Annotated in this window: 53 protein-coding genes and 1 pseudogene (1 of these 54 running past the window's edge); 28 read left to right on the forward strand and 26 right to left on the reverse strand. The window is 38.6% G+C overall.

The window, feature by feature from the left end:
* Window positions 1–351 precede the first annotated feature (351 nt).
* Complete coding sequence (locus tag RFX69_RS13900) at window positions 352–927, forward strand: TetR/AcrR family transcriptional regulator (protein ID WP_005128086.1); 576 nt, start codon at window positions 352–354, stop codon at window positions 925–927.
* A gap of 79 nt (window positions 928–1,006) precedes the next feature.
* Here the strand turns inward: RFX69_RS13900 and RFX69_RS13905 are convergent, their stop codons facing one another.
* Window positions 1,007–1,612 carry a nitroreductase family protein gene (locus tag RFX69_RS13905; RefSeq protein WP_001100694.1) on the reverse strand — a complete coding sequence of 202 codons (606 nt, stop codon included), beginning with the start codon at window positions 1,610–1,612 and terminating at the stop codon, window positions 1,007–1,009.
* Window positions 1,613–1,649: 37 nt separating this feature from the next.
* Window positions 1,650–2,432, reverse strand: coding sequence for an SDR family oxidoreductase (locus RFX69_RS13910; RefSeq protein ID WP_001276029.1), 783 nt, complete (start codon window positions 2,430–2,432; stop codon window positions 1,650–1,652).
* 122 nt (window positions 2,433–2,554) lie between these two features.
* Here RFX69_RS13910 and RFX69_RS13915 point away from each other — a divergent pair, with 122 nt between their 5' ends.
* Window positions 2,555–3,121 carry a TetR/AcrR family transcriptional regulator gene (locus tag RFX69_RS13915; protein WP_000868726.1) on the forward strand — a complete coding sequence of 189 codons (567 nt, stop codon included), beginning with the start codon at window positions 2,555–2,557 and terminating at the stop codon, window positions 3,119–3,121.
* On the opposite strand, the gene RFX69_RS13920 is transcribed toward RFX69_RS13915, so the two are convergent.
* Window positions 3,118–4,275: a glycerate kinase gene (locus tag RFX69_RS13920; protein WP_000869499.1), complete on the reverse strand. Its 1,158-nt coding sequence runs from the start codon at window positions 4,273–4,275 to the stop codon at window positions 3,118–3,120. The two genes, RFX69_RS13915 and RFX69_RS13920, sit on opposite strands and share 4 nt — an antisense overlap.
* A 393-nt stretch (window positions 4,276–4,668) precedes the next feature.
* On the opposite strand from RFX69_RS13920, the gene RFX69_RS13925 reads away from it, so the two are divergent.
* The 5 genes from RFX69_RS13925 (at window position 4,669) to epmA (ending at window position 10,602) form a co-directional block, all read left to right on the forward strand.
* Window positions 4,669–7,077: an FdhF/YdeP family oxidoreductase gene (locus RFX69_RS13925; protein WP_289332554.1), complete on the forward strand. Its 2,409-nt coding sequence runs from the start codon at window positions 4,669–4,671 to the stop codon at window positions 7,075–7,077.
* A 78-nt stretch (window positions 7,078–7,155) separates the two neighbouring features.
* The gene (gene fdhD, locus RFX69_RS13930) at window positions 7,156–7,947 is read left to right on the forward strand and encodes a formate dehydrogenase accessory sulfurtransferase FdhD (protein WP_000187629.1); all 792 of its coding nucleotides are present in this window, start codon (window positions 7,156–7,158) and stop codon (window positions 7,945–7,947) included.
* Window positions 7,948–8,066: 119 nt separating this feature from the next.
* Complete coding sequence (locus RFX69_RS13935) at window positions 8,067–8,459, forward strand: YkvA family protein (protein ID WP_000119198.1); 393 nt, start codon at window positions 8,067–8,069, stop codon at window positions 8,457–8,459.
* A gap of 104 nt (window positions 8,460–8,563) precedes the next feature.
* Entirely contained in the window at window positions 8,564–9,631 is a 1,068-nt protein-coding gene (locus tag RFX69_RS13940) for a 4-phosphoerythronate dehydrogenase (RefSeq protein ID WP_000706069.1), read from the forward strand.
* Window positions 9,628–10,602, forward strand: a complete 975-nt coding sequence (gene epmA, locus RFX69_RS13945) for an EF-P lysine aminoacylase EpmA (RefSeq protein ID WP_000059535.1) — start codon at window positions 9,628–9,630, stop codon at window positions 10,600–10,602. Before RFX69_RS13940 ends, epmA begins: the two co-directional genes overlap by 4 nt.
* 58 nt (window positions 10,603–10,660) lie before the next feature.
* On the opposite strand, the gene RFX69_RS13950 is transcribed toward epmA, so the two are convergent.
* Window positions 10,661–11,641: a Tim44 domain-containing protein gene (locus RFX69_RS13950; protein ID WP_000451853.1), complete on the reverse strand. Its 981-nt coding sequence runs from the start codon at window positions 11,639–11,641 to the stop codon at window positions 10,661–10,663.
* Window positions 11,642–11,723: 82 nt separating this feature from the next.
* Window positions 11,724–13,112 carry a DNA repair protein RadA gene (gene radA, locus RFX69_RS13955; RefSeq protein ID WP_000048858.1) on the reverse strand — a complete coding sequence of 463 codons (1,389 nt, stop codon included), beginning with the start codon at window positions 13,110–13,112 and terminating at the stop codon, window positions 11,724–11,726.
* Window positions 13,113–13,601: 489 nt separating this feature from the next.
* Here radA and RFX69_RS13960 point away from each other — a divergent pair, with 489 nt between their 5' ends.
* The 4 genes from RFX69_RS13960 to dapF all read left to right on the forward strand — a co-directional run bounded on the left by RFX69_RS13960 (window position 13,602) and on the right by dapF (window position 17,497).
* Window positions 13,602–15,008 carry an amino acid permease gene (locus RFX69_RS13960; protein WP_000070815.1) on the forward strand — a complete coding sequence of 469 codons (1,407 nt, stop codon included), beginning with the start codon at window positions 13,602–13,604 and terminating at the stop codon, window positions 15,006–15,008.
* 140 nt (window positions 15,009–15,148) lie between these two features.
* Entirely contained in the window at window positions 15,149–15,373 is a 225-nt protein-coding gene (locus RFX69_RS13965) for a lipoprotein (RefSeq protein WP_001255198.1), read from the forward strand.
* A gap of 22 nt (window positions 15,374–15,395) precedes the next feature.
* Window positions 15,396–16,646 (forward strand): diaminopimelate decarboxylase, encoded by a 1,251-nt coding sequence (gene lysA / locus RFX69_RS13970; protein WP_000011141.1) that lies wholly within the window; start codon window positions 15,396–15,398, stop codon window positions 16,644–16,646.
* Between the two features lie 5 nt (window positions 16,647–16,651).
* Window positions 16,652–17,497: a diaminopimelate epimerase gene (dapF, locus tag RFX69_RS13975; RefSeq protein ID WP_000923484.1), complete on the forward strand. Its 846-nt coding sequence runs from the start codon at window positions 16,652–16,654 to the stop codon at window positions 17,495–17,497.
* An 85-nt stretch (window positions 17,498–17,582) separates the two neighbouring features.
* Here the strand turns inward: dapF and RFX69_RS13980 are convergent, their stop codons facing one another.
* Window positions 17,583–18,206 (reverse strand): LysE family translocator, encoded by a 624-nt coding sequence (locus RFX69_RS13980; RefSeq protein ID WP_000125201.1) that lies wholly within the window; start codon window positions 18,204–18,206, stop codon window positions 17,583–17,585.
* Window positions 18,207–18,368: 162 nt separating this feature from the next.
* On the opposite strand from RFX69_RS13980, the gene xerA reads away from it, so the two are divergent.
* The 4 genes from xerA (at window position 18,369) to gyrA (ending at window position 24,473) form a co-directional block, all read left to right on the forward strand.
* Complete coding sequence (gene xerA, locus RFX69_RS13985) at window positions 18,369–19,256, forward strand: site-specific tyrosine recombinase/integron integrase (protein WP_171057445.1); 888 nt, start codon at window positions 18,369–18,371, stop codon at window positions 19,254–19,256.
* Window positions 19,257–19,692: 436 nt separating this feature from the next.
* A complete protein-coding gene (locus tag RFX69_RS13990) occupies window positions 19,693–20,442 on the forward strand; it encodes an electron transfer flavoprotein subunit beta/FixA family protein (RefSeq protein ID WP_289332553.1) in 750 nt (249 codons plus the stop codon).
* A gap of 17 nt (window positions 20,443–20,459) precedes the next feature.
* A complete protein-coding gene (locus tag RFX69_RS13995; protein WP_000025985.1) occupies window positions 20,460–21,392 on the forward strand; it encodes an electron transfer flavoprotein subunit alpha/FixB family protein in 933 nt (310 codons plus the stop codon).
* A 366-nt stretch (window positions 21,393–21,758) separates the two neighbouring features.
* Window positions 21,759–24,473, forward strand: a complete 2,715-nt coding sequence (gene gyrA, locus RFX69_RS14000) for a DNA gyrase subunit A (RefSeq protein ID WP_000116449.1) — start codon at window positions 21,759–21,761, stop codon at window positions 24,471–24,473.
* Between the two features lie 50 nt (window positions 24,474–24,523).
* On the opposite strand, the gene RFX69_RS14005 is transcribed toward gyrA, so the two are convergent.
* The 8 genes from RFX69_RS14005 to RFX69_RS14040 all read right to left on the reverse strand — a co-directional run bounded on the left by RFX69_RS14005 (window position 24,524) and on the right by RFX69_RS14040 (window position 33,439).
* Complete coding sequence (locus RFX69_RS14005; RefSeq protein ID WP_289332552.1) at window positions 24,524–26,170, reverse strand: glycosyltransferase family 39 protein; 1,647 nt, start codon at window positions 26,168–26,170, stop codon at window positions 24,524–24,526.
* Between the two features lie 9 nt (window positions 26,171–26,179).
* The gene (locus tag RFX69_RS14010) at window positions 26,180–26,560 is read right to left on the reverse strand and encodes a GtrA family protein (RefSeq protein WP_000457364.1); all 381 of its coding nucleotides are present in this window, start codon (window positions 26,558–26,560) and stop codon (window positions 26,180–26,182) included.
* Window positions 26,560–27,540, reverse strand: a complete 981-nt coding sequence (locus RFX69_RS14015) for a glycosyltransferase family 2 protein (RefSeq protein WP_001022408.1) — start codon at window positions 27,538–27,540, stop codon at window positions 26,560–26,562. Before RFX69_RS14015 ends, RFX69_RS14010 begins: the two co-directional genes overlap by 1 nt.
* Window positions 27,537–28,331: a ChbG/HpnK family deacetylase gene (locus tag RFX69_RS14020; protein ID WP_289332551.1), complete on the reverse strand. Its 795-nt coding sequence runs from the start codon at window positions 28,329–28,331 to the stop codon at window positions 27,537–27,539. Before RFX69_RS14020 ends, RFX69_RS14015 begins: the two co-directional genes overlap by 4 nt.
* A gap of 264 nt (window positions 28,332–28,595) precedes the next feature.
* Window positions 28,596–29,687 carry an ABC transporter permease gene (locus tag RFX69_RS14025; RefSeq protein ID WP_000657703.1) on the reverse strand — a complete coding sequence of 364 codons (1,092 nt, stop codon included), beginning with the start codon at window positions 29,685–29,687 and terminating at the stop codon, window positions 28,596–28,598.
* Window positions 29,684–30,814, reverse strand: a complete 1,131-nt coding sequence (locus RFX69_RS14030; protein ID WP_000458055.1) for an ABC transporter permease — start codon at window positions 30,812–30,814, stop codon at window positions 29,684–29,686. Before RFX69_RS14030 ends, RFX69_RS14025 begins: the two co-directional genes overlap by 4 nt.
* Window positions 30,815–30,817: 3 nt before the next feature.
* A complete protein-coding gene (locus RFX69_RS14035) occupies window positions 30,818–31,939 on the reverse strand; it encodes an HlyD family secretion protein (RefSeq protein WP_001070881.1) in 1,122 nt (373 codons plus the stop codon).
* A gap of 12 nt (window positions 31,940–31,951) precedes the next feature.
* Window positions 31,952–33,439 (reverse strand): TolC family protein, encoded by a 1,488-nt coding sequence (locus tag RFX69_RS14040; RefSeq protein ID WP_001142049.1) that lies wholly within the window; start codon window positions 33,437–33,439, stop codon window positions 31,952–31,954.
* A 379-nt stretch (window positions 33,440–33,818) separates the two neighbouring features.
* Between RFX69_RS14040 and serC the strand changes: the two genes are divergently transcribed.
* Entirely contained in the window at window positions 33,819–34,898 is a 1,080-nt protein-coding gene (gene serC / locus RFX69_RS14045; protein WP_001203177.1) for a 3-phosphoserine/phosphohydroxythreonine transaminase, read from the forward strand.
* A gap of 57 nt (window positions 34,899–34,955) precedes the next feature.
* Here serC and RFX69_RS14050 read toward each other — a convergent pair whose 3' ends face one another.
* A complete protein-coding gene (locus RFX69_RS14050) occupies window positions 34,956–35,102 on the reverse strand; it encodes a hypothetical protein (protein WP_000691794.1) in 147 nt (48 codons plus the stop codon).
* Between the two features lie 33 nt (window positions 35,103–35,135).
* Complete coding sequence (locus RFX69_RS14055; protein WP_289332550.1) at window positions 35,136–36,077, reverse strand: hypothetical protein; 942 nt, start codon at window positions 36,075–36,077, stop codon at window positions 35,136–35,138.
* A 256-nt stretch (window positions 36,078–36,333) separates the two neighbouring features.
* On the opposite strand from RFX69_RS14055, the gene RFX69_RS14060 reads away from it, so the two are divergent.
* Together RFX69_RS14060 and RFX69_RS14065 are read left to right on the forward strand one after the other, a co-directional pair.
* Window positions 36,334–36,819, forward strand: coding sequence for a YaiI/YqxD family protein (locus RFX69_RS14060; RefSeq protein WP_001985538.1), 486 nt, complete (start codon window positions 36,334–36,336; stop codon window positions 36,817–36,819).
* Between the two features lie 10 nt (window positions 36,820–36,829).
* A complete protein-coding gene (locus RFX69_RS14065; RefSeq protein WP_001140078.1) occupies window positions 36,830–37,738 on the forward strand; it encodes a DMT family transporter in 909 nt (302 codons plus the stop codon).
* Between the two features lie 29 nt (window positions 37,739–37,767).
* Here the strand turns inward: RFX69_RS14065 and RFX69_RS19415 are convergent.
* Window positions 37,768–37,848 (reverse strand): annotated as a pseudogene (locus RFX69_RS19415) (PilZ domain-containing protein); the annotation flags it as partial.
* Window positions 37,849–37,985: 137 nt separating this feature from the next.
* On the opposite strand from RFX69_RS19415, the gene RFX69_RS14075 reads away from it, so the two are divergent.
* The 3 genes from RFX69_RS14075 (at window position 37,986) to RFX69_RS14085 (ending at window position 42,417) form a co-directional block, all read left to right on the forward strand.
* The gene (locus RFX69_RS14075) at window positions 37,986–39,221 is read left to right on the forward strand and encodes a lipoprotein-releasing ABC transporter permease subunit (protein WP_001984636.1); all 1,236 of its coding nucleotides are present in this window, start codon (window positions 37,986–37,988) and stop codon (window positions 39,219–39,221) included.
* Window positions 39,214–39,900, forward strand: a complete 687-nt coding sequence (gene lolD / locus RFX69_RS14080) for a lipoprotein-releasing ABC transporter ATP-binding protein LolD (protein WP_000049406.1) — start codon at window positions 39,214–39,216, stop codon at window positions 39,898–39,900. Before RFX69_RS14075 ends, lolD begins: the two co-directional genes overlap by 8 nt.
* An 84-nt stretch (window positions 39,901–39,984) precedes the next feature.
* A complete protein-coding gene (locus RFX69_RS14085; RefSeq protein ID WP_289332549.1) occupies window positions 39,985–42,417 on the forward strand; it encodes a DNA internalization-related competence protein ComEC/Rec2 in 2,433 nt (810 codons plus the stop codon).
* Here the strand turns inward: RFX69_RS14085 and RFX69_RS14090 are convergent.
* Complete coding sequence (locus tag RFX69_RS14090; RefSeq protein WP_001984639.1) at window positions 42,370–43,353, reverse strand: lysophospholipid acyltransferase family protein; 984 nt, start codon at window positions 43,351–43,353, stop codon at window positions 42,370–42,372. The two genes, RFX69_RS14085 and RFX69_RS14090, sit on opposite strands and share 48 nt — an antisense overlap.
* A gap of 136 nt (window positions 43,354–43,489) precedes the next feature.
* On the opposite strand from RFX69_RS14090, the gene sppA reads away from it, so the two are divergent.
* Together sppA and RFX69_RS14100 are read left to right on the forward strand one after the other, a co-directional pair.
* Window positions 43,490–44,506 (forward strand): signal peptide peptidase SppA, encoded by a 1,017-nt coding sequence (gene sppA, locus RFX69_RS14095; protein WP_001286612.1) that lies wholly within the window; start codon window positions 43,490–43,492, stop codon window positions 44,504–44,506.
* A gap of 18 nt (window positions 44,507–44,524) precedes the next feature.
* Window positions 44,525–45,334 (forward strand): alpha/beta fold hydrolase, encoded by an 810-nt coding sequence (locus tag RFX69_RS14100; protein WP_000114072.1) that lies wholly within the window; start codon window positions 44,525–44,527, stop codon window positions 45,332–45,334.
* A 62-nt stretch (window positions 45,335–45,396) separates the two neighbouring features.
* Here the strand turns inward: RFX69_RS14100 and purN are convergent, their stop codons facing one another.
* Together purN and purM are read right to left on the reverse strand one after the other, a co-directional pair.
* Window positions 45,397–46,026 (reverse strand): phosphoribosylglycinamide formyltransferase, encoded by a 630-nt coding sequence (purN, locus tag RFX69_RS14105; RefSeq protein ID WP_000975534.1) that lies wholly within the window; start codon window positions 46,024–46,026, stop codon window positions 45,397–45,399.
* Complete coding sequence (gene purM, locus RFX69_RS14110; RefSeq protein ID WP_000071984.1) at window positions 46,023–47,093, reverse strand: phosphoribosylformylglycinamidine cyclo-ligase; 1,071 nt, start codon at window positions 47,091–47,093, stop codon at window positions 46,023–46,025. Before purM ends, purN begins: the two co-directional genes overlap by 4 nt.
* A 135-nt stretch (window positions 47,094–47,228) precedes the next feature.
* Between purM and cxpE the strand changes: the two genes are divergently transcribed.
* From cxpE to RFX69_RS14130, 4 genes are all read left to right on the forward strand, one after another.
* The gene (gene cxpE, locus RFX69_RS14115) at window positions 47,229–48,422 is read left to right on the forward strand and encodes a chloramphenicol efflux transporter CxpE (protein WP_001153980.1); all 1,194 of its coding nucleotides are present in this window, start codon (window positions 47,229–47,231) and stop codon (window positions 48,420–48,422) included.
* Between the two features lie 20 nt (window positions 48,423–48,442).
* On the forward strand, window positions 48,443–49,141 hold the full coding sequence (hda, locus tag RFX69_RS14120) for a DnaA regulatory inactivator Hda (protein ID WP_001249536.1): 699 nt from the start codon (window positions 48,443–48,445) through the stop codon (window positions 49,139–49,141).
* Window positions 49,142–49,457: 316 nt separating this feature from the next.
* Entirely contained in the window at window positions 49,458–51,311 is a 1,854-nt protein-coding gene (gene rbtA / locus RFX69_RS14125) for a rhombotarget A (RefSeq protein WP_289332548.1), read from the forward strand.
* Between the two features lie 15 nt (window positions 51,312–51,326).
* The gene (locus RFX69_RS14130; protein WP_005109590.1) at window positions 51,327–53,756 is read left to right on the forward strand and encodes a CSLREA domain-containing protein; all 2,430 of its coding nucleotides are present in this window, start codon (window positions 51,327–51,329) and stop codon (window positions 53,754–53,756) included.
* Window positions 53,757–53,845: 89 nt separating this feature from the next.
* On the opposite strand, the gene RFX69_RS14135 is transcribed toward RFX69_RS14130, so the two are convergent.
* The 5 genes from RFX69_RS14135 to RFX69_RS14155 form a co-directional block, all read right to left on the reverse strand.
* The gene (locus RFX69_RS14135; RefSeq protein WP_000225917.1) at window positions 53,846–54,235 is read right to left on the reverse strand and encodes a DUF3106 domain-containing protein; all 390 of its coding nucleotides are present in this window, start codon (window positions 54,233–54,235) and stop codon (window positions 53,846–53,848) included.
* Complete coding sequence (locus RFX69_RS14140; protein ID WP_005128113.1) at window positions 54,225–54,545, reverse strand: hypothetical protein; 321 nt, start codon at window positions 54,543–54,545, stop codon at window positions 54,225–54,227. The genes RFX69_RS14135 and RFX69_RS14140 overlap by 11 nt, the downstream gene beginning before the upstream one ends.
* The gene (locus RFX69_RS14145) at window positions 54,535–55,149 is read right to left on the reverse strand and encodes an RNA polymerase sigma factor (RefSeq protein ID WP_000362312.1); all 615 of its coding nucleotides are present in this window, start codon (window positions 55,147–55,149) and stop codon (window positions 54,535–54,537) included. The genes RFX69_RS14140 and RFX69_RS14145 overlap by 11 nt, the downstream gene beginning before the upstream one ends.
* Window positions 55,150–55,308: 159 nt before the next feature.
* Complete coding sequence (locus tag RFX69_RS14150; RefSeq protein WP_000268346.1) at window positions 55,309–56,085, reverse strand: RNA methyltransferase; 777 nt, start codon at window positions 56,083–56,085, stop codon at window positions 55,309–55,311.
* Window positions 56,086–56,141: 56 nt separating this feature from the next.
* A complete protein-coding gene (locus RFX69_RS14155) occupies window positions 56,142–57,113 on the reverse strand; it encodes a class 1 fructose-bisphosphatase (RefSeq protein WP_031987381.1) in 972 nt (323 codons plus the stop codon).
* Between the two features lie 182 nt (window positions 57,114–57,295).
* On the opposite strand from RFX69_RS14155, the gene RFX69_RS14160 reads away from it, so the two are divergent.
* Complete coding sequence (locus RFX69_RS14160) at window positions 57,296–57,484, forward strand: NF038105 family protein (protein WP_000208542.1); 189 nt, start codon at window positions 57,296–57,298, stop codon at window positions 57,482–57,484.
* A gap of 53 nt (window positions 57,485–57,537) precedes the next feature.
* On the opposite strand, the gene pal is transcribed toward RFX69_RS14160, so the two are convergent.
* On the reverse strand, window positions 57,538–57,671 hold the 3' portion of the coding sequence (gene pal / locus RFX69_RS14165) for a peptidoglycan-associated lipoprotein Pal (RefSeq protein ID WP_000836015.1). Its footprint extends 430 nt past the window's final position; the window shows 134 of its 564 coding nt (coding positions 431–564); the start codon falls outside the window, past its right edge — the gene reads right to left on this strand; it ends in the stop codon at window positions 57,538–57,540.

The following is a 57,671-nucleotide window of genomic DNA, read 5'->3' on the forward strand; positions in this document are numbered from 1 at the left end:
AGGGACACCTTCGGGTGTGCTAGTTTGAGATAATACTAGTCTGCTAACCCTTTCTCGTTCTGCCACCATAATTTTAATGCTTTGGCAGAACTCCCAATAAAAAGGAGTTGGCTTTGCACATCCATTATTTCTTGGCTCTCAATGCCAAAAGCTATAACGACACCACATAAACTTTAAAGCAGTTTGAGGGCCATTAGCGCTTTCAGGCTTTAAATCGTCACGACTAAAAACTTGCAGCAACAATAAAACTTGAGATGTGCCAAGCACAGTCTTTATAGGCTTTGCTGTGCCTTTTTTTCTCCCAAAAAAGTATCTCATTTACAAACAACAAGAATTTATAACGGTAAAACTATGCCAAATTTAGTTCTCCCAACACGTACCTTATACGTTGTAAATAAAGCAATTGATCTGTTTCATCACCGTGGGTTCCACCTTATTGGGGTCGACAGAATAGTGAAAGAATCACAGATTACAAAAGCGACTTTTTATAATTATTTTCACTCTAAGGAAAGGCTTATTGAAATCTGCCTGATGGTGCAAAAAGAAAAGCTCCAAGAACAAGTAGTCGCAATGGTTGAGTATGATTTAAGTACTTCCGCAATCGATAAACTCAAAAAACTTTATGACTTACATACCGATGTAGAAGGGCCGTATTACTTATTATTTAAAGCCGTTTTTGAAATTAAAAATAGCTATCCCAACGCTTATCAATCCGCAGTGCGCTATAGAACATGGCTAAAAAATGAAATTTATAGCCAGCTTAGAACACTAAAACCTGATGCCTCTTTTACCGACGCCAAACTATTTTTATATATGGTGGAAGGCACAATCATTCAGCTTTTGAGTGCAGAGTACGCGGATGAAAGGGAGAGATTATTAAATTGCTTTTTGAGACAGTTTATAGCCGAGTCAAAGTCAGCTTTATAATTAATGCAAAATTAAAGGCTTCCATCTATTTATCATAAAAACAACAAATAGAATGAAAGCCTAAAATTTGAATTACAACTTAGAATGTATTTTGAATAATGACATCGTCGTAAGGGAGTTTGCCCACGCGTGGATAAGGTTCAGAAGCTGATTTACCAACCGCAATCATTAAACACACCACGTGGTCTTCAGGTAAGTTAATGAGCTTTGCCATTGCATCAAAGTCAAAACCATCCATTGGACAGCTATCTAAACCATGCTCTTGAGCAAGTAACATAAGGGTTTGAGCAAAGATGCCTGCACTACGCATCACTTCGTCACGTTGGGTTTGTGGGCGGTCACGGTAATATTGGTCGATTGCACCAACCATAATATCTTGAACTTCTGGAGAAGCTCCATCCCATACACGTTTAGCGTCAACTTCCCATGTATTTACTTTGGCACATAACACAATCAGTAATGATGACTCTGTTACTTGTGGTTGGTCCCAAGCAATCGCGCGAATTTTTTGTCTTAACTCTGCATCTTCAACAATGACGGGACGCCAATGCTGCAAGTTAAAAGCGCTTGGTGCATTTGCTAAAACTTCTTGCAATAACTGCTTCTTGTCATCTTCAGAGAGTTGAAAAGCAGGGTCGAAGCGTTTAACTGCACGGCGTTTGCGGAGAGCATCAATAACATTCATAAGATTTTCCTACTTGAGAGTTGGGTAGCCGTAGTCGTTAGTTTTTATAACGTTGGGCTACTTCAGCCGAAGAGAAGTTTGGTAATAATGTCATACGCGATTTTTCAAAATTATTCCATTGATTTTCATCTTTCAGCACAGGAATTGTAATTGTTTCTTTACGATCAAAACCAATCAGGGCTGCATCGACCAAATCATTGACATCCATTAATGGCGGAACTTGGCTTAAAGCTATACCTGAACGTTCCCAAATTTCGGTTTTCGTGGCAGAAGGCAATACCGCTTGAACATGCACACCATGATCTTTTAGCTCTAAATGTAAACCTTGGCTAAAAAATTGGATGAAAGATTTACTTGCGCCATAAATGGTAGAACCAAATTCAGGTGCTAAGCCAAGCACAGAGCCTAAATTAATAATGGCGCCTTTACCTTTACGTATAAGGGATTGCGACATTGCATGAGACAATCGCACCACCGCAGTCATATTTAAAGTCAAAAGTTTTTCAATCTCATTACGATCTTGAGTTAAAAAGTTTCCGTTCAGGGCAATCCCAGCATTATTTACCAAAATTTCAATATCAGCATCGTTTTTAAGTACATCTTCAATTTTGCGTATATCTTGATCGTTTGATAAATCGGCTTGAATGAACTCCACCTGTACGCCGTATTTTTCTTGAAGATCTTTTGAAATTTTATCTAAACGATTGGTGTCTCGTGCCACCAAGATTAAGTGATAGCCACGTTGAGCAAATCGATCTGCATAAACAGAACCAATTCCTGACGAAGCCCCTGTAATAATTACTTTTGATTGAGCTGACATGTGATGTCTCCACACTTTAATTTTTAGATGATGATCATAATCTAAAATATACAAGTTTTGATGTCAACCATAATCAATGTATAATAATGACGAGCAGGGTGAATAAAAGTGAGCGCATCAACATGAAAGTCAGTAAAACTCAGGTAAAAGAAAACCGAGATAAAATTGTTGAAAAGGCGACTCAACTGTTTCGTAGCAAAGGTTACGACGGGGTGGGCATTGCCGAATTAATGTCTAGCGCAGGCTTTACTCACGGTGGGTTTTATAAACATTTCAGCTCGAAAACAGACCTTGTTACTATTACTGCCAAACATGGTCTTGAGCAGGTTTTAAAAAGAATAGAAGGTTTAAACTTAACCCAATTTATTCAAATGTATGTGTCTCGTACACATCGGGACAACCGTGATCAGGGCTGTACCTTAACAGCGCTATCTTGTGATGCCGCAAGACAGCCCGACGAAGTAAAAGTCGAGTTTGAAGAGGGCATTGAGCAGCTTATTGAGTTCATTATGAATGAACGCGCAAAACAAGTTTCTTTAGAAACAGAAGAGCTGAGAAAGCAAGCTATTAATATTCTTGCTCAGTCAGTAGGGGCAATTGCATTGTCTCGTGCATGCCCAGACCAATCAAACCTTAGCGATGAAATCTTGGAGAGCTGTAGAGAGAGTCTTTTAAAATTAGCCGATTAGGCTTTTTTATCATTTAAGCTGGTTTGGCTAAACTGAATTAATCTCGCTATATCGACTGTTCGCTCATAAATGAGTTCTGCTGCATGTTCGCAGGCGTGTTCTAGGGTGATGGGACCATTGGCTAGTGAGAAAGCAGCGCTTACACCGTGCTCATAAAGTGCTTGGTAGTCTTCACCTAAAGTCCCTGCAATCACAATGACCGGAACATTGTGGGCTTTGGCAATTTGGCTTACCCCAAAAACGGTTTTACCGCTTAAGGTTTGTTGGTCAAATTTACCTTCACCCGTAATTACCCAATCTGCGTTAGAAATTTTATGCTCAAGCTGATTCAGTTCAGCCACAACTTTAACTCCAGCTTTAAAGTCTGCATTTAAATAACTTTTGGCGGCAAAGCCCAAACCACCAGCAGCCCCAGAACCCGCTTCATCTCGTTTGTCGAAACCTAAAAGCTTAAGCGAGACATCGGCAAAATGGGCAAGGGCTGCATCGAGTAACTGGACTTGAGCAGCGGAAGCACCTTTTTGTGGGCCAAAAATATGTGATGCGCCATTTGGACCGCAAAGTGGATTGGTTACATCGGCAGCCAATAAAAACCGTGTGCGCTGAATACGCGAGTCGAAATGTGTTAAATCAATTTTGGATAAGTGGCTAAGGGCAAGGCCGCCAGCGGGTAAAACGTTTTGATTAGCATCGAGTAAAACTGCACCTAAAGCACTAAGTAAGCCTGTGCCACCATCGTTGGTCGCACTACCGCCCACAGTTAAAATAATATCTTTTGCACCCGCGTCTAAGGCATCCAAAATAAGCTGACCTGTTCCAAATGTTGTGCTGTGGCAGGCATCACGCTCAGAAGGGGGAACTAACTGTATGCCGCTTGCTTGAGCCATTTCAATCATGGCAATTTTTTGTTTTTCTAACCAACCCCATTTGGCCTGAACAGGCTGACCTAATGGCCCGACTACAGTTTTTTCACGCCATTGACCATCGCAGACTTCTAACACAGCTTCAATGGTTCCTTCACCGCCATCTGCCATGGGGCACAAAATCGTTTCTGCATGAGGAAATACTGCTTGCCATCCTTGGGCAATGGCTTGAGCTACCTTTAAAGCCGATAAGCTATCTTTAAATGAATCAGGGGCGATCACAACCTTCATAAATGCTCTAATGCAGATAAGTTTTTAATTGTTTTATACTGCTTAATGCGAAAAAAACATAGATAAAGTCGTGTAAGTATCAATTTTAAAAAGCTTTCAGTCGGTTAAAAATGAAACCCAATAATGTTTTTATCTGTAAAAGATAGAATTAATATCTATTTAAATCATTGTTTTGTATATTTTTATGCAAATAACGTGGTTGGCTTGAATTATTGTAATTGTAAAGAATATGGCACATATTATAAGAACGGTTGAGCCGGCTTTTAGCATAGTGGCAATAATATAAAAAGTGGACTCTACTCATCGGTAAACAGCGGGTAGCTTTGATAAAACCATAATTAAATTGTGATTTCACTGAGCCTGTTGAGTGTAAAAAGATAAGAGGATGAAAAAGTGGATAATTCAGAAGAACAAAAGCACATACAGGAAAATAACGGTTTTGCGCGAATTGAGCCATATACTCATCCTGCTGGCGGGTGGGGCGCACTGCTCAGTGTTGCTCGAAACTTAAAGCAACAAGATATTTTAGGTAAAGGTTCAATTACCTTACTCAACATTAACCAGCCTACAGGTTTTGACTGTCCCGGCTGTGCATGGCCAGAAAAGAAAGATGCTCACGCATTTAACTTCTGTGAAAATGGTGCAAAGGCGGTTGCCTTTGAAGCGACTAGTAAAACCGTCACTCCTGAATATTTTGCAGGTCATACCGTCAGTTGGTTATCAGAACAAAGTGACTTTTTCCTAGAAGACTTAGGCCGCTTAACAGACCCAGTTCGTTATGATGCTGCAACCGATAAATATGTGCCTATTTCATGGGACGATGCCTTTAAGCTTATCGCTCAACATTTGCATGCGCTAGACCATCCAGACCAAGCGGCATTTTATACTTCGGGCCGTGCCAGTAACGAAGCAGCATTTTTATATCAATTGTTTGTACGAAGCTTTGGTACAAATAACTTTCCCGACTGCTCAAACATGTGCCATGAAACCACAAGTGTTGGTTTGCTCGACTCGATTGGTTTAGGAAAGGGCACAGTCACCTTAGAAGATTTTGATTTAGCCGACGCCATTTTTAGTTTTGGGCACAACCCGGGAACCAACCATCCACGTATGTTAGGTACTTTGCGTGAAGTATCTAAACGCGGCGGCAACATTATTGCGATTAACCCAATTAAAGAGCGAGGTCTCGAACGTTTCCAAGACCCGCAAGCACCGCTTGAAATGATGACCAATGGCAGTACGCCAATTAGTCGCTATTATTTCCAGCCTAAAATTGGCGGCGACTATGCACTGATGTTGGGTATTTTAAAGCACTTACATGAGTGGGATAAAAAGGCCCTTGCCTCAGGTAAACCAAGTGTTTTTGACCGAAACTTTATTGCAGTCAATACCGTTGGTTTCGACGAAATGATTGCGGAGGTCGAAAGAACGGAGTGGGCAGATCTTTATAAGCACTCAGGTCTGTCACCTGAAAATTTGGAAAAACTGGCTAAACTCTTTTTAGAGTCAGAGCGTTCAATTTTCTGTTGGGGTATGGGGATTACCCAGCATCGTCACGGAACTGCTAACGTACATATGCTGGCAAATTTATTGTTGGCGCGTGGTCAAATTGGCAGACCGGGTGCAGGGCTTTGTCCGGTTCGTGGGCACAGTAACGTGCAAGGCGACCGCACTATGGGCATTAATGAACTCCCAAGCCCCCAACTTCTCGACAATATTGACCGTGTGTTCGGTATTAAATCACCAAGAAAAAATGGATATGGTGTGGTTGAAACCATTAAAGCCATGGCCGAAGGTGATATCAAAGTCTTTATTGGTTTGGGCGGAAACTTTGCCGTTGCAACACCTGACACAGCTTATACACAAGAAGCGCTTAGAAAATGTAATTTAACCGTACATGTGGCAACCAAGTTAAATCGTAGCCATTTGGTGTGTGGTAAAGATGCGCTTATTTTGCCATGTTTAGGCCGTACCGAAATTGATGAGCAGCTTCATGGACCACAAGCTATTACAGTTGAAGACTCAATGAGTAATGTCCACTTGTCGGCAGGACGTAATACTCCAATTTCTAAAAATATTTTGTCTGAACCCGATATTGTGGCAAGAATGGCTGAGGCCGTGCTGCCAGAGAGTCAGATTAAATGGAAATGGTACATTGAAAGTTATGACCGCATTCGTGACTCAATTGCCGATGTGTTTGATGAATTTCATGACTTTAATTTACGCGTTTATAAACCCGGCGGTTTCCACCTAGAGCATCCTGCTAATCAGCACATCTGGAATACAAAGAGTGGTAAAGCGCAATTCCTGATTACGCCACTTGAAGAAGTTTATGCGGATAAAGAAAATCAGTACGCTGCCGCATATACCGAAAGTAAGGTTTATACCTTAATGACCACCCGATCTCACGACCAATACAACACCACTTTATATGGTCTGGATGACCGTTACCGTGGGGTGTTTGGTCAGCGCCGTGTGTTGTTTATGAACCAAGCCGATATTGATGAAGCGGGCTTTGAAGCAAATCAGTGGGTTGATATTGAAAGTGTTTTCTCGGATGGTGTGAAGCGCATTGTGCACAGCTTCCGTATTGTGCCGTACAACATTCCACGAGGCAGTTTAGCGGCTTACTATCCGGAAACCAATCCTTTGGTGGCCTTAAGTAGTCATGATAAATATGCCAAGATTCCGGCTTCTAAAAGTGTTCCTGTGATTTTACATCCCGGAAATGCGCCAGAGCATTTTAACTTGGCAACAGCCGTTGACCCTGAAGATGCCAATAAGAAAGTCAGCAGTCTTTAAGTGAACCTGATTTTTTTAAATGAAATTTAAGCAAAAGGCGCTCTAAACAAGCGCCATTTTGAAGTAAAGGAAATAATTTTGACACCACATGCTTATGGGGTTGAAACATTGCCAGTACAGCGGTTTAACAAAACCGAATCTGAAAATGTCTTAGATCATATTGTGCAAGAGTACCCAATTGCCTTGGTATATAACGGTATTTCGCATGCGGTGATGATGGCGACACCGACCGATGTCGATTTATTTGCTAAAGGTTTTAGTCTCTCGGAGGGAATTTTAACCAGCTTAAAAGAGCTATATGCCCTTGATGTGCATCAAAATGAATTAGGCATTACGGTGGAAATGACCATTTCATCGAGAGCATTTGCCGCCCTAAAGGAACATCGCCGTATGATGGTCGGCCGTACAGGCTGCGGTTTATGTGGAATTGAAAGCTTAGAGCAGTTTCAGTTAGACGTGCCAAAAATTACAACGCATGCATCAAAAATATGGCTTGAGCAAATTCCGAGTGCCATTTCCCATTTAAAAACTCAACAAGAAATTACCGCTTTAACGGGTGGGGCGCATGCCGCAGCGTGGGTAATTGACGGTCAAATCGTGGCTTTATTTGAAGATGTTGGCCGCCATAATGCCTTAGACAAATTGCTCGGTTATTTAGCGCAAGAAAATTACGACACGAGTTTAGGTTTTGTGGTGATGACCAGTCGGGCAAGTTATGAACTGATACGAAAATGTGCTCAGCTCAATATTGGCTTGCTTGCTTCAATTTCAGCGCCTACCAGTATGGCCATTCAGTTAGCCAAGCAATCGGGCCTCACTTTGGCAAGCTTTTGTAGGGGCGATGGATTTGTTTTATATACGGAAATATAAAATATATCTTTTAATGTGAAGGAATTAGGGCTGGGTTCATTCGATATTCCTTTCACTTTTAAGCTAAGGTTAGTTTTTATAGATTATTATAAAATTCTAAAGGTTCAGAGTCTGTCCAAATGTCTTGGGTACAATCAATAAAAGAATGGGCAAAACGTCTAAAAAAACAAATTATTATGCTTTGGTTTGCCTCAAGGCATCCTCAAATGCCGTGGTTACCCAAAATTATTGCTGTGGTAGCGGTGGCTTATGCGTTTAGTCCAATCGACTTAATTCCAGACTTTATTCCTATTTTAGGCTTTATTGATGACGCGGTTATTTTACCCATACTCATTTGGTTAGCAGTTCGTTTTACGCCTCAGCAAGTCATTTTTGATGCTGAACAACAAGCTAAAGAATGGCTAGATGAACATGAAAAGCGGCCAAAAAACTATTTGGTTGCCGTACTTATTATTTTAATTTGGCTCACACTTGCAGTGATGGCTTACTTTTATTTTGGCGGTGGTTTGTAAGTGAACTGAGACTTGAAACCCTGTACTAATTTAATACCCTTAACATTGTACTTTGCCACAACTCAAAGGATAATAACGTTTTTATAAGCTATGGGTTGCAGACCATGAAAATCGTCGCAGATGAAAATTTGGCGTTTACCGATTACTTTTTTTCAGAGTTTGGCGATATTCAACATAAAGCAGGGCGCACCTTAACGCATACAGACGTACAAGATGCTGAAGCTTTATTGGTCCGTTCAGTCACCGCAGTAAATGAAAGTTTAATTCAAAATACCGCCCTAAAATATGTGGGTAGTGCCACAATCGGGACCGATCATTTAGATATTCAAGCTTTAGAAAAGCATGGCATTATATGGGCCAATGCCGCAGGTTGTAATGCACAGGCAGTTGCTGAATATGTGATTACAGCTTTACTGCATTTAGATGCTAGCCTTTTAGAACAACAAGAAAAATTTACGCTAGGCATTGTGGGTCTTGGCAATGTCGGTAAGCGCTTGGTCTATATGGCTCAGTTGCTTGGTTGGAAAGTGATTGGCTTCGACCCCTATGTACAGTTAGATTCAATTGAAAATGTAAGCTTTCAAGCCTTGTTGCAACAAGCCAATGCAGTTTCAATTCACGTGCCGCTGACCAAAAAAGGCGAACATGCGACGTATCATCTGTTTGACGAAAAAGCTTTTGCAGCGCTTCAACCGAACACGATTTTAATTAATAGTGCACGCGGTCCGGTCGTAAAAGAAGCCGCTTTAATCGAAGATATTCAACGTACCCAGCGTAAAGTTGTACTTGATGTATTTGAGCATGAGCCAGTGATATCTGAAGAGCTTTTAAATATGTTGGCTTTGGCAACACCGCATATTGCAGGTTATAGCTTGGAAGGAAAAGCTCGTGGTACGCAAATGATTTATGAAGCGTTTTGTCAAAAATTTGGATATGACATTAATAAGCGTTTCGAAACCCAGTTGCCTGCATGTGAAGACTATTTTTCAGGACATGATTTAAAAGCAGTGCTCAAGCAAAAACTATCTCAAATTTATGATATTGCTCAAGATGATGCCAACATCCGTGCCTGTGTTAAAGAGGGCAAGGTAGAGCAAAAAGCATTTGATTTATTACGTAAGAATTATCCGCTGCGCCGTGAATGGGCAGCTCACGGGGGACCACAGGCATGAGTTTAAGTTATCAACCTACTTGTTCAATTGATGCCTTAAAGGCTCGTGCCAAGCTTTATACTCAAATCCGTCAGTTTTTTGCAGAACGTGAAGTCATGGAAGTCGAAACGCCAATCGTTTCACAAGCAGGTGTGACTGACGTACATTTAGCCTCGGTTCAGGCGTTACGTCATATCAATGGCAAATTGCAGACTCAGTATTTACAGACTTCGCCTGAATTTGCCATGAAACGTTTACTGGCAAGTGGCAGCGGACCGATTTATCAAATCTGTAAGGTTTTCCGAGACGATGAGCACGGGCGCAAACACAACAGTGAATTTACCATGCTTGAATGGTACCGTCCGGGTCTGGACTTAAAAGCGTTAATGCACGAAACAGCCGATTTATTACAAACCTGTTTGCAGCATCGTTTTGGCGAAGTTCGTCCATTTATTTTAAGTTATAAGCATGCTTTTCAGGACCGTTTAGATATTAACCCGTTGCAAGCGACTTTGAAGCAACTTAAAGACACAGCAAATCGTGTTGGGTTAAATCTCGACTTGGGCGATGACCGTTTGGCTTATATGGATTTGTTGTTTTCTCATTTTGTTGAACCAAGTTTAGGGTTTGATGCACCTGTCTTTTTAACTGACTTTCCACCAGAAATGGCATCTTTAGCGAAAGTGAAATTAGATGAAGATGGGGAAGAGGTTGCAGCGCGTTTTGAGGTTTATATCGAAGGCTTAGAGCTAGCCAATGCTTACGATGAATTGCTCGATTCAGACGTATTGCGTTCTCGCTTTGAAGCAGATAATGCAGAGCGAGCTAAACAAGGACTTCATATCATGCCATTAGATGAGCACTTGTTAGCAGCATTGCCTCATATGCCTGAATGTTCAGGGATCGCTTTGGGAATTGATCGATTACTCATGGTTGCAACCGATCAACTTAAAATTGAAAAAGTCATTGCTTTTCCAGCCGAAATTGCCTGAAAACAACGAAATAAAAAAGCCACAATAATGTGGCTTTTTTATTTAGAACTTATTTAAGTTAGGCTTGTTGAATACCTGCAACAACCCAATCTTGCTGTGAACCAACAGGTTTTACAAAGTGCCAGATTTCAGTAAATGGCTGTGGCAAGCTGTTTAAATCTTCACTTACTGTACCTGTGAAACGTACGCTCACAATGTATTGACCATTTTCAGTCGCACTGTCTACAACCATTGCATTTAAGTTACTAAACTCAGCAACGTCCTGATCTTGGTTCTCCATGATGTCGTTATACATAGAGTTGTAAAGTTCAGGTGTTAAGTAACGACGAATTTCTTCAATGTTACTTGCACTATTGATTGACTGAATGTGGTTAAAACGCTGACGGGCAACACGTAAGAAAGAAGCAGGTTCGCTACCATCTGGTAATTGGTTACCACTATTCGTCGTTGCGCTACCAAAAGGAGCTTGTGTTGCTGCACCGCCACCTACAGATTGACCAAAGATATTAGTATTGTCACCTGTATTGGTTGGAGCTGCCGAGCGGCCAAATGGGTTTTGACCGCCATTATTTGGTGCATAAGGGTTATTAGCTGCTAATTTTTTTTTTGATCCCAATTTACGGAATACAAAGAAAGCTACAGCGGCTGCAAGTAAGACCCAAAGCCAGCCAGGAATACCACCTTTTTTCTCTTCTTGGGCTTGAACAGCTTGTTCATTACCAGGTTGAGTTACTTGGTGTTCAGCTGATGTTGATTTGTCATCTGCTAAAGCATTTGCTGCAACAGCACCTACGGCAGCACCAGCTACACCAGCGGCAACCATTGAACCAACACCTGGACCAGATCTCTGAGGTGCTGTAGTAGCAGGTTGTTGAACTGGAGTCACTTGACGAGGTTGTTGATAAGACTGGCTTGAAGTAGTAGAACGTGCCATACCGTGGCTTTTACCACCACCTGCACGTTTAGCTTCAGCAAGCGGAGAAATTGCTAAAGCAGCCATTAAAATACCGGTAATCAAGCCACGCTGGTGTACTTCCATAGGAAATTCCTGTTTAAAGTTAATTTGTAATAGTATTTATGCAGGTATTTACTCTAAATTTCAACCTTAAAAGTATGTTTTTTTATGTCAATTCATCACTAAGTTGCATCGCCTCAGTCAAGGCTTCATGCAGGCGGGCAACTGCAATCACTTGTACGCCCGGAATTGCTTTTTGCGGGGCGTTACCTCTTGGTAAGATGACGTATTTAAACCCATGTTTTGCTGCTTCTTTTAAACGTTCCTGACCATTAGGTACAGGTCGGATTTCGCCTGAAAGACCAACTTCACCAAAAACTGCAAGCTGCTGAGGTAAGGCTTTTGTTCGTAAACTCGAAGCACATGCAAGTAAAACAGCCAAGTCCGAACCTGTTTCGGTAATTTTTAAACCACCTACAATATTGACATACACATCTTGTCCGGTGGTTTGTACACCCCCATGACGATGCATAACAGCAAGCAACATGTTTAAACGGTTTTGTTCAAGACCAAGTGCAACACGTCTTGGTTGTCCTTGAGCATCATCGACTAAAGCCTGAACTTCAACTAAAAGTGGGCGAGTGCCTTCACGGCTAATCATGACAATTGAACCTGGAATGGCTTCGTCATAACGACTTAAGAAAATAGCAGAAGGGTTAGCCACTTCACGTAAGCCTTTATCGGTCATGCCAAATACACCAAGCTCATTGACTGCACCAAAACGGTTTTTCACTGCACGAATCATTCGATAACGTGAGTCTGATTGGCCTTCAAAGTAAAGTACGCAGTCCACCATGTGTTCTAAAACACGAGGGCCTGCCAATGCACCTTCTTTGGTCACGTGACCAACAATAAATAGCGCTGTGCCACTATTTTTTGCATAACGGGTTAATAACGCAGCAGATTCACGAATTTGTGAAACCCCACCCGGCGCAGATTGAAGCGTTTCTGTGTAAAGCGTTTGGATAGAGTCCAAAATTGCGACAACAGGACGTTCTTGTTCTAAAACTTCACAAATGCGTTCGACACAAGTTTCAGCCATGACTTTTAACTGGTCTGTTGGTAGGTCAAGGCGTTGAGCGCGTAAGGCAACCTGTGACAGCGATTCCTCACCCGTAATGTAAAGTGCAGAACTTTTTGCACTTGCCATGTGAGTTGCTGTTTGTAAAAGAATAGTCGATTTACCAATACCCGGGTCACCACCAATGAGTACTACAGAACCTGTCACCAAACCACCGCCAAGCACTCGGTCAAATTCGCTAATGCCTGTTGGCAAACGGGTCTCATGAGAAACAGAGACTTTATTAAGCGTTGTAATATTGGCGACTTGACCCGCATAACCCCCAATTTTTGGACGTGCACGGTGAGCAGTAGTGGGTTCTAGTTTGACTTCATTAAGACAATTCCATTCACCACACTCTGAACATTGACCTGCCCATTTTAGATGATCGGCACCACATTGCTCGCAACGGTAAACGGTTTTGACTTTGCTCATATTCGACTTCAGTGAGATAACTTCATAATCATTAAAAGCAGAGTATAGCAAAAAGCCCAATAGAGAACTTAATCGATATGGAATACATTTTGCTTAAGGTTCGGTGAGCAAAATTAAAGAGTAAATGTCATGTTTTAAAAATAGAGAGATAACGTAGTAGTCAGTCAAATTTCGAGAAAGTATTAGAAGCTCGAGAGGGAATTGGTAGTTAAAAAGTTGATCAATTGATATGGCTTTTTAATTTAAAAATCAAAGTGGTTCAAGTCTTAATTTTAGACTGAAAAGTGCGTTGTATTGCTAGGTTCTTGTGCGTATTATCGGATTTAATTGTATGTATCTTGAAATTATCAGCAATACAGACAAAAATTGGTTAGCTGAAAAGTTGTCAAAAAATATACATTTAAAAGATACCTGCAAATGGTGCGATATCGTCTTTTTGATTTGATTTTAGCTAACGGACTAAAAAAATTACTGGAGTGTATTCATAAAATGTCGAATCAAAATCTGAGCGACCCTCATGAACAAGGTGAGCTCCATCGTAGTCTCTCTAATCGGCATTTACAGCTGATCGCGATTGGTGGTGCCATCGGTACCGGATTATTTATGGGTTCAGGTAAAACAATTAGTCTTGCCGGACCTTCTATCTTATTTATTTATATGATTATTGGTTTGATGGTGTTTTTTGTCATGCGTGCGCTTGGCGAACTTCTTCTGTCAAATTTAACCTATAAATCATTTATTGATTTTTCAACCGATTTAATTGGCCCATGGGCTGGTTACTTCGTGGGTTGGACCTACTGGTTGTGTTGGATCACGATTGGTATCGCCGATCTGTCTGCAATTATTTATTACTTACAGTTCTTCAATAATGGCTTACCTTTCTCGCCTGTTGAAGGCGCAATGATTAGTGTTGCCGCGATTGTGTTCATTATGGGATTGAACTTACTAACAGTTCGATTGTTTGGTGAATTAGAGTTCTGGTTTGCACTTATTAAAATCCTTGCGATTATTATTTTAATTGCAGTGGGTCTGTGGATGATCTTTACAGGCTTTACGTCTACTACAGGTGAAGTCGCTTCATTTACTCATCTTTGGGCAAATGGGGGGTTCTTCCCAACAGGTGTACATGGCTTCTTGGCCGGTTTCCAGATTGCAATTTTTGCTTTCGTGGGTGTTGAGCTTGTAGGAACAACAGCTGCGGAAACTAAAGACCCTGAGCGTAATTTGCCTAAGGCGATTAACTCAATTCCAATCCGTATCATTATTTTCTATGTATTGGCGCTACTCATTGTAATGTCAGTAACACCATGGAACAGAATTGATCCGGCGATCAGTCCATTTGTAAACCTGTTTAGTCAAGCAGGGGTAGCGGCAGCCGCGATTTTGATGAACTTGGTAGTATTGTCATCAGTCATGTCATCCATGAACAGTGGAGTATTCTCAACAAGTCGTATGTTGTTTGGTTTATCTCGTGAAGATCAGGGGCCAAAAGCTTTTGGTAAGCTTAACAGACGTGCAGTACCGGCAAATGCATTGTATTTCTCTGCTGCATGTTTATTGTTAGGTGCAGCATTACAGTATTTTGTACCAAATACAGTTGAAGCATTTACGCTTGCAACGACACTTTCAACGATTCTCTTCATCTGCGTATGGTTGCTTATTATCTGGAGTTACATCCGTTATTACACCACGCGTCCTGAACTGCATGCCAAATCAACATTTAAATTGCCGGGTGGCTTATTTACATGTTGGATCACGATTATTTTCTTTATTGGTATGATTTACGTATTGTCTTTAGAGCCAGACACCTTTAAAGCGCTTAAAGTCAGCCCAATTTGGTTTGTTATTTTGATCATTGGTTATTTCTTCTTCTATAAACCACGTCATAAAAAATAATTAAATTTATTTGGTTATGATCAAACGCTGGCTGAAAAGCTGGCGTTTTTTATGCATATTGTTTTTCTATTCAAGTTTACTCTTTAGCCGCTTGCCTGATCACGGTATACTGCATCGAATTGTTTAAATCAGGTGCTCAGATGCGTCGTGTCATTTGCCTCATCAGTTTATTGAGCAGCAGTATTTTGCTTAGCGCTTGCGGTCAGTCAGGAGCATTGCAGCTACCTTCTGATCCAAATTATGACAAACGTGCAAAATACTTGCTCTATCGTAATAAAGAACAGAAACAAGTTGTGCAACAAGATGAACAGGCTGAACAGTCAGTCGAATCATCAGCCGCTCAACCACAAACTACATCACCTTAAGCTTTGAAATAAGGACACCTTCATGAGTTTCACCCGCATTAATGGAGTATTGCATGCAGAGCAATGTTCTCTAGAGCAGCTTGCGCAGCAATTTGGCACACCGTTATATGTTTATTCAAAAGCAGCTTTTGAAAAACATTATTTAGATATGGATCGTGCCTTTGACTTTATTGATCATCAAATTTGTTTTGCGGTGAAGTCGAACTCAAATATAGCTGTTCTTAATGTTTTGGCAAAACTTGGTGCGGGTTTTGACATTGTGTCTGGTGGTGAGCTAGCACGTGTTTTAAAAGCAGGTGGCGATGCTTCTAAAATTGTTTTTTCAGGTTTAGGTAAAACTGAAGCTGATATTGAAAAGTCATTAAATGTAGGTATTGCCTGTTTTAATGTCGAGTCTTATGCAGAGTTGGACCGTATTCAAAAAGTAGCAGCTCGCCTAGGCAAAAAAGCGCCTATTTCTTTACGTGTAAATCCTGATGTCGATGCAAAAACGCATCCTTATATTTCAACAGGATTAAAAGAAAATAAATTTGGTATTCCAAGTGATGCAGTTTATGAAACTTATCAATATGCTGCATCTTTACCTAACCTTGAAATCGTAGGTATTGATTGCCACATTGGTTCACAGCTCACTGAAACTAAACCATTTGTTGATGCTTTAGATCGTGTCATTGTGATGATTGATGAGTTGAAAAAACTAGGCATTAATCTGAAACATATCGATATCGGTGGTGGTTTAGGGGTTTGTTATAAAGATGAAACACCGCCAAGTGTTGAAGAATATGCAAACTCTATGAAGCCGGCTTTAGAAAAATTAGGCTTGAAAGTTTATATGGAACCGGGTCGTAGCATCAGTGCAAATGCAGGTGTACTTTTAACCAAAGTTGATTTGCTTAAACCAACGACGCATCGTAACTTCGCGATTATTGATGCAGCAATGAATGATTTAATTCGTCCTGCTTTATATGAAGCTTGGATGGATATTCAACCTGTTTTACCACGTACAGATACCGAAGAAAAAACTTGGGATTTGGTTGGTGCAATTTGTGAGACAGGTGATTTCATTGGTAAAGACCGCTCACTTGCATTACAAGAAAATGACTTGTTGACTGTACTTGGTGCCGGGGCTTATGGTTTTGTCATGAGCTCAAATTACAATACGCGTGGCCGTGCAGCAGAAGTCATGGTATCAGGTGAAAAAAGCTATTTAATTCGTGAACGTGAAACGGTTGAGTCGCTTTGGGAAAAAGAACGTTTATTGCCTGAGGAGTAAATGAGATGTTATTAGAATTTACCAAAATGCATGGTTTAGGCAATGATTTCATGGTGGTTGATCTAATTAGCCAAAGAGCTTATTTAGATACAGCAACAATTCAACGTTTGGCAGACCGACACTTTGGTGTGGGGTTTGATCAGCTTTTAATTGTTGAACCACCAGATGTACCCGAAGCTGATTTTAAATACCGTATTTTCAATGCAGATGGTTCTGAGGTTGAGCAATGTGGTAATGGTGTGCGTTGTTTTGCCCGTTTTGTCCACGAACGTCATTTAACCAATAAAACCAACATTACCGTACAAACCAAAGCGGGTATTGTAAAGCCAGAGCTTGGGCAAAATGGTTGGGTGCGCGTAAATATGGGCTACCCAAAGTTTCTACCAAATGAAATTCCATTTGTTGCCGAAGAGCCAGAAGCTTTATATACCCTTGAGTTGGCAAATGACCAAAACATTAGTATTGATGTGGTCAACATGGGTAACCCACACGCGGTCACTATAGTTCCAGATGTACTAACTGCTGATGTAGCTGGTATTGGTCCGCAAGTTGAATCACATAAACGTTTCCCTGAGCGCGTTAATGCTGGTTTCATGCAAGTGATTGATGACAAACATGTTCGCTTACGTGTATTTGAACGTGGTGTGGGTGAAACACTAGCGTGTGGTACAGGAGCATGTGCCGCTGCGGTAAGTGGCATGCGCCGTGGTCTACTTGCGAACTCTGTAGAAGTTGAACTTGCTGGCGGTAAGCTACAAATTGAATGGCAAGAAGGCGATGTGGTCTGGATGACTGGTCCAACAACTCATGTATATGATGGACGTTTGGATTTACGTTATTTCCAAGGTTAATCGCATGGCCTAAATAGAAGTCTCTTTTCATCTGCAAAGTGATAAAAGAGGCTTTCTTTTATATGTACAATATTTTTTGATTTTATTACCTTTTACTCAACGCCAATTTCAAAGCGAATAGAACAAAAATACTGCCCGTAATTCGGTCCATATATTTTACAAACTTGGGTTGCTTTAGATAGCGCGAAAGTGGCTGCATAGCCAGAATTAATAGACTTGACCATAACACGCCAATCACCACATGAATCATTACTAGTCCCATTACCCAAGTAACAGCCGATGCTTGCGCTGGAATGAACTGGGGAAGAAATGAAATATAAAAAATACCAACTTTTGGATTGAGTAAGTTGCCAAAGAAACCTTTAATAAACCAATTCTCTGAAGTAGAGCGATTTGAATTACTTTCTTGTATATCTGCGAGCTGACTACGAGGTTTTAAAATCATATTTAAACCCAGCCATGCTAAATAAGCGGCGCCCATCCATTTCAATATATTAAATGCTAAGTCGGATGCCATCAGTAGGGCACCTAGACCGCATGCCACGACAATTCCCCAAGCAATGCAGCCAAGACTAATTCCTATAGCTGCTTGAAACGCTTTAGATTTTCCTTCAAGTGTTGCAGTACGAATAATTAAAGTTGTATCTAAACCAGGGGTAAGGGTAAGTAAAGTAATGGCAATTAAATAAGGAATGAGTATGGCGGTCATGGTGTAAGGTCCAACGGATACTTAGTATAAATTGTAATATATAAGTTAGATTCATTATGCTGTGCGATATCAAATTTTCCTGATTAAATAGTTTTTGGTACACTCAAAAAAATGGGCAAATAAATGGAGAGCAATTTGGATTTTGCATTACAACTGCTCTCAATGTGGTTAAAAGAAAGAAAAATTCAAAACCAGTCTGAGCATACAATTACCGCTTATGAGCGAGATGTTAAAAGCTTCCTTGAGTTTTGTGAGCTTAAAAAAGTTGATTTAAGAAATGTTGAAGCTTCAGATTTACGTGAATATTTGGCTCAACGTGTTGAGCAAGATCAGTTAAGTTCAAGTAGCATGCAACGTCATCTTACTTCTATTCGTCAGTTTATGAAGTGGGCTGAACAGGGCAAATACCTAGAAATTAATCCTACTGACGATTTTAAATTGAAACGTCAGCCTAGACCTTTACCGGGCATGATTGACATAGAAACGGTTAATCAAATTTTAGATCAACCCATGCCTGAAAAACCAATTGATCAGCAGCTTTGGTTAAGAGATAAAGCCATGTTAGAACTACTGTACTCAAGTGGTTTACGGCTCGCTGAACTGCAAGGCTTAACGATTAAAGATATTGATTTTAATCGTCAACTCGTTCGTATTACAGGTAAAGGAAATAAAACCCGTATTGTACCGTTTGGGAAAAAGGCAAAAGAAAGCTTATTGAATTGGCTAAAAATTTATAATATCTGGAAAGGCCATTTTGACCAAAATGCTTCCGTTTTCATTTCACAGCGAGGCGGTGCATTAACCCCTAGGCAAATTGAAAAGCGTGTAAAACTTCAGGCACAAAGAGCGGGTGTAAATGTCGAATTACACCCACATTTACTTCGACATTGTTTTGCTAGTCATATGTTATCAAGTAGTGGTGATTTACGCTCAGTTCAAGAAATGTTAGGTCATAGCAATTTATCGACTACTCAAATTTATACACATATTGATTTTGATCATTTGGCCCAAGTGTACGATCAGGCCCATCCACGAGCCACTAAGCATTAAGCCGCTTTAGCTGGGTTAAGAAAGCAGAATGTAGAGATCATTTGTATTTTTTTACAAATTTGTTTAAAGGAAATCGATGAAATTACCCAATTGACCATTTTGTTCTTTGCACATTTTGTCGGCATATATAGTCTAAAAACTATAAATTTTGATTCATTTTTGAGAGTCTTATCCCTCTGACTAATAAGGTAAATAAGATAAAAAGATAATAAAAATCAATGTATAAAATAGACTTTAAAAAGAATAAAATAGGAGTTAGATATGTATAAAAATTTTTTTATGAACTGATGATTTCATTTTTTTTGCCCCGTTCCAGAAAATTGTGACTTGACCGAAATGCCAAACACATTGCAAGATAGGGTACCTAAAAAATTTTAATCGAAGAGTTAATATACTTTTCTCAACATTTACTTTTGCTAGAACAGCCGAGGATTACATGAAGGCTCTTGTTGCTGTAAAACGTGTGGTTGATGCCAACGTTAAAGTTCGTGTTAAGCCGGACAATAGTGGGGTTGACCTTACCAACGTTAAAATGTCAATTAACCCATTTTGTGAAATCGCAGTGGAAGAAGCGGTTCGCTTAAAAGAAAAAGGAACAGTATCAGAAATCGTTGTTGTTTCTATTGGTCTTAAAGAAGCTCAAGAACAAATCCGTTCTGCAATGGCTTTGGGTGCAGACCGCGGTATTTTAGTTGAAACTACTGACGAAATTGGCGCTCTAGAAGTTGCTAAAATCTTAAAAGGTGTTGTTGACGCTGAAAAACCAGAACTTATCCTTCTTGGCAAACAAGCAATTGATGATGACTCTAACCAAGTAGGTCAAATGCTTGGTGCATTATTAGGCGCTGGTCAAGGTACGTTTGCTTCTGAAGTGAAAGTGGATGGCGGTAAAGTACAAGTGACTCGTGAAATCGACGGTGGTTTACAAACTGTTGAACTTGCACTTCCTGCAATCATTACAACTGACTTGCGTTTAAACGAGCCACGTTATGCTGCATTGCCTAACATCATGAAAGCTCGTAAAAAACCGCTTGATACTAAATCTCCTGCTGATTACGGTGTTACAGCTGGTACTAAGCTTAAAACGATTAAAGTTGAAGCGCCTGCAGAACGTAAAGCTGGTGTACAAGTGAAATCTGTAGATGAGCTTGTTGAAAAATTGAAAAATGAAGCGAAAGTGATCTAATACGGAAGGATAAAATCATGAGTATTTTAGTTATCGCTGATCACAACAACCAGACACTTAACGGTGCTACTTTAAACGTTGTTGCTGCAGCTCAAAAAATCGGTGGTGATATTACTGTATTAGTTGCTGGTTCAGGCGCTCAAGCAGTTGCTGACGCTGCTGCTAAAGTTGCTGGTGTGAGCAAAGTATTACTTGCTGACAACGCTGCTTATGCAAACCAATTAGCTGAAAACGTAGCTGGCTTAGTTGCTGACTTGGCTAAAGGTTACAAATACGTTTTAGCTGCTTCTACTACAACTGGTAAGAACATTCTTCCACGTGTTGCTGCGCTTCTTGATGTAAGCATGATTACAGACATTATTTCTGTTGAATCGGCTAACACATTCAAGCGCCCAATCTACGCTGGTAACGCGATTGCAACTGTTCAATCTGACGAAGCAATCATTGTTGGTACTGTTCGTGGTACGGCATTTGATCCAGTTGCTGCGGAAGGTGGTTCAGCTGCTGTTGAAACAGTTGGCGAAGTAAAAGATGCTGGTGTTTCTAAGTTTGTATCTGAAGAAATCGTTAAACTTGATCGTCCAGAATTAACAGCTGCTCGTATTGTTGTATCTGGTGGTCGTGGTGTAGGTTCTGGTGAGAACTACCACAAAGTACTTGACCCATTAGCTGACAAGCTTGGTGCAGCACAAGGTGCTTCACGTGCAGCAGTTGATGCAGGCTTCGTACCTAACGATTTCCAAGTTGGTCAAACTGGTAAAATCGTTGCACCTGAGCTTTACATTGCTGTAGGTATTTCTGGTGCGATCCAGCACTTGGCTGGTATGAAAGATTCTAAAGTTATTGTTGCTATCAACAAAGACGAAGAAGCACCAATCAACAGCGTTGCTGACTACTGGTTAGTTGGTGATTTGAACGCTGTAGTACCAGAGTTGGTATCTAAGCTTTAATCTTTATTGATTAAAGTTAAAAACCCCTAGTTTTGAGCTAGGGGTTTTTTTGTTTTACAGTCTGAAGTTAGAAGTAAAAATTAGAAAATTTATGCTTTGGATGTTTGATTTTTATAAAATAAAATTCACATAGTTTTGATTAGGCATGAAGATAATGATTGCAGCTAAAAGAGTAGAATAATATGCAATTAAATTATACAAATATCACCAGATTGGCAGTGTAGATTCCGCACATTACAAAGCGCTTTTATGCTATAGTATACAGCTATATTTTTTTCGATTTTAGTTCACTTTCCGGAACTAAATTTTTTGCAAGATCAAGACATATAAACGGATAGAAATATCTATCTGTAAGAAGGAGTATGCATGAGCGTATCGGAAATCCGACCGATTGCCATTGAGGACGAACTCAAGCATTCATATTTAGATTACGCGATGAGTGTAATTGTATCTCGTGCATTGCCGGATGTGAGAGACGGTCTTAAACCTGTTCACCGTCGTGTGCTTTATGCCATGCACGAATTGGGCAATGACTATAACAAAGCCTACAAGAAATCTGCTCGTGTCGTTGGGGACGTAATCGGTAAATATCACCCGCATGGTGACTCAGCTGTTTATGAAACCATTGTTCGTATGGCTCAAGACTTTAGCTTACGTTATTTATTGGTTGATGGTCAGGGTAACTTCGGTTCGATCGATGGCGATAGCGCCGCGGCAATGCGTTATACCGAAGTCCGTATGACTAAGCTGGCACATGAGCTTCTTGCAGATTTAGAAAAAGACACAGTTGACTGGGAAGATAACTACGACGGTTCGGAACGTATCCCTGAAGTACTTCCGACACGTGTTCCAAACTTGTTAATTAACGGTGCTGCTGGTATTGCTGTAGGTATGGCAACTAACATGGCACCACACAACATGACAGAAGTTGTGAATGCTTGTTTGGCTTATGCTGACAATCCGAATATCTCGATTGAAGGATTGATGGAATACATTACCGGTCCTGACTTCCCTACAGGCGGTATTATTTACGGTAAATCAGGTATTGTTGATGCCTACCGTACCGGTAAAGGTCGTTTACACATTCGTGGTAAATACCATTTCGAAGAAGATGAAAAGACAGGTCGTACAACCATCGTCTTTACTGAAATTCCATATCAAGTAAACAAAGCAAGAGTTATTGAACGTATTGCCGAGTTAGTAAAAGAGAAAAAGCTTGAAGGTATTTCAGAACTTCGTGATGAGTCTGATAAAGAAGGTATGCGTATTGCAATTGACTTGAAACGCGGTGAAAACGCAGAAGTCGTTGTAAATAACTTATTCTTAAATACCCAGCTTGAAAACTCATTCAGCATCAACATGGTTTGTCTAGACAATGGACAACCAAAATTGATGAATCTAAAAGATATTATTGCGGCATTTATTCGTCACCGCCAAGAAGTTGTGACACGCCGTACCATGTTCGAATTACGTAAAGCACGTGAACGTGGTCATATCTTGGAAGGCTTGACAGTTGCCTTAGCCAATATTGATGAAATTATTGAAACCATCAAAACTTCTGCAAACCCTGCTGAAGCGCGTGAGCGTTTACTTGCGGGTGAGTGGGCAGGTGGTGGCGTTGTTGCACTACTTGAAAAAGCTGGTGCAATTTCTGTTCGCCCAGATGAAATTGAAGGTGAAGATCCAAATCGTCCATTTGGTTTAAGTGATTCAATTTATCGTCTGTCACCAACACAAGTAGGCGCAATTTTAGAATTACGTTTACACCGTTTAACTGGTCTTGAACAAGACAAGTTACATGCGGAATATACTGAAATTTTAGGTCAAATTGCTGAACTTACTGCAATTTTAAATGACTTCAACTTGTTAATGGGTGTTATTCGCGAAGAGTTGGCACAAGTTTTACAACAATATGGCGATGCACGTCGTACCGAAATTGTTGAATCTCGTGTGGATTTCTGCCGTGAAGATTTAATTCCAGAAGAGCAAGTGGTATTAACTGTTTCACAAACAGGTTATGCAAAAACTCAACCACTTTCAGACTATCAGGCACAGCGCCGTGGTGGACGTGGTAAGTCTGCAACCTCAATGAAAGATGATGACTTTATTCAACATCTGATTGTGGCATCAAACCATGCGACCGTACTTTGCTTTACCAATGTGGGTAAAGTGTACCGTCTGAAAGTATTTGAAGTTCCTCAAGCATCACGTGGGGCAAAAGGTCGTCCAATCGTGAACTTGTTACCTCTAGATGCAACAGAAACCGTAACCGCAATCTTGCCGTTAACCGAGTTCCCGGAAAACCACTATGTGTTTATGGCGACAGCTTCTGGTACGGTTAAGCGTGTTGAGTTAGAACAATTTGCAAACATTCGTTCAAATGGTCTACGTGCTATTGAACTTAATGAAGAAGATACCTTAATTGGTGTTGCGATTACTGATGGTAATCAGCAAATCATGTTGTTCTCTAACGAAGGTAAAGCAATTCGTTTTGCTGAAACTGACGTACGTGCAATGGGTCGTACAGCGAAAGGTGTACGTGGTATGCGTGTAAGCTTTGCAAGCAGCACCTTAAGTGAAGAAGATGCAGATGTAGAAAATGATGATTCAGATGATAATGATGATTCAGCAGATTCAAGTCTAGTAAGTCGCATCGTATCGCTTGTTGTTGTGCCTGAGACAGGTGAAGTACTGTGTGCGAGTGCCAACGGCTATGGTAAACGTACTCCAGTAAATGACTTCCCGACCAAGAAACGTGGTGGTAAGGGTGTTATTGCGATCAAGACAAGTGAACGTAACGGTGAGCTAGTTGGTGCAGTTTCTATTGATGAAACCAAAGAGTTATTATTAATTTCTGATGGTGGTACGCTTGTTCGTACGCGTGCTGCAGAAGTTGCAATGACAGGTCGTAATGCTCAAGGTGTTCGTCTGATCCGTTTAAGCGAAGAAGAAACGCTTGTTGGCGTAGTTTCAATTGAAGCTGTAGAAGACGAAGAAGAACTTCTTGAAGGTGAAGTAGATACGACTGAAACTGATAGCGAAGAAGCTGTATCTAATAATGAAGATACTTCTGAAGAGTAAAACGTTTTAAAATAAAAAAGGAAGCTTCGGCTTCCTTTTTTATTTCTGGTTTATTTCGAGGGATGGAAAATAAATACATCATAGTTTCTGTAATGCAAAGTTTTTACTGACGGGTCTTTAGTTGCAAAATTATGAGGTTGACTTATCACGATCAGATCTTGTTTTTGCATTAGAGCATCTTGAAGCTGCTGTTCGCTCCACAAGTACTTTTTGAGTTGCGGTTCAAATAACAAACCATCTTTAATTTCTAAAGAGGCACTATCTGAATGTACAGTATCCCATTGGTTTACGATATAAACAGGGTGCTTAAGTTGTAAAAGGAATGGAACATCATAGAAATAATAATTGTAGAAAACGATTTTTGTAGATGGGGCAATGTACTCAGCAAAATCTGTTTGGCTTACATTGTTTTTGGTATCTAAAATACGAACAGCAAATGGGACTGCACTACATAGAACAATTAAACTTATAAAAATATAGGTCAAATAGTTCAATTTCTGTTTTTTATATAGCCCCACTAACACAAGTGGAAGCACAATTAATAAGGCACCAATGAGATAAATAAATATGGCTTGGTTTTGGAAAAAGGGCTGATGTGCACGAATAAAATATGGTGTTGCACTAACGCCAATTCCAACAAGTATAGTAAATACAGGAATACCCCAAGTCTGCAATCTGGTTTTATTACTGCTTTCAAGAACCTTATTCATCACAAGCGCAAAGAAAATGGCAAGAGGCGGAACAGCAGGTAAAATATAGCCTGCTAGCTTAGAATGCGGAATAGAAAAGAAAACAGTAACAGAAACAAACCACCATACAAATAGGGCAAGTAAAGAGCATGATTTATAATCTTTAAAAATGGTTTTTATAGACGTAAATCTACTCGCAAAAAGCCATGGTAAAAAACTGACAAATAAAATCATCAGATAGAAGCACCATGGCTGTTTGTTATTAAACTCTTTTGAACTAAAACGATTAAATTGTTGATCAATAAAAAAATAGTGTAAAAATTGAGGATATTTACTTTGTACTAAGTAGAGCCACGGACTAACGATGAGTAAAAATAACAAGATAGCCAATGGATTAAGAAGAGAAGGTATTTTCTTCCATTGCTTGGTGTAAATTAACCACGGTAAAAGAATCATCCCGGGAATTAAAATCCCAATTAAACCTTTGCTTAAGAAGGCTGCTGCACCAGCGATATAACCTAAAAATAAAATAGATTTCCGTGCATAAATAGTGAAGTCCACAAAACATAAAACACTAATGGTGATCCAAGAGGCGAGCAGTAAATCATGGTTAATGTATTGGCTACTACCAAAAAAAAGCAGGTTAGTAGCTAAAATAATAACGGTAAGTTGTGCAACGCTTTCTGAAATATGCTTTTTTACGAATAAAAATAGACCGACTAGCATGAGTGTAGCGGCTAAAACGGGTACTAAACGTAACACCCATACATGCACACCCAAAAGCTCCATAAACATTGAACTTAACCAATGTAGTAAAGGAGGCTTATGCATGAAAGGTAAACCATCGATTCGTGGAGTTAACCAGTCTCCAGATTCGAACATAGTACGGCTAATATCTCCATAGCGACCTTCGTCTGGTACAGATAAGGGCCTAATCCAAGATAAAACAAATAGCCAAATCGGTAAGAATATTAATAAAAATTTGGAACTACGAAGCCATTGCTGCATACATAATCCTTAATGTTGGAATGCAAAAAAACGGTTAAGTAAAAAAGTCACCATAGATGTCAGAACAATTGCAGTACACACTAAGGTTGAAATAGGTACGTTAAAATAGAGGCTTGAAAGTAAAAGAAAACTTTCATTAAATAAAAAACCTAAGCCGGCAACCAACGTGAATTTTGGGAGAGTCTGCCGATGCGTAAGATGTTGCGCTTTAAACGTAAAAACGCGGTGCCCAAAATAGCTCACCCAATAGGCGAGTAGAAAAGCGCATAAATTGGCATATTGCAGTGCAACATGTTTCTTAAATAGAAGCATGGCTACACTATAATGAGTAAGTGCTGCTGCGGTTCCTGTAGTAGTAAACCGCGCAAGCTGAAGAATATGAGCAAACATTAGAAACTAGAGAACGTATTTTCTTGGTGGGTGATTGAATGTTCCTGCTTAGTACGAGAATGTTCGGTAGAAATAATATATTTTGGGCGGTTTTTAACTTCAGCATAAATGCGGCCAATGTATTCACCTAAAATTCCAATGAATAACAATTGAATGCCACCTAATAGCGTCATACCTGCCGCAAGTGTTGCCCAGCCCGGAATGGAAATTCCCTCAATCAAAGTTTTAATGATAATCCACACTCCGTAGCTCATCGCACCTAAGGCCAGAATTGCACCTAAGTAAATACATACGCGTAAAGGTAAATCAGAAAAACCCGTTAAACCTGACATGGCCAAGTTAAAAAGAGATTTTAAGTTGAAGCTAGAACGGCCATGTTGACGTTCTTGCTCAGAAAAATTAATGCCTATACTTTTAAAGCCAACCCAAGCATATAGACCTTTCATATAACGATTTTTTTCTGGTAACTGTTTGATGGCTTCAACAACTTTTGCATCAAGAAGTCGGAAATCTCCAGCACTTTCTGGAATATCAATAGGTGAACTTAAGTTTAAAATACGGTAATAAGCTTGGGTTAGAACACGTTTAAGCCATGATTCGGTTGTACGATTACGAATACCATAGACCATGTCATAACCATTTTTCCAAAGATTAATCATGGTTGGAATTGCTTCAAATGGATGTTGAAAATCAGCATCAATCAGTAGAGCAACTTCACCAGTCACATGGTCTAAACCAGCACTTAAAGCTGCTTCTTTGCCAAAGTTCCGTGAAAGCTCCAGCACAACTAAAGGATAATCCTCAATCATTGTTTGTAAAATTGGAATGGTATCGTCTTTACTTCCATCATCTACCACAATAATTTCATAGCTAAGATTTTGCTGTTTTAGACTATTTGCCAAAGCAGGAATAAAGGTTTTTAAATTCTCTGCTTCGTTGTAGGCTGGAACAACGCAGGATAAAAAGGGTTTTATATTCATTGCATTGCCCCTAGTCTGGTGAGCTGGATACCGTATTGTTGACAATCAAGTTGGAACTGAGCCGAACTGAAGTATTGATATTCTTGAATTCGGGCGTGTTGAATTGGATCTTGATCATTTGATTGTGCAAGTGCTGGATGGCACATAATCAGTAAATGGTCTTTTGCATTCGCAAGCCAATATTGATTGAGTTCGCCATAATTGGTCAGTTTGAAATCATAGATGCCAGCAAATTGGCCATTTTGATTAAAGTGATATGTCTGGCAAGCTTTTGCCAAAGAGTTAGAACCTAATGCTGAGAGCATACGAGTTTTAAAACGGTAATGAGGGGGATTGATCGGCTGTTGTAAATTTCGAATCCAACCCGTAAATTTTTTCTCTTTTAGTAATTGCAGCAAAATATCACGTATAAATGGAAATTGATGAATGTGTTGATGACCATCTATAAAGTCAGGTTGTTTTCCTAATACTGAAACAAATAAGTCCCATTGCTCCTCAATACATTGAGTGATTAATTCGCGATTAAGACTTGCAGACCATGCTCGGACTATAAGCATAGGTAAGGGAAAAAACAGATTACCCGAAGCGAAAGCATGGGTAAGATTTAAATGTAAACCGATATCAACTCGATCACTAAACGGTTTTAATTTGGCAGCAGCAGTTTCCCATAAATCAGATTGGGTCATACATGAGGTGGCTTGAAGCGCACCTTGTTCAATAAGTTGAATAATTGCGTCAGATATTTCTGCATTCATTGCAAAGTCATCTGCGCAATAGCACACCTTTGCCATATCTAAATTCCACCATAGGGCAGGGTTACAGAATTATTCTGCTTAGCTGCTGAAAAACTATACGTTTTTAATATGGAGAAATTTCCTTAATTCCAACTTAAAGTTTTCTTAAGGTTTTATGACAATTGATGTAAATTAATTATTTGAATTTATTTAATTTTTTATAAAATTTAAGTCAATTTTTTTAAGAAATAAGCTTTAACTATAAGATTTTATAGTAAATAAAAATATAATCTGTACACTTTAATTAGCCTATAAATAAGTTTATTTAGATACTTTTAAACGTGAATAGGCAGTAATTAAAAATATAACCCCAATAGTCGCAAGAAAAATTAATTTCGGGGCCACGACATTTAAAGGCACGCCCATTTGATTAAGTTGTACAAACATCTGTACGGCGTGTGTAGAGGGTAAACACCAAGCAAACCATTGCAACCATTCAGGCATGGCTTGATGAGGCCAGGCGGCACCAGTTAATAAGAAAAGAGGAACTGAGCTAAATACAATAATATGTCCGGCACGTTCCGGTATATCTAAAAGTGAGCCAATCAGCATACCTAAACCAATTACACAGCTAATAAAAATAGGAACAGCGACTAGCAAACCGACAAAGTTTCCACCGTGTGGATAGTCATTGAACCACAAGGTAAAACCAAAAAGATAAAAACTTCCTAAACAACCAATTGTAAAGATACTGGCAAAAATTCCTGCAAAACGAATAGGGGTAATTTTTTCATGTTGTTCGCGGTAACTTGCAACCAGCATGGCCAGACCTAACACAATTGTTTGGTGAATAATAAGTGATGCAACTGCAGGAAAAATATAACTACCGTAGCCTGAAAGCGTATTAAATAAAGGCATTTGGTGAATAGAAAGAGCAGGCTGGAAGTGTGTACGTTGTCCAAACCTTTCAATATATTCCTTTAAGGTTGCTTCAATAGAAGTGGCAAGACCTAACCCAATTTCTTTAGTTTTTAAAAAGTTGGTTGTGCTTAAGTATAAGCCGATTCCGCCAGTTTCTCCGCGGCGTAAGCTCTGCGTTAAATTGCTTGGTAAAAGTAAAATACCATCGGCTTTTTGTTCGCGGACCATTTGTTCAGCTTCAAGAAAATTAGCAGTGACATCAACAATTTTAACGTGAGGGCTATTGGCTGTTTGGCCAATGACTTGAGAAGTTAAAAGACTTTGTTCTTCATCAACAATGACGATTGGAATTGATTCTGCGCGCTCAGCTTTATAGGCTGTCGGATAAAAAAAGCTATAAAGAATGACGGATAAAATAAGTGTTGTGAAAACTGAACTGTTACTCACAATATCTTTAAATGTTTGAACGTAAGCCTTTAAAAATTCCTTCATGGTGTTGCTCCTTGAACCAGTTTTTTAAGCAGCAAACAACTTAAAAAGAAATAAATAAGGCAGTAGCCAATAAGTATTAAGAAAGGAGACATCGAAATGAAAAGTGGACTTCCAATCACCCATTGTTCGGTCTGGAGCTTTGCATAAGGGGTGTACGGAATAATCAGTGACCAAAATTTAGTGAAAATCGGTGCATTATTTAATGGTAGAGTAACGCCTGCAAAACTTAAAGAAGATCCGCCATATACTGCAATAAAACCAAAAGTTTTACTTAAATTTTTGGTCGCGAGAATGACGGTACTACTAATTAAAGCATAAGAAAAATAAAGCAAGAACTGAGCAGCTAATAAGAAACTTAGTGAACCTGCTACAAACCAGCCTCGAATTTCAACCAGCCAAAACATCCATAACCAAGTCCAGAAACAGAAAATAAAGCTATACAGCAAATTTTTAGCCAATAAGCCTTGAATAAAACTCTCTCGGTTCACCCACTGTGTTAGTGTGCCGCGTTTAATTTCTTGTCCAATGGCAAATGCCACACAGCAACATAGTAATAAATGTAATACGGCTGGAACCATGAAGGGTTCTAAATAGAACTCATAGCTCATGCTTGGATTATAAAGCGTTGAAATTTTGACGTGTGCTGTAGGTACATCTAAATAGGGAATATTATTTGCAAGATAATTCTGGCCAGCATAGTCTGCTAAAGCATTGAGAGTGCTGACTAACATCGCCGAGGAAATCGTGTTCCCGACACTAAAAAAAGATTGGTTAAAAGCAATACTGATTTGAGCATCTTGAGCTTTCACAAAACGTTTTTCGGCACCATCCGGAATAAAAACATAACCCCATATTTTGGTTTCATTGAGTAATCTCTCGGCTTCACTTGAGCTTGTAGTAATTGTTTTTACATCGACTGTATGATTTAGCGAAAGATACTTTCCAATATTACGGCTCAGTTCACTCTGGTCTTGATCAATAATGGCAATGGGTAAATGTTCAGCTTTACCTGCATAAAACATGCTGCTAAACAAAAAAATGATAAAAGCAGGGATGAGTGTCACCATACACAAATCCCATTTATTGCTTTTTAAATAGTTTAGTTCACGTAATATGCTGGCAAACATGTTTTATTTTTCTTCTTTAATTTTAAATAGAACACTCATGCCCACTTTTAAGTCTTTGACAGGACGCTCAGGCACCAAATGTAATTTAAAACTACGAATGTCATAACCACCGGTCTGACGTGTGGTTTTAATGGTGGCAAATTCGCCTTCGGCATCAATATTTTTCACTTTAAACATCACACTTTGATTCAGCGCAGGAATAAAACCTTCCAGTGTTTTGTTTTTATAAACAGAAGCGTATTGGTTTTCACCGACATTTAAACTAACCCACAAATCATCATCTTCTAAAATGCTGACAACAGGTACACCCATAGCAACGAGTTCAGAAGGTTTGCCATAAGTTTTTGAAACTGTACCTGAAATAGGAGCGAGTAAACGAGTTTCTGCCTCAAGTGCTTGAGCTTCACTTACCGCGGCTTTTGCAATCTCAACTTGTGCATCCGCTGTAGATTTCTGCTGACTGGTACTTCCGCGCTTTGCTCGAGCATATTGTTGATAAGCTGCTTCACTTAACTCTTGAGCAGAAGTCTGTGCGGCTAACATCTCATCTCGTCTTTGACGAGAAATAACACCTTGTCTATATAAATTTTCTCCACGTTGATAAGTGGTTTTAGCAAGGTTTGCCTGTGCTTTCATACTCTGCCAATTGGCATAAAGAGTATCAATATTTTCCTGTTGAGAGCCTCGGTCTACCGTAGATTGAAATGCCAAAGCTGATTGTAGGGTGGCTAAAGCTTGTTGTTTTTTAGCTTCTATTTCAGGGCTGACTAAACGAACAAGGGGCTGACCTTTGGAAATTTTCTGGCCCTCTTGCACATAAATTTCTTCAATACGGCTCGGAACCTTAGTACTGACATGAACTGTTTCAGCCTCAACTCGGCCTTGTAATTCAATAGGCTTAGGTTGATAGCTTTTCCACAAACCAAAAATGATTAATCCTAATAGAGCAATAACCACGACCGCAATAATTAGTTTAATTTTCGAATTTTTAGGAGGTTGAGAATCACTTTTACTCGTTTTTACTTCTTGAGTATTGTCGGTTTGAGTATTTTGCTGATTTTGGTGAGTTTCTGCCGTACCCGCAACAGGAGAATTTTGTTCTGAATGAGCTGAGTCTTGATTCATGTTATGCCCCCATTAGCGAATATAGTCAGTGTGTGGTTGAGTCACATAAGCTTTAAACTGGTCCATAGAACCATGGCTTTGCAACAGAGTTGCGAGCGACATGACATATTTATAAGCATTTAAAGCCATTTCTGTTTTTAAAGCACTTAATGCATTTTGTGCATCGATCACTTGAGTCGCTGTACCCATGCCTTCTCGGAAAGAAAGTTCCTGAATACGTAGGTTTTCTTGAGCTGCGCTGATATTCCTTTGTAATAGCGTATGACTTTGCTGTGCTGAATTGAGCTCGTTATAAGACTTATTCAATAATGCTTCAATCTCTTGTTTAGTTCGTTCAGTCATGAGTTCTGAAGCATAACGTTTTAACTCGGCAGCATGAATATTCTTATTTTTATCTACGCCAGAAAAAAGATTGTATTTTGCCATAACACCTACAATCCAGTTTTCATTTTCATCGAGTGAATACTCACCAAAAGCGAAAAGACTCGGTTTTTTTGCTGCTTGTTGAGCCTGAATATTTGCATTTGCCAATTGAGTGTCTAACTGCATTTTTTGCACAAGGCTAGATTTTTGAGAGTAACTGCTTAAAAGAGATTCTAACGATTGGCTACGAACAGTATTTACAAAAAGAGGAGTACTTAAATCAGCATTATTTTGCTGGTGCAAAAGATTGTTTAAATTAAATTGGCTAGCATTCAGATTTGCCTGCGCATTTTGTAGAGTTCGTTCGGCATTGTTACGAGCAACTTCAAACTGCATACGTTGCCCTTTACTAATAAAACCTTGCTGTTCGAGCTTTAACGCATTGCTGTAATGTTTTTGCATTGCATTAAAGTTAAATAGACTACTTGCAACCAGTTGTTGTTGTAATTGCACATTAAAATAACTTTGTACGACTTCGAAGCGCTGGATATCTTGTTGTTGTTGGCTTGAAAGCTCGGAGCGTTGAGCCTGAATGTTAGCTATTTTTTTTGCACTAGTCGTTAAGCCCCCTGTGTAGAGCGGCATCACCACTGAAATAGATGGTCGGACTACTTGGTCTTCTACAGTCAAATTAGCGTAGTCAGGAAAACGATTTATACCGTCATGTATGATTTGGTTTGAGCCTTCCTGAACTTGACCTAAAACATCTGATGGAATGACATTGTTCCACTGGGATAATTTATCATTGAGTCCTTGGCTTAAATCATTTTCAAGTTTTTGTTTAAAAGAGCCTAAGGGTACATCTGTTTCGCTATGAAAAGCATATGCTCTCACATTTAAATCAACTCTGGGGAGTCCTAAACCTTTTACCGCTTCGGCTTCTAACTGAGAGGCTTGTTGTAATGCTTGGTTGGCTTGAGTGCTGTATGAGCTTTTTAAAGCCTGTTGTTCTGCTTCAGCATAACTTAAACTTTGCGCATAAATAGGCGTTGCAATTAATACTCCCAATACCAACGCAAGGTAATTGGGTTTAAACAAAAAAGGACGTTTAGACTGTCGATATTGATGTGTTGGCATTTTATATAACAATTTTTGATCATCCCTTATAGTTTAAATTTCTTGTTATTAAATTCAATTATCATATTGTTTATTATACAATTGTATAAAAGCACAAAATGATTTTGAGTTTATTTTTGCTTGATGGAAAATCATACAGCAAGTTTTTATATGTTCATCACAGTATGGGAAACTATATTCACAAGTCAAGTTGAACTTTATTTAATAAAACTTATAAAAAAATAAGTGAAAGCAATGAAATAAATAAAATAGTTATTGAAAAAATAGGCATAAACACGCCCTAGCATTGAAATATTTACTAGAGAAGCTGCTGCAACCTTAAGCAATCTGTGGTTAAATGCCTTTTTTTATTGTGTTTCACTTTTACAAGGGAAAAATCATGCGCGCGTACAATTTCTGTGCTGGTCCTGCTGCATTACCTACTGCCGTTTTAGAAAAAGCTCAACAAGAATTGTTGGATTGGCAAGGTAAGGGCCTATCCATCATGGAAATGAGTCACCGTAGTGCTGACTATGTTGCTGTTGCGGAAAAAGCTGAAGCAGATTTGCGTAAGCTCATGAATATTCCTGAAAACTATAAAGTGCTATTTTTACAAGGTGGCGCGTCATTACAATTTTCAGCAATTCCTTTAAATCTGCTTGGAAAAAATAACAAAGCAGATTATATCCATACTGGCATTTGGTCTGAAAAAGCTTTAAAAGAAGCAAAACGTTATGGCGATATTAATGTTGTAGAAGCTGGTATTAAAGTAGACGGTAAGTTCGCCATTTCTGAGCAAAGCGACTGGAACTTATCTGACGATGCAGCTTATGTCCATTATGCCGATAACGAAACAATTGGCGGTTTACAGTTTGCTAGCGTTCCTGATGTTAAAGCACCACTGGTATGTGACTTCTCATCAAGCATTTTATCTGCTCCACTTGATGTTTCGAAATTTGGTCTCATCTATGCAGGTGCGCAAAAAAATATTGGTCCTGCTGGTTTAACAATTGTTATTATCCGTGATGACTTACTGGATCAAGCTAAAGCAGAAATTCCAAGCATTTTAAAATATGCTGATCAAGCCAAGAATGGCTCTATGGTAAATACACCATCGACTTATGCTTGGTACTTGTCTGGTTTAGTATTTGAATGGTTACTAGAGCAGGGTGGGGTAGATGCTATCCATAAAGTTAACCTTGAAAAAGCTCAGTTACTCTATGGTTATATCGATTCAAGCGACTTTTATAATAACCCGATTGCCATTCCAAATCGTTCAATTATGAATGTACCATTTACTTTGGCAGATGAAGCTTTAGAAAAGCAATTCTTGAAAGAAGCTGAAGCAAATCACTTATTGAACTTAGCAGGTCACCGCTCAGTAGGTGGTATGCGTGCAAGTATTTATAACGCTGTACCATTAGAAGGCGTTCAGGCGCTTATCCGCTTTATGGATGATTTTGCTAAACGTAATGGTTAAATTATAAAATGAATAAAGCCCTCAAAAAGAGGGCTTTATTTTTATATAAATGATCAATTAAAAAGGCATAAAACCAAATTGATGTATCATAATTGCGGCTAAGAACATACCCAAAACGAAAAAGCAAAACGCACCAGTATCGACCCTTATACGTGGGTTACTAGTTTGAATGAGGCTGGTGGTTTGTTCAGGTATAATCTTCATTCAATAGCCTAATTTTTAAAATATTAGTGAAATTCAATTAGTTTCACTATTTTTAGCATAAATATTCGCCTGAATCCAGATATTGCCACGAATATATTCGCCAATATTAAAGTTTTTGTACAAATCATTTTTTGTAGCAATGCGCACTAATATGGCAGGAAGGTTGTCTTCTAAAACTAAAGTGACATCATAAAGGGTATATTCTGCACCCATAAATGACATTGAAGTTTTACCGACAATATTACCTTGGAACCAAGCTTCATCTTCTTGACCAAGATTTTCTCCATATAAATATGCAACCATTTTAGAAAAATCAACCGTTACAGGTTCTTGATCTTCTTTAGTTTTTGGTTGCCATTCATTAATCAGTTCTTGTAGGTTTTCGGGTGCAATTCCATTATGTTCAGTTAAAATCGCATTTAATGCACGGTGATGTTTAATTGACGCTGGATCATCTACGACAATTGTTTCTCCCGCAGGCACTGATTCTAATTCATAGGCCCATGCATTAAATTGGACTTGATAAGTTTGGGTTTTGTCATATTGGCAACGATTAACGCTAAATAAATTATCAAATGCATAAATCGTTGTACTTTTATTTAATTTTAAACTTAATACCGCTTGAGTAGCAGAGTCACAAGTAATGATGCGCTCAATTTGGGCATTATATTGATAAGGACTATCAAAACTCGGGAAGGCAGTTTTTAAAGCGCGAGGTTTTTGATTTTCAACTGCAATAATTTGATTAATAGTGACCTTCTGACCTTGTGGGCCTTGAATGAGCCAAAAAGATTGATCCATTTCGTCTTCATTTTGGCATAAACCCATTGGCATTACAGGAGCATCAAGCGCTAGTCCAAGCCATTTTGGTACATCTGTCTCTGGACGGGAAGTCAGTAGATTCCAATGCTCTCCATGACTACCAAAATTTTGGTCGTTTACCGTAACAACTTCTGGACTGTTTTGATTTTTCATAGGTACGATTGATGTTGGGTTTATCTCACTTGATATATTAAATCGAGGGTAATTGCTATTTTTCAAGTCAACATATGTAAATTCTCTTGTAAAAGCACGTATTTAGTTATTAAAAAGTTCTCCATCTAGCAAAACATGTGTTGTTAAGAGTGCATATAAATAATCATTAACATATTGTTCAAATTAAATTTAGAAAACAAGTTTTATATTTAGCGCTATTCTCTAATGAAATGCATCTGTTAGACTTATATTTTTAGTGGAAATAGAGAATAACGTGCTGCCATTCAAGTTGTGGGTAGACGCAGATGCATTACCTAAAATTTTGCGTGAAGTCATTTTAAGAGCTTCGGATCGTTATCAATTAGAAGTGATTTTTGTAGCCAATCAAAATGTCGGTATTACTCCTTCAGTACGTATTAAATCTCTGCAAGTTTTAAGTGGGGCCGATCAAGCCGATCAGGAAATTGTGAATCGTATGTCTGAAAATGACATTGTCATTACGCAAGATATTCCGCTCGCAGCTCAAGTTATTGAGAAAGGTGGTATTGCGATTCACCCACGTGGTGAGGTGTATACCACAGCGAACGTAAAAGCACGTTTGCACTTACGTGATTTTATGGATACGTTGCGCGGCGCAGGTGTACAGACGGGTGGTCCACCACCTATTTCAGAACGTGATAAGCGCGAATTTTCTAGCGCACTCGACCAAACGATTTTAAAGCAAAAACGTAAAACTGCTTAGTGAGCCTCTTATGCCATCCCAAACCAACTTGGCTTCAACTTATGTCTTGCTTGTATTTATCTGGGCAACGACACCTTTAGCCATTGTATGGAGCGTATCTGACTTACATGTCATGTGGGCCTTACTGTTACGGTTTTATATAGCTTTGCCTCTGTCGGTTATTGTTTTACTTGTTCTAAAAACTTCTTTTCCAACTCATAAGCAAGCTTTACATAGTTATTTTGCAGGGTCTTTTAGTTTAATCGGCTCGCAAATTTTTACCTATGCTGCGACCCAATATTTAAGTTCTGGCATGATTGCCTTGATGTTTGGTCTAGCACCCATTATGGCTGGGTTGATTGGTCGTTTTGCTTTTGGTCAGCATCTTTTTAAATTGCAGTGGCTAGGTATGGCTGTTGCTGTTTGTGGACTAGCGATCATTTGTTTAAATGGTTCAAATCAACATGTGCATCCATTTGGCATTGTCTTAATGTTGGTCAGTGTTTTTGTTTATTCATTTTCTATATTTTGGGTAAAGAAAGTGAATGCCAAAATTCAGCCAATGGCTCAAGCGACCGGTTCGATCTTGGTTTCTTCAATTTTGGCAAGCTGCCTTATTCCATTTATTTGGCAATATGCACCGACTCATTTACCACAAGCTAAATCTTTATTTGCATTAATTTATACAGTTCTGATGGCTTCACTTGTGGCTATGTTCTGTTATTTCAAACTTGTTCAGAATATAAAACCAACCACTTTATCGTTAACGACAGTCATTACACCAATGCTAGCAATGATCATTGGAGCTGTTTTAAACCATGAACAATTGTCGATTATGGTTTTTGTGGGAGCTTTCATTATCTTATTTGGTCTATTTCTATATTTTTATAAAGACATTCAAGCAAATCGTAATTTTGCTCAACATATTAAGTCTAAGTAGGAGAAGATGAGGGTAATTTGTTGAGCTTATTCATTAAATTGTTCTAATTCGTAGCTAAATGCATGATCAAATTGATCTCATATCTTAAGTAGTAGAAAATAGCGCAGCAATATAATATTAGGATTGTTAAGGATAGATCAGAACTTACTGATTTTTAAGCCTTAATACAGCATCTAACGATATGGCTAAATAAGAAGTGTGAATGGACACTTCTCTTTTTCCATCAATGACCTTGGATTTAGAAGGTATGTTTAAACCAATCTCACTGTATATAGGGTTGAGATATACTCGCGCTCGACGCAGTAATCATTTTATTTCTTTTATTGCATTGGTTTCGATGGTCGGTTTGACACTTGGTGTCGCTGTACTAATTACGGTACTTTCTGTAATGAACGGTTTCGACCGCGAATTAAAAAATCGTGTTTTGGGAATGGTACCGCAAGCGACAGTTTCATCGACGCAAATCCTTACGGATTGGCCTGAACTGGTTAAACGAGTTGAAAATCATCCCCACGTGACAGGAGTTGCACCTTTTACCCAATTGCAAGGTATGTTAACTGCTCAAGGGCAAGTGGCAGGTATTATGGTGACGGGTATTGATCCTAAATATGAAAAGAATGTCTCTATCATTCAAAACCATATTGTTGCCGGTAGTCTCGACTCACTTAAAAAAGGTGAATTCGGTATCGTACTTGGTAAAGACATGGCCGATTCGCTTGGCTTACGTTTAAACGATAGCGTGACATTGGTTTTACCTGAAGCGACTCCATCTCCAGCTGGTGTTGTACCTCGTTTTAAACGCTTTAAAGTGGTGGGTATTTTCAGTGTAGGTGCTGAAGTTGACTCGATGGTTGGATACATTGCTTTATATGATGCTTCAACCTTATTGCGTTTACCTGATGGCGCTCAAGGCGTTCGTCTAAAATTAGATGACATTTTTGCCGCTCCTCAAGTTGCCGATGACATTGTGAAAAATTTACCAAGCAATTTCTACGCAACCAACTGGACTTATACACATGGCAACTTATTTAATGCCATCCAAATGGAAAAAACATTAGTTGGTTTATTGCTTGTACTGATTATTGTAGTTGCTGCATTTAACATTGTTTCGTCTTTAGTTATGGTCGTGACTGACAAAAAATCAGACATTGCAATTTTACGTACTTTAGGTGCATCGCCATCTATGATTACTAAAATCTTTATGGTGCAAGGTACGGTTATTGGTGTGATCGGTACAGTTGCGGGTACGGTTTTAGGGGTTATTCTGGCACTTACGATCAGCGATATTATTTCTTGGTTTAATAATGTTCTCGGACTTAATCTGTTCGATGCCTATTTTGTACATTACTTACCTTCTTACTTAAGATGGCAAGACGTGACAATTATTGTGATTGTTTCTTTACTCTTAAGTTTCTTGGCAACTATTTATCCGGCGCTTCGTGCAGCCAAAGTTCAACCTGCCGAGGCATTGCGTTATGAGTAAAGTCGTTTTAGAAGCAAAAGATATTTATAAACATTTTGATGACGGTAAATCTAAGGTTGAAGTCATTAAAGGTCTCTCTTTGCAAGTGGAAGCAGGGCAGTTTGTATCTATTGTCGGAGCAAGTGGTTCAGGTAAAAGTACTTTGTTGCATGTACTTGGTGGCTTAGATCAGCCGACTAAAGGACAGGTATTTTTGAATGGTCAGCGCTTTGATAATTTAGGTGAAGCGGAACGTGGCTTTCAACGTAACCAATACTTAGGTTTTGTTTACCAGTTCCACCATTTATTACCTGAATTTACTGCTCTTGAAAATGTAGCAATGCCTTTAATGCTTCGAGCAGACAGTCAATATAAGTCGGTAAAGGCACAGGCTGAATATTTGCTAGATCGAGTTGGGCTATCTCATCGTATGGACCATAAACCAGGTGAACTTTCAGGTGGTGAGCGTCAACGTGTTGCACTTGCTCGTGCATTAGTGACTAAGCCTGCGGTAGTACTAGCTGATGAGCCTACGGGTAACCTAGATCGTAAAACAGCAGTAGGTATTTTCGAGTTGCTCACCGATCTTAAGAAAGAACTAAACATGGCAATGTTAATTGTGACCCATGATGAGCAATTAGCTCAGGCAGCAGATTCAATCTTGCATATGGAAGATGGGCTGTGGGTAAACGGTTCTTAAAAAATTGTCATTAAATCACATTGTTAAAGCCCACTGAGTTGGGCTTTAATTTTGCCCCTAAAATGATAATGACTAGATTTTTAAATGTTTAAGATTATTCTATTGGGGTGGATTGGCGGTATTGCATTGATGGGAATAGATTTCCCTTTAATCATGCAATATGAAAAAGTGGGCGAGGCTCTACTGTTACTTGCCTTTATTTTTTATCTTTATAAACGACCAATGTTCGTTGATCGACCATTTTTAAAGGCAGTGTTTTGCTTATTATGTACAACAAGTCTTTTTATGGTTGGTTACCACTATGCTGAAAAAGCACTGATTGAACGATTAGAACAAAGAGAAACGGATACCCGAAATCTCGACATTATTGTTTATATAAACCGTTTAAGTGAAGAAAAAGATAATAAGGTTCAACAAACTGCACAAGTTCTAAATCTTTCTAAAGAACCGGTGAATTGGTTGCTATATTTAAAAAGTAATAATCAAAATTTATTAAAGAATAATCAGAATCTTGAATTAGGTCACTATTATCGAATATCTGGAAAAACAAGACCTGCGCATAGTTATGCCACCCCAGGAGCTTTTGATCAGGAAAAGTGGTTTATTCAGCGAAATATTATGTCTGGTTTTAACGTGAGATATATTGAGCCTTTAAGTCTCGATGAAATCTATCGATTGGGCTATCAGCAACATTTAAAAGAACAACAGTCTTTTTTCAATAGTTTTCGTTTAAATATAGAAAAACTTCGCTTAACTTTTAGGCAAATATTAAACAGCTCATCTTTACAGCAAAAGGGTTTAATTTTAGCTTTGCTGACAGGTGATGAAAGTCTTTTATCAGATGAAACTCAACTACAGTTCAAACAATTAGGAATTAGTCATTTATTGGCGATCTCAGGCCCACATGTGCTCATTTTTGCCATTATGTTATCTTGGGCATGTCATCAATTTATTAGTCGTTATTATCCTCAAATTTATTTATGGAAACCGAAACAGGTTTTGATGGCTGTACCATGCTGCCTTGGTGTTTTAATTTATACTGCATTTGTAGGTTTCGAAATTCCTGCACTACGAACATTATTATCAGCATTTATATTTATTGGTTTTCTATTATTAAAACAACCTATTAAACCTTTTACATTACTCGTATATAGTGCAAGTCTACTGTTGCTAATGGACCCGTTTAGTGTGCTTTCTGCAGGTTTTTGGCTGTCTTATGGGGCATGTTTTATTTTATTAAGAATTTACCAAACTATAGCGCAGCTACCTGAGCAACATTTTTTGAGTCTGAGTTCAAAAATGATTTTTATGAGTAAGGTGTTAATTGAATCTCAAGGCAAAATATTTATTGCATTGAGTCCTTTAACCTTACTTTTCTTTCAACAAATTTCTTGGGTTGCTCCATTAACCAATATTATTGCCGTGCCTATTGTTGGGGGTGTTATTGTCCCTTTAAACATCATGGCTGCTTGCGCATGGTTTGTAATAAAACCATTTGGAAATATACTTTTTCATTTCAATGATATGTTGCTCAGCATATTGCTGAGTTGTTTGGGCTTATTAGAAAAACTCTCTTTAACATTACAAGGTATAAGCTTGACGCCACTGTCTTTATTAGCGATTAGTTGTGCCATTATTATTTTATTTTTACCTAAAGGAATTCTGCCCAAAACTTGGGGAATATTATGTTGTTTACCCTTAGTTATTATGAACAAAACGAGTCAGCAAATTCAGCTTAATATTTTAGATGTTGGCCAGGGGCAGGCTATTTTTCTACAACATCCCGAACAAAACTGGTTAATTGACACAGGCGGTTCTTACGATGAAAAAATATTTAGTATTGGACAAAATGTTGTAGTGCCTTTTCTACGTCAGCAAGGCGTAAGACAACTAGATCATGTTGTGCTATCCCATCTTGATCAAGACCATAGTGGCGCGTTTCCTCTTATTCAACAAGAGATTCCTGTAAAGCAGCTTATTTCGAATGAACAATTACCAAATGATTTAAAGCAACCATTCCAATATTGCTATCAAGGGCAAGAATGGCATTATCCTGAGTTAGATATTCAAATTTTATGGCCTAAAGAAAAAGATCTGGCTTTTGTTGCTTCTAATCAGAATCAATATTCTTGTGTTGTATATCTTCAATTTAAAAAAGTTGGTGGTTACCAAAATTTTCTTATTATGGGCGATGCAGGATGGGAAGCTGAATACGAGTTATTAAAAGATTATCCTAACTTGAAGATAGATGTGTTAGTGCTAGGGCATCATGGAAGTAAGCATAGTTCGGCTTATGATTTCTTGGCGACCTTAAAACCTAAACTGGCCATTGCATCGGCAGGGTTTGATAACCGTTATGGCCATCCTAGCCAAGAAGTTATAGCACGTTTAAAAGCTCTACATATTCCGCTAAAAAGTACTGTGGAACAAGGGACCTTAAATTTTGTATTGGAAAATCACAAAATAGTTTTACATGACCGACGTTTGGATAGGCTCTGGTTGAGTAGAGGTTTTTAAAGCTTCTGCTTTGAGCCTATCTACAATTTTAAGTGCTTCTGTCGGATCGATATTATAGATATTGTCTAAAGCAGGGTTCGCTTTAAAACGTTTATAGCTCCAGTGATAGTGTTCTGGATATTGATAAATGAGTTGCTCAATCGCTTGATGGATGACATACGTTCCATCGTCCGCAGTGCCTTCATAGATTTTCTCATCCATTGGCTCGATATGCATGGTAAAGCCATCGTTTTCATTACGGATCGCATAAAGAAACAGAGCTTTTGCTTTAGTTTTCTGGATGAGTTTTGCGCTTAAATTACTTGAAGCAAGTGGAACACCAAAATAGTTCACCATATCTCCACCCACATTAGGGGTATGATCCGGCAAAATTACTGTCGTTTCACCTTGCTTTAATGCTTTAAAAATTTGTCTTACACCGCTTTCATCGGTAGGGACGAGATTCGCTTGTTCACGGCTACGGGCTTCTCGCACAAAACGGTCTGCATCAGCATTTTTAACGGGTTTATATAAAATGGTCATTGATGTGAATTGAGCACACCATGCATTCATGACTTCCCACGTACCAAAATGTGGAACAATAAGAACTACACCTTTTTTTGCAGCCAATGCTTCATGAAAAAAATGTTCACCTTCAATACGGTGAATGCGTGAGATATTTTTACTATTTGATGAGCCCCAAATACTTAAAAACTCAAAATATGAAGTTAATTCGTTTCTTACAGCTTTTTCTGTAATCGCTATACGCTGCTGAGGTGTTAAATACGGAAGCGCAATTCTTAAGTTAAGCTCAATACTTTTTGATGTTCTAGTAATTTTTAGAGTATTTACAAGTCCTGCTAACAGACGAGCAAGAAAACGCCCAAATTGAATGGGTTGGCGGCTAAATGTTTTGAGTAATTGATAGTTCATGCTTTTTGAATCTGGTCTAGTCATCTATAGCAGTAAGTAAGGAAGAAACAACAAGTAAAAAAAGACAAAAATATTATAAATGAAATCATATTATTTAGACAGTTTTTATCAAATCAACGTATATAATGACATCATTTCGATTGATTTGGATTGGAATTTTATGTCCGATTGGCCACCAAAACCACAAAATGAACCTATAACCCCTAAACAGAACGGACCGGAATGGCAAATCCTTGAGAAAGCTGTACTGGCTTCTGTAGAAGAACAACGCCGTAGTCGTCGCTGGGGTATATTCTTTAAAACACTTACTTTTATTTATCTATTGTTCATTATCGTCTTAATGGGCAAAGGCTGTTCGACCACTAAAGATGGCTCTACAGCAAGTAGTAGCAGTGCTCACCTTGCAGTGGTTGATATTATTGGAACTATTGATGCTTCAAGCAATCAGGCTGTGAATAGTGAAGATACAAACAAAGCGCTTAAACGTGCTTTTGAGGCATCGAATAGTAAAGCAATTGCCCTTAATATTAATTCTCCTGGCGGTTCACCTGTTCAGTCAGATGAAATCTGGCAGGAAATTCGCTATTTGAAAAAAGAGCATCCTGACAAGAAAGTCTATGCGGTAATTGGCGATATGGGCGCTTCGGGTGCTTATTATATTGCTTCTGCTGCTGATGAAATTATTGTGAATCCATCAAGTTTGGTAGGTTCAATTGGTGTCATTATGCCAAACTATGGCATTACTGGTTTAGCTCAAAAACTAGGAATTGAAGACCGAACTCTTACAGCGGGGACGAATAAAGACATTTTAAGTATGACAAAACCGATTAATCCTGTACAAAGACAACATATCCAATCTGTACTCGATAATGTTCATACTCATTTTATTAATGCGGTCAAAGAAGGGCGTGGGAAACGCTTAAAATCTAATGATCCTGCTATTTTCTCTGGTCTTTTCTGGACTGGCGAGCAAGCAATTCAGTTAGGCGTAGCTGACCGTTCAGGTAACATTACAAGCTTGATGCGTGAACTGAAGCTTGATAATAAAGTTGACTACACGATTGAACGTAACCCATTACAATCCATTCTAGGGCGAATGGGATCAGAAATGGGGAAAGGTTTAAGTGAGTCGGTTGCTGAACGCTTACAAACAAGTCAGGACGCAAAACTACAATAATTTAAGCAGGATAACGGTATGTCAGTAAAACCGGTTATACACTTTGCGCATGCCAACGGCGTGCCATCTATGGTGTATCAAAAATTGTTTGATCAATTAAAAGATGAGTATGATGTAATTTATGTTCCACTCATTGGACCTGACAAACGTTATCCGATTACCAATCATTGGCCTTTTTTGGTTGATCAGGTAATTGATAGTATTGTACGTCAAGCGAAGGGGCGAAAAGTGATTGGATTGGGCCATTCACTCGGTTCAGTTTTAACTTTAATGGCTTCTTTTAGACGGCCTGAGTTGTTCTCACAAGTGATCATGTTAGATCCGCCTCTTATTTTGGGTAGATATTCTTTTGCTTTTCATATGGCAAAATTATTTAAACCCAAAATAGTTGATGATATGACACCAGCAGGTTTATCTGCGCGTCGTCGCGAGCATTGGGAATCACGTGAGCAAGCAGCTGCATTGTTACGTCCAAAAGGTTTTTATAAAGACTTTGATGAAGACTGCTTTCAAGCCTACATTGACTATGCTTTGAAAGAAGACTCGGTACGTGGCGGCGTAACGTTAACTATTTCCCGTGAGGATGAAGTTGCGATTTTCCGTAAAAATCCTTCTTGGTGGTGGTTACCTATGCCAAAACCGAAAATGCCAGTACATTTAGTTGTAGGAAAAGAGAGCGCCTTTTTAAAAAGAGGTTTTCCTCAAATGGCAAAACGTAAAATGGGGATTCCATTTAGTGTTGTTGAAGGAGGGCATATGTTCCCTCTAGAGCATCCGATTGATACAGTGAATTATATTAAGGAACTTATTCAGCGTAATTCACGCTAATAAAGCTTTCGCAAAAAAGGACATGCATGCATGTCCTTTTTTAATTGACGTTAAGCAAACTTTTACCAAGATGCAAAACGAATAGGGTGTTCAAGAATTTGATTGCGGAAATAGGCTTGTCCATTTTTCCATGTGAGCTGGCCATTACATAACCACTCTGCAACTTGAGGATAAATAAAATGCTCAAGTTTATGTACACGTTCGGCCAAGGATGCAACATTGTCATGTTCTTTTACTTCAATGGCAGATTGAGCAATTGCTTGACCAGCATCAAGTTCAGAAGTCACAAAGTGAACGGTACAGCCATGTAATCGATCCCCCGTATTTAATACACGTTGATGTGTATTAACGCCTTTATAGGCAGGTAATAATGAAGGATGGATATTAAGCATTTTACCTTGCCATTTGTCGACAAAGTTAGCAGTTAAAATACGCATAAAGCCAGCTAAAATAACCACGTCAGCTTGCCATGCGATAAGTTGCTGATGCATAGCTTCATCAAAATCTTCACGACTAGGAAAGTCTTTGTGAGAGATTACGGCTGTCGCGATATTGGCATTTTGAGCACGCTCTAGGGCATAAGCATCGGCTTTATTAGACAGTACACCTACAATTTGCCCTGATAGATTTGCATCTATCAAGGCTTGTAAGTTACTGCCGTTCCCAGAGACTAGAACAGCAATTTTCATCATTCAAAGATCACACGAATTTTTTCGTCTGCACCTTCCACTGATTCAGCATTTTCTTGGATATGTCCGATTTTCCAAGCTTTTTCACCTTGAGCATTAAGCACTTCAATTGCTTTTTCTGCATCATTTGCATCAACAGCAATGACCATACCTACACCACAGTTAAAGGTACGGTACATTTCAAAACGTTCTACATTACCTTCGCGTTGTAAAAGTTTGAATAATTCTGGCCATTCCCAAGAAGCTTCATTAATTACAGCTTGAGCACCATTTGGTAATACACGTGGTAAGTTGCCTGGTAAGCCGCCACCAGTGATGTGTGCCATCGCGTGTACATCAACTTGTTTGCAAAGTTCTAGAACTGGTTTTACATAAATACGTGTTGGCTCCATTGCTACATCTGCAAGAGGACGACCATCAATTACTTGAGTTAAGTCTACATTCTTAACATCTAAGATTTTACGTAGTAATGAATAACCATTTGAGTGAGCACCGCTTGATGCAACACCAATAAGTACATCACCAGATTTTACTTTAGAGCCATCAATAATTTTGCTTTGCTCAACTACACCTACGGCAAAACCAGCAAGATCATAATCTTCGCCTTCATACATGCCAGGCATTTCAGCTGTTTCACCACCTACAAGTGCACAACCTGCAAGTTCACAACCTTTACCGATACCAGTAACTACGTTTGCAGCTACATCGACATTTAAGTGACCAGTCGCATAATAGTCGAGGAAGAATAGTGGTTCTGCACCACAAACCAAAAGATCGTTTACACACATAGCGACAAGATCTTGGCCGATTGTGTCATGACGATTAAGGTTAAGTGCTAAACGTAATTTAGTACCTACACCGTCAGTTCCAGAAACCAAAACAGGTTCTTCGTAACCTTTAGGAATTTTGCATAGTGCACCAAAGCCACCAAGTCCGCCCATTACTTCTGGACGAGTTGTACGTTTAGCGACTGACTTGATACGATCGACCAGTGCGTCGCCCGCTTCAATGTCAACACCCGCATCTTTGTAGCTTAAACCGGTATTTGGGGTAGAAGTTGAGTTGCTCATAAATGAAGTCTCCGCATTGGCGGCAGATTATAACCTGAATATACGAAACTCTTATGTTATTTATGCTCGAAAATGCTATCTTTAATAAAAATATTTTTCCATTTATAACGATTAAATCAAAAAAGGCTAGATTTTATGCAAGATCGTATACTGCGCCGTATTTTCTTACTCGCAGGTATTGTATTGCTGGTATGGGTATTATACTTGCTCAAGCCTGTGGTCATCCCATTTATTGGTGCTTTTTTCCTGGCTTATTTATTTAGTCCACTAGTCGAAGTTCTAGTAAAAATTAAGATACCTCGCTGGTTGGCAATTAGTATTGTTTTTATTGGTATAGGTGTAACTTTAACCGTTGCATTATGGTATCTGGTACCACTGATCTGGAAACAACTTGTTTACGCTCGAGATAGTATTCCAGCAGGGATTCATTGGATTAATGCAGAGCTATTACCATGGATTTCTTCGACCTTCCATGTCCAGCAAATGGAAATTGATACCGATCAAATGTCCAAAGCTGTGATGGATTATGTTCAGACCAATTACAGTGCTGATAGTATTCAAGCAGTTTTATTAAAGCTTGCACAATCAGGACTTAATTTTATTCAAATTGGTGGAACAGTTGTTTTAATCCCAATTATTGCTTTTTACTTCTTATTAGACTGGGACCGTATGTTACAAAACTTACGTCGTCTCATTCCACGACCATATGAAGCTACGACCTTACAAATCGTCCGTGAATGTCATAGCGTGTTAGGAGCATTTGTTAAAGGTCAGTTCCTTGTTATGCTTTTGCTCGGTGTAGTTTATGCAGTAGGCTTACAATTAATTGGACTAGAGGTCGGCCTAATTATTGGTATGGTGGCAGGTCTTGCCAGTATTATTCCTTATCTAGGATTTGCAGTCGGGATTATTGCAGCGGTTATTGCAAGTTTGTTCCAATTTGGAATGGACTGGACACACTTATTACTTGTTGGCGTAGTCTTTATGATTGGGCAGGCAGTAGAGGGCTATATTCTGCAGCCATTCCTACTCGGTGATAAAATTGGTCTTTCACCTGTTGCAGTTGTATTTGCTGTTTTAGCTGGGGCTCAATTGGCTGGCTTTTTAGGAATGTTAATTGCATTACCTGTAGCGGCTGTCATTGTGGTGCTCTTAAAACACCTCAGAGAAAATTATGAACGGAGTTCATTCTATGCTCCATCTTCTACATTATTAATCCAAGAGGGTAATATTGAGCAACTTCATGTAGAAACTGAAAATACTAAACTTGATCTTGAAGTTAAAAAACAGCAAGATACAGATACCCCGAATCTTTCAGATCAGAAATAATTTCAAGGCCAATTCATTATATGCGTCAACTCCAACTGGATATAGAACCTCAACTTGATGCCCGAATCAGTGATTTTTCGGGACCAGGTTGGGGGCATGTAGTGGATGCAGTGCGACAACTACATGCGGGTCTAGTAAATAGATTTTATATCTATGGTGGCGCAGGAACAGGCAAGAGCCATTTGCTTTCAGCGATTTGTGATTCTTATTTAGAGGTCGGTAAATCTGCAATTAAAGTTTCTTTACTTGAACTTCTCGATGCTCCAATTGAGGCAATTACTTGCTTAGAGCACTATGATCTGGTGGCTTTAGATGATATTGAGTCAATCAGTGGGGTGCCTCACTGGCAAAAAGCTGTTTTTCATTTAATGAATAACCATGAAGGACAACTTGTTTTCTCTTCACGTGTTGCACCGATTGAATTAAAACTAGAGTTACCAGATTTACAATCGCGACTTACACAAGCAGTGAGTGTAAAAGTGCCGAGCGGAAGTTTATATGCTGACCGCTATGCTTTAGTCACTTCTGTAATGGCTAGACGTGGGATCCATTTTGATCAGCAGATTGTAGACTATTTACTTTTACATGGGCCTCATCAAGCTTCTGTTCTATTGCAAACCGTAGCACAATTAGAAAAACTCCTTAAAGGTGAGAAGACTAAACTTTCAAATGCAACGTTAAGACAAATCTATGCTTTAATTGATGAATATCAACAATAATAATTTTCTAGCTTCTGGACTTCTAATTTATTGGCCTAAGTAGGCCCTCCTTACTATAAAAATCATGAGCTACTTATTCTTTTAACCTTGAAAAATACTTTTAAATTTTTATAAGTAAAATTTTCATATATCAATAGATCTTTAATTGTACAAATATTTAGAAAGTTCCCTATCGAAAATGACGCTATAGACCGATCAAAACATCTTGAGAAATTCTGATTCCTGTGACAAAGTACGCACAAAGGATGCGTTTGCAAAAGTGGAAACTTTGCAATATTGACAAAGAAAAATGAAAAAAATAGGTAAGGAGAAGGGTATGCTCAAACGGAGCATTGCTTTTGCATTATTGGCTGCTGCTGGGCACGCTTATTCTGCTGATATTGAAGTTACAAGTTTAGTGGATGAAGATAAAGATGATACTGTTTGTACTTTACGAGAAGCAGTACAGTTTTTGAATTATCGTGGTTCATCTAACGCAGCTGACGTTGAAAAATATGCGAATGGTTATCATGGCTGCGGAAATAAGGACGCTTCATCAAATATTATTTTACAGCGCGATAAAGAATATACGTTAAATAGCAGAATAACGATTACAGCACCCCTTACAATTAGTACAGTAAAAAACGATTCTACATTAGTTGATACTGATCAGCCCGGTTCTCATAATGCAACCATTAAAATGGCAGGTACAGATCAGCTATTTAAAATTGATGATGGTAGCGTTGAGAAAGCATCTTTTGCTGTGACCTTAAGTGATATTAACTTACAAGGTACAGGCGCAAGCTCTAATGTATTAACAGGCGGTTTAATTTTAAACCATGAAAAACTGACTATTCAGAACTCTCGACTGATTGGTGGATATGCGAATCAAGGTGGGGCGATTTACAACCAAGGATTATTATCTAAAACAGGTCAAACAGCCGGCTTTGTAAGTATTATAAATAGTTTGATTCAAAATAATAAAGCAACCCAAGGTGGTGTCATTTATAGTGAGCAGCCTTTATATTTGGTGACCCAATCTGTAGTACGTGATAATGAAGTCTCTTCTGCAGATGGTGCCTTGTTTTATGGTGCAACAAAATTTGATGATGAAAGTACTGGTGGATACTTAAATGTACGTGCCATCGGTTTTAGTAATAGTACCTTTTTCCATAATAAAGTTGGTTTTATTGCAAACATTAAAGATGGGATGTTTGTTAATAATATTACAATGATTAAAAATGCGGCAGGTTTATTTCTTGATGCTCCACAAGGTAATGCTTCAGTTTCAAATAGTATATTAGTAGGAAATACTATTAATTGTCAGGCTAGTTCAACGGATAAAGCAATTATTCAAAGTAATCTGGTTATATCTGACTGTAATCGTAATGCTACATCAAAGCTTCCTAATATAATCTTTCCTGCAGATGAAAAATTAATTGCTGGCGATAGTGATGAAGGTATATGTGATGTAACTGCAAAAAATGGCTTGTTATGCCCATTTAATACACCAAAAGATAGTTTTCTTGGTTTCTTTAAGCCAAGGTTACTTGAGAGCTATAATACTTTAGCCGACTCTTTAATTATTAATAAAGGGCGTTTATATAGTGATGGTTCATCAGTTGGTTTAGCAAGTTGTGAGAGACTTGACCAACGTGGAAAAAATCGCAGTGGTTACGATGAATTATGTGATCTAGGGGCGATTGAATATATTTTAAATAATGAAATTGGTACAGTGGGGCAGGATATTAAATATGGACAAGTCGCAAGATTTAATATTTTAAATTCTTTAAGTGAAGCAGACTTGGTTACACCTGCCACGTGTAAGCGTTTATTCGGTGAACGTCCTGATGGTAAAGAATGGCAACCCGGCTGTTTGAAAATAAAACAAAGTACGGATACACCATTTTCTAAAGGCAGTGTAACTATAGATCAAAATGGAAATGTAATTTATACACCAAATGGTAATTGGCATGGTGCAGATATTTTTAGTATTCAAGTCGTTACAAGTGTATCGAGATTTAACGATGGTTCAGATTTCCAATATATCTCGATTCCAGCAACTGTAGTCCAGGAACCTGTATCTGGTATTGAAGATAAATCTGTGAGTACGGGTGGTGGGGGAAGTGTCGGTGGTGGATTAATTTTAGGGTTATTTGGATTAATTGCATTACGCCGTTTCAAGTCATAATCAGGGATGTGGACTATGAAAAATTATAAAAAAGCAGTATTAGCATTAGCTGTACTAGCGGCTATGCCTCTTTTTGCCGATACAGCAAATCAAAGAATCGAAGTAACAACTTTTGCAGATGAAGATGGTGAAAACCCTAATGCTTGTTCGTTAAGGGAGGCGATAAAAGTTGCTGAAACACGAAGATCTGATTACGGATGTACAGTTTATAACACTTCTAAAAGTCAGGTCATCCAGCTAAAAGCAGGAACTTATAACTTAAATAAAGAACTAGCTCCAAATGCAGATATAGCGATTTATGGATTTGGTGAAAAAGATCAAGATAAAAATTGGTCAGAGAAGAGTGTTTTAACCAATGATTATCCAGCATTACAACCGTTACAGACGAGAATTAATGCTGCTGGTAAATCACGTATCTTTAATACGGCAGTAAATAAACAACCCTTATTCCTTCAAAACATTATTTTGGAAAATGGTTCAGCTCCAGATTTTGGTGGCGCTATTTATGCAGGTGGTAATGTTACCTTATTAAATAGCCAAATTTTGAATTCACAAGCATCTAAAGGCGGTGCCATTTTCCTCGGTGGCGATAATGTTAATTTATCTGCAACTCACTCTTTGATTCAAGGTAATACTGCAACAGCAGGAAGTGTACTTTCAATGAGTTGTTGGAATGGTACAGCCTATGCAAAACGGGAAGTAACATTTACCTCTTCTAGTATTATGAATAATGGTTCAAATAGTTCCAATAATACTTTTGAGTTCTGTGGAGAGCCGAAAGCAACCTTTACAATTAATACAATTGCTCGAAATATTGCAAATACAGTCAATGGTAGCATTTTGAAATTTACTGGTGATGCTACTCCTAACGGGACACCTAATCCTTCGACCATACTTAGTTCTAACAGTAGTTTAACCTTAAAGAATAATACTATTGTTGAAAATAATGCTTATACCACGTTTTTATATGACACATTAGGAAGTAAAGAATTAAGATTTAACTTAATTGGTTATAATTCTGGAATTTATGCGTGTCATTATTTTATAGGACCGGCCACTGATTTAAAAAATGCTGGTTTCATACTATCCTTTAATGCATTAAATTTAACGAATGATGCTGGAAAATGTGATTTGCCGGCGGAAGCTCTTACATCTACGCATCGAACGGTTGATATAGCGGGACAGGCTTTTAATTTATTGCTTGAACCTTTACATTCATCTGCCCCAGAAACTGGCTTTTTACCAATTTACTATCCAAAGAATAATATTGGTGGTAAGAATTTAGTAGATGTAGACCCAGAAGGTAGAGATACATGTACTTCTATAGATCAACGAGGCCTATCACGACTTGCTGATAGTAAGCTCTACTATCAACCAAATAACCGTAATAGTTGTGATATTGGTTCAATTGAACTAATGAAACTGACTGCTGGTGATATAAAAGGTTTAGGGAATACTTCCCTTACAGATCTACTTGCAAAATATCAATCCCAATATGATACGGTTCAGAAAAATATATTAAATCCAGATTATGCATATTTATTAAATGTATTAAAAATCGATTCTGCAAATTATAAAAATCTTTTTGATCAAACCAAAGCAAATGCAAAATACAGAGCTATCTATATAGATTTGAAAGCTAATGGCTTACCTTTGCCGAATGAAGATAGTAACCATTTATTAAAGTTCTTTAATGCTACTGATTATAATATTAACCTTGAAGTTGTTGGCACAGGATTGATTGATGATAAAACTACAAGCATTAAAAAAGACGATGGATTGTTTTGTGAATGGAACCCTGCTCTCCAACAAATAATCTTCTATCGTTCAGATGATATTATTACCCAAGCTGGTGATTACAACTATTGTAAATATACAATTAGTAGTAAGGATGGAATTACGCAAACATCTGGTTTATTAGAAGCTCGATTTGATAATATTCCACCAGTAGCTGGTGAGGGTACTGTAACTTTTAAATATTTAGCAAATGAGATCATTCCTTTAAATCTATTACAATTTGCGAATGATGAAGGGGATGGACCTACTAATACTCTTAAGACAAAATCGAATAAATCTCAATTTTGGGTAAATGATCAAGGTGTGGAGTTACCAATTTATATACCAAATAAAACTTCAACGGATGGTATTTTTAAGGTAGTTAAAGCAGATCGTGAAGGCCCATGTCCTAAAGAAGATAGTGGTAATATCTGTTATGGTGGTAATATTTATATTCAAGCTAGTAATGTATTTAATACCTTCAACGATACCTTAACTTATTATGTATATGATGCTGATGGTAAAATCTCAAATGAGGGTACTATTAAGTTGGTAAGTACAGCAACCACAACTGATGATTCACGTGGTGGTGGAGGTGGTGGAAGTATTGGAATCCTTTCTATCGTATCACTACTAAGTTTAATTGCTTATAGACGTTATCGTAAGTGATGAGAAAAATAAAAAAGCCTCCACTAGGAGGCTTTTTTATTTGTTAGTAACTTTTTATTTTTAAAAAAGATAAATGTTAAATACGGTTTTTAGTGCTCTAAATATTTATTTATATATTCTTCACGTATAGCAGTTCTTTCATCAGCACTTGCTTTGAGCATGCGTTGACGTAAATCATTACGTTCTTGTGTACTCATTTTTTGCCAGGCTTCACGCATTTTTTGCTTTTCTGCATCTGGAAGCTGGTTAAACCAATCCATGCGTTGTTGCAAGTTAGCACTTTGGTTGGATGGTAATTCCTTTAAGCTTTGATAACGTTTAATTACAGCTCGTTGCTCTTCTTCAGATAGAGCATTCCAAGTATCATCTACTTGCGTATTGGCATCTTTCGAAAAAATCCAGAAACGTTCGAAACCTGCAAAACTTGTTTGCAAGAAACTTAATGAACAAAGGATAAGTGCTAACTTTTTAGCTACCATGTTGAACTTTATCCTCACCCAACACCATGAGCATTTCTAAATCTTCTACCATTTGTGGCGATAATTTAGGATTTACAACAACTTGATTTTGTGGCTTATCAAGCATATCTACTGAATTTGGTAAAATAACAAAACCAGTAATCGCTGCTGCAAGTGCAAAACCACTCATTTTCCAGACACTATAATAAGAGGCTGGTTTTTGCTGGATATGGTCAAGCACATGATTCATCACCACTGTTTTATTTTTATGGTGATGGGCCAAACTATCGAGTTTGGATGTCACCTTTTTAGTGAAATCATCATGATTCATTGGAACCTCCCATGGGATTTAAATGCGCTAAATACTCTCTAAGTCCCTGAATTGCTCGATGATAATGGGTTTTTACACTACCTTCGGTACAGTTCATAATTTGCGCTGTAGTATGGGTATCAAAACCTTCCCACGCACGTAACATAAAAGCTTGTTGTTGACGAACAGGTAGTTTTGCAATCGCTTCCTGGATCTCTTCTATGGTCACTGCTTGATCTAGAAAATCTGCTGGATTGATTGCTTTTTCATCGACAATATCAATGATTTCTTCATCATCATTGTCTAGACTAACTTTTTTGAAGAATGAAAATGGGTTTGCACGACGTGCTTCTTTGCGGCGCCAATCCTGAAGTTTATTATTTAGAATAGTATAAAATAGGGGATACCATTCTTCAGTACTTCGATCGGCGTAAGACTTGTGTAAAGCAATAAATGCTTCTTGAACCAAGTCCATAGCAATGCCTTGTTGACCTTGGGTAGCACTTTCCATCATCACTAAAGCACGACCAGTAACATCTTGCATGAAAACCTTTAGGCGTTGCTCAGCCGTGCTGGCATGAGCACTAGATGCTTCCGATCGAGACTTTTTCGGTGCTAAATCCATGGAGATGGAAAATCCTGTCATTGGACGTACCCACCTTATCTTCAATATATCTCTTATATAACGTTGAAAAGAGGTGGGAGGTTGACAACAATCGGCTATTTTTTAGTAGTGTAAATGATTTTTTTCACAAATATGAGCGATGTAAAATAAATTAACGTTTTATTGGCGTTGGCGAACCATTTCAAAAAAACAAATTGATCCTGCAATTGCTACATTTAATGACTCTTGACCACCTGGCTGCGGTATAGTCACTGATTGTGCATGTTCTAAAGCATAATCACTTGCACCTTGTCCTTCATTGCCTAAAATCCAAACACATGGTTTTGAAAGGTCTTTTGAATAAAGACTAGTCGAACGATGAGAGCTCGTAACGAAAACAGGAATATCGAATTTAGGAAGAATATCGGTCAATTGAAAGTTTTCAAAACAAGACAGGCTAAAATGTGCCCCCATACCTGCTCTTAAAACTCGTGGAGACCAAAGTGAGGCAGAGCCCTGTGTGCAAATAATCTGTTTTATATTTGCTGCTGCCGCTGAACGTAACAATGTACCTACGTTACCCGGATCTTGTACATTTTCTAGAATTAACGTATCTACGCTATAGTCAATGGTTGATGCAGTTTTCGGTAAATCGATAATAGCCAAGCAAGGAAGAGTATTACCTAAAGTACTTAAGTCTTTATATAAAACTTCGCTAATAATAAAGACATGACCTTGGTGAAGTTCAATGATTTTCTTTAAATCGGGATGTTCTAAGGCTTGTTCAGTCGTAAACAATGAAAAGAGTTTTTTCTGTTGTTGTAGCCAAGCTAGACAAAGGTGGGTACCTTCAAGAACTGTTTGTTGATGCTTTTTTCGGGCGCTATTGAGTTCAATTAAACCACGCAAATGTTTAATTTTTGCATTGTCTTTTGATTCTAAAAAAATAACCGCCATAAGGGAATATCCAAAAGGGCGTCATCATACTATGACGCCCTGTGTAATTTAAATTATTAATGATAGCTTGTTACGCGTTCAACTTCATTCTTAGAACCGATAATCACAGGAACACGTTGATGAAGTTCTGTAGGTTCAATCTCTAGAATGCGTACACGGCCAGTAGTTGATGCGCCGCCTGCTTGTTCAATGAGCATACTCATTGGGTTAGCTTCATACATTAAACGTAAACGACCAGCTTTTTTCGGGTCTTTCAAGTCATATGGATAAAGGAAAATACCGCCACGGCATAAAATACGGTGAACATCACCCACCATACATGCGACCCAACGCATATTGAAGTCTTTTTCACGTATAGATGTTTTACCTGCAAGTAACTCTTCAATATATTGTTTTACTGGTTGTTCCCAATGGCGTTGGTTAGATGCATTAATAGCAAATTCTTGAGTATCTGCTGATACTTGAACATTCTCTGTAGTAAGTAAGAATGTTTGAGTTTCTGGGTCTAACGTAAAGAAAGCTACACCGTTTCCAACTGTTAAAGCCATCATAGTTGATGGGCCATATAACACATAGCCAGCAGCAACTTGTTGAGTACCTGCCTGCATGAAATCTTGTGCTTGTGTAACCGCATTTTTGGCAGGAAGAATCGAGAAGATTGTTCCGACACACATGTTGATATCAATGTTGCTTGAACCATCTAATGGATCAAATAGAACCAAGTATTCGCCGTTTTCTTGTGCTGGTGTAAAATCATCAAGTTCTTCAGATGCAAGACCACCGACGTGAGGATGGACTTTTAAAGCATCGATTAAATAGTCATTAGAAATCACATCAAGTTTTTTCTGTGTTTCACCTTGAACATTTTCGTTACCTGCGCTACCCAAAATTCCAGCCAAGGCACCTTTTTGTAAGGCTTGATCAATGGTTTTACAAGTCGCAGCAATTGTGTCGATGACTTGAGCCAACTCAGGTGTAAGATTCCCTTTTTCTTGTTGTAAAAATTGGGACAATGTGAGGTTGGACATAAAAAAACGCTCCTGTGCGCAAGCATCAAAATGAGTCAGATAAATACGTGGCATATTCTAGATGAGAATGCCGAAAAATAAAAATTATCTTACTTTATTTGTGTTGCATTTATGCTTACAAGCCCCATTTTACGTGGTATGTTGTTTGCATAACAAAGGAATGTAGATTTAGGAGAATCGAAATGACAACTAAGAAGTTTGATGCGACCCCAACAGCAGGTGAACCAATCAATTTAGAAGAAATTTCGAAAGAAAGTGTTCAGGAAGCTTGGAAAGATTATGAGGCAAAACCTGAATATAAAGCTTTTAATAAGCATGATTTGATTGAGTCAATGCAACATTCAGAAGAAGAGCAAAACAAATCTTCTTAAAGTAAGAATGTAAAAATAAACGCCCATATGTGGGCGTTTATTTTTTGGATGTTTTATTTTAATAGAGGAGGAACCGCTTCATAGTTAATTTCAACGCGGCGGTTTTCTTTCCAAGCTGATTCATCATGGCCAGGATTAACAGGCGCTTCTTTACCATAACTTACAGCTTCAAGTTGTTGAGGGTTTA

Origin of the sequence: Acinetobacter sp. 148, from assembly GCF_031196675.1 — a bacterium.
Taxonomy (GTDB): Bacteria; Pseudomonadota; Gammaproteobacteria; order Pseudomonadales; family Moraxellaceae; genus Acinetobacter; species Acinetobacter baumannii.

What these genes read in the sequence shown, in the direction of transcription:
- RFX69_RS13900 (WP_005128086.1), top strand. Translation starts at nt 352, where the DNA reads ATGCCAAATTTAGTTCTCCCAACACGTACCTTATACGTTGTAAATAAA.
- RFX69_RS13905 (WP_001100694.1), bottom strand. Translation starts at nt 1,612, where the DNA reads ATGAATGTTATTGATGCTCTCCGCAAACGCCGTGCAGTTAAACGCTTC.
- RFX69_RS13910 (WP_001276029.1), bottom strand. Translation starts at nt 2,432, where the DNA reads ATGTCAGCTCAATCAAAAGTAATTATTACAGGGGCTTCGTCAGGAATT.
- RFX69_RS13915 (WP_000868726.1), top strand. Translation starts at nt 2,555, where the DNA reads ATGAAAGTCAGTAAAACTCAGGTAAAAGAAAACCGAGATAAAATTGTT.
- RFX69_RS13920 (WP_000869499.1), bottom strand. Translation starts at nt 4,275, where the DNA reads ATGAAGGTTGTGATCGCCCCTGATTCATTTAAAGATAGCTTATCGGCT.
- RFX69_RS13935 (WP_000119198.1), top strand. Translation starts at nt 8,067, where the DNA reads ATGTCTTGGGTACAATCAATAAAAGAATGGGCAAAACGTCTAAAAAAA.
- RFX69_RS13940 (WP_000706069.1), top strand. Translation starts at nt 8,564, where the DNA reads ATGAAAATCGTCGCAGATGAAAATTTGGCGTTTACCGATTACTTTTTT.
- epmA (WP_000059535.1), top strand. Translation starts at nt 9,628, where the DNA reads ATGAGTTTAAGTTATCAACCTACTTGTTCAATTGATGCCTTAAAGGCT.
- RFX69_RS13950 (WP_000451853.1), bottom strand. Translation starts at nt 11,641, where the DNA reads ATGGAAGTACACCAGCGTGGCTTGATTACCGGTATTTTAATGGCTGCT.
- radA (WP_000048858.1), bottom strand. Translation starts at nt 13,112, where the DNA reads ATGAGCAAAGTCAAAACCGTTTACCGTTGCGAGCAATGTGGTGCCGAT.
- RFX69_RS13960 (WP_000070815.1), top strand. Translation starts at nt 13,602, where the DNA reads ATGTCGAATCAAAATCTGAGCGACCCTCATGAACAAGGTGAGCTCCAT.
- RFX69_RS13965 (WP_001255198.1), top strand. Translation starts at nt 15,149, where the DNA reads ATGCGTCGTGTCATTTGCCTCATCAGTTTATTGAGCAGCAGTATTTTG.
- lysA (WP_000011141.1), top strand. Translation starts at nt 15,396, where the DNA reads ATGAGTTTCACCCGCATTAATGGAGTATTGCATGCAGAGCAATGTTCT.
- dapF (WP_000923484.1), top strand. Translation starts at nt 16,652, where the DNA reads ATGTTATTAGAATTTACCAAAATGCATGGTTTAGGCAATGATTTCATG.
- RFX69_RS13980 (WP_000125201.1), bottom strand. Translation starts at nt 18,206, where the DNA reads ATGACCGCCATACTCATTCCTTATTTAATTGCCATTACTTTACTTACC.
- xerA (WP_171057445.1), top strand. Translation starts at nt 18,369, where the DNA reads ATGTGGTTAAAAGAAAGAAAAATTCAAAACCAGTCTGAGCATACAATT.
- RFX69_RS13990 (WP_289332553.1), top strand. Translation starts at nt 19,693, where the DNA reads ATGAAGGCTCTTGTTGCTGTAAAACGTGTGGTTGATGCCAACGTTAAA.
- RFX69_RS13995 (WP_000025985.1), top strand. Translation starts at nt 20,460, where the DNA reads ATGAGTATTTTAGTTATCGCTGATCACAACAACCAGACACTTAACGGT.
- gyrA (WP_000116449.1), top strand. Translation starts at nt 21,759, where the DNA reads ATGAGCGTATCGGAAATCCGACCGATTGCCATTGAGGACGAACTCAAG.
- RFX69_RS14005 (WP_289332552.1), bottom strand. Translation starts at nt 26,170, where the DNA reads ATGCAGCAATGGCTTCGTAGTTCCAAATTTTTATTAATATTCTTACCG.
- RFX69_RS14010 (WP_000457364.1), bottom strand. Translation starts at nt 26,560, where the DNA reads ATGTTTGCTCATATTCTTCAGCTTGCGCGGTTTACTACTACAGGAACC.
- RFX69_RS14015 (WP_001022408.1), bottom strand. Translation starts at nt 27,540, where the DNA reads ATGAATATAAAACCCTTTTTATCCTGCGTTGTTCCAGCCTACAACGAA.
- RFX69_RS14020 (WP_289332551.1), bottom strand. Translation starts at nt 28,331, where the DNA reads ATGGCAAAGGTGTGCTATTGCGCAGATGACTTTGCAATGAATGCAGAA.
- RFX69_RS14025 (WP_000657703.1), bottom strand. Translation starts at nt 29,687, where the DNA reads ATGAAGGAATTTTTAAAGGCTTACGTTCAAACATTTAAAGATATTGTG.
- RFX69_RS14030 (WP_000458055.1), bottom strand. Translation starts at nt 30,814, where the DNA reads ATGTTTGCCAGCATATTACGTGAACTAAACTATTTAAAAAGCAATAAA.
- RFX69_RS14035 (WP_001070881.1), bottom strand. Translation starts at nt 31,939, where the DNA reads ATGAATCAAGACTCAGCTCATTCAGAACAAAATTCTCCTGTTGCGGGT.
- RFX69_RS14040 (WP_001142049.1), bottom strand. Translation starts at nt 33,439, where the DNA reads ATGCCAACACATCAATATCGACAGTCTAAACGTCCTTTTTTGTTTAAA.
- serC (WP_001203177.1), top strand. Translation starts at nt 33,819, where the DNA reads ATGCGCGCGTACAATTTCTGTGCTGGTCCTGCTGCATTACCTACTGCC.
- RFX69_RS14050 (WP_000691794.1), bottom strand. Translation starts at nt 35,102, where the DNA reads ATGAAGATTATACCTGAACAAACCACCAGCCTCATTCAAACTAGTAAC.
- RFX69_RS14055 (WP_289332550.1), bottom strand. Translation starts at nt 36,077, where the DNA reads ATGAAAAATCAAAACAGTCCAGAAGTTGTTACGGTAAACGACCAAAAT.
- RFX69_RS14065 (WP_001140078.1), top strand. Translation starts at nt 36,830, where the DNA reads ATGCCATCCCAAACCAACTTGGCTTCAACTTATGTCTTGCTTGTATTT.
- RFX69_RS14075 (WP_001984636.1), top strand. Translation starts at nt 37,986, where the DNA reads ATGTTTAAACCAATCTCACTGTATATAGGGTTGAGATATACTCGCGCT.
- lolD (WP_000049406.1), top strand. Translation starts at nt 39,214, where the DNA reads ATGAGTAAAGTCGTTTTAGAAGCAAAAGATATTTATAAACATTTTGAT.
- RFX69_RS14085 (WP_289332549.1), top strand. Translation starts at nt 39,985, where the DNA reads ATGTTTAAGATTATTCTATTGGGGTGGATTGGCGGTATTGCATTGATG.
- RFX69_RS14090 (WP_001984639.1), bottom strand. Translation starts at nt 43,353, where the DNA reads ATGACTAGACCAGATTCAAAAAGCATGAACTATCAATTACTCAAAACA.
- sppA (WP_001286612.1), top strand. Translation starts at nt 43,490, where the DNA reads ATGTCCGATTGGCCACCAAAACCACAAAATGAACCTATAACCCCTAAA.
- RFX69_RS14100 (WP_000114072.1), top strand. Translation starts at nt 44,525, where the DNA reads ATGTCAGTAAAACCGGTTATACACTTTGCGCATGCCAACGGCGTGCCA.
- purN (WP_000975534.1), bottom strand. Translation starts at nt 46,026, where the DNA reads ATGATGAAAATTGCTGTTCTAGTCTCTGGGAACGGCAGTAACTTACAA.
- purM (WP_000071984.1), bottom strand. Translation starts at nt 47,093, where the DNA reads ATGAGCAACTCAACTTCTACCCCAAATACCGGTTTAAGCTACAAAGAT.
- cxpE (WP_001153980.1), top strand. Translation starts at nt 47,229, where the DNA reads ATGCAAGATCGTATACTGCGCCGTATTTTCTTACTCGCAGGTATTGTA.
- hda (WP_001249536.1), top strand. Translation starts at nt 48,443, where the DNA reads ATGCGTCAACTCCAACTGGATATAGAACCTCAACTTGATGCCCGAATC.
- rbtA (WP_289332548.1), top strand. Translation starts at nt 49,458, where the DNA reads ATGCTCAAACGGAGCATTGCTTTTGCATTATTGGCTGCTGCTGGGCAC.
- RFX69_RS14130 (WP_005109590.1), top strand. Translation starts at nt 51,327, where the DNA reads ATGAAAAATTATAAAAAAGCAGTATTAGCATTAGCTGTACTAGCGGCT.
- RFX69_RS14135 (WP_000225917.1), bottom strand. Translation starts at nt 54,235, where the DNA reads ATGGTAGCTAAAAAGTTAGCACTTATCCTTTGTTCATTAAGTTTCTTG.
- RFX69_RS14140 (WP_005128113.1), bottom strand. Translation starts at nt 54,545, where the DNA reads ATGAATCATGATGATTTCACTAAAAAGGTGACATCCAAACTCGATAGT.
- RFX69_RS14145 (WP_000362312.1), bottom strand. Translation starts at nt 55,149, where the DNA reads ATGGATTTAGCACCGAAAAAGTCTCGATCGGAAGCATCTAGTGCTCAT.
- RFX69_RS14150 (WP_000268346.1), bottom strand. Translation starts at nt 56,085, where the DNA reads ATGGCGGTTATTTTTTTAGAATCAAAAGACAATGCAAAAATTAAACAT.
- RFX69_RS14155 (WP_031987381.1), bottom strand. Translation starts at nt 57,113, where the DNA reads ATGTCCAACCTCACATTGTCCCAATTTTTACAACAAGAAAAAGGGAAT.
- RFX69_RS14160 (WP_000208542.1), top strand. Translation starts at nt 57,296, where the DNA reads ATGACAACTAAGAAGTTTGATGCGACCCCAACAGCAGGTGAACCAATC.